General features: G+C 65.4%; 68 protein-coding genes, 1 tRNA gene and 1 pseudogene (2 of these 70 running past the window's edge). 28 read left to right on the top strand and 42 right to left on the bottom strand.

Annotation, left to right across the window (positions count from 1 at the left end; all coding sequences use genetic code 11):
• From AB8O64_RS30140 to AB8O64_RS30130, 3 genes are all read left to right on the top strand, one after another.
• Positions 1-237, top strand: the end of a protein-coding gene (locus tag AB8O64_RS30140; RefSeq protein WP_370422578.1) for a long-chain fatty acid--CoA ligase. 1,590 nt of this gene lie to the left of the window's left edge; the window shows 237 of its 1,827 coding nt (coding positions 1,591-1,827); the start codon falls outside the window, past its left edge; it ends in the stop codon at positions 235-237.
• 98 nt (positions 238-335) lie between these two features.
• Positions 336-1,178, top strand: a complete 843-nt coding sequence (locus AB8O64_RS30135) for an aldo/keto reductase (protein ID WP_370422577.1) — start codon at positions 336-338, stop codon at positions 1,176-1,178.
• A 78-nt stretch (positions 1,179-1,256) separates the two neighbouring features.
• Positions 1,257-2,627 (top strand): deoxyribodipyrimidine photo-lyase, encoded by a 1,371-nt coding sequence (locus tag AB8O64_RS30130; RefSeq protein WP_370422576.1) that lies wholly within the window; start codon positions 1,257-1,259, stop codon positions 2,625-2,627.
• Positions 2,628-2,767: 140 nt separating this feature from the next.
• Here the strand turns inward: AB8O64_RS30130 and AB8O64_RS30125 are convergent, their stop codons facing one another.
• The gene (locus AB8O64_RS30125; protein WP_370422575.1) at positions 2,768-3,073 is read right to left on the bottom strand and encodes a 4a-hydroxytetrahydrobiopterin dehydratase; all 306 of its coding nucleotides are present in this window, start codon (positions 3,071-3,073) and stop codon (positions 2,768-2,770) included.
• 177 nt (positions 3,074-3,250) lie between these two features.
• On the opposite strand from AB8O64_RS30125, the gene AB8O64_RS30120 reads away from it, so the two are divergent.
• Positions 3,251-5,035, top strand: coding sequence for an FAD-dependent oxidoreductase (locus AB8O64_RS30120; RefSeq protein WP_370422574.1), 1,785 nt, complete (start codon positions 3,251-3,253; stop codon positions 5,033-5,035).
• A gap of 37 nt (positions 5,036-5,072) precedes the next feature.
• Positions 5,073-5,888, top strand: coding sequence for a helix-turn-helix domain-containing protein (locus tag AB8O64_RS30115; RefSeq protein WP_370422573.1), 816 nt, complete (start codon positions 5,073-5,075; stop codon positions 5,886-5,888).
• Between the two features lie 55 nt (positions 5,889-5,943).
• Here the strand turns inward: AB8O64_RS30115 and AB8O64_RS30110 are convergent, their stop codons facing one another.
• The 10 genes from AB8O64_RS30110 to AB8O64_RS30065 all read right to left on the bottom strand — a co-directional run bounded on the left by AB8O64_RS30110 (position 5,944) and on the right by AB8O64_RS30065 (position 13,969).
• Positions 5,944-6,942, bottom strand: a complete 999-nt coding sequence (locus AB8O64_RS30110) for an aldo/keto reductase (RefSeq protein WP_370422572.1) — start codon at positions 6,940-6,942, stop codon at positions 5,944-5,946.
• 63 nt (positions 6,943-7,005) lie between these two features.
• Positions 7,006-8,259: an MFS transporter gene (locus tag AB8O64_RS30105; RefSeq protein WP_370422571.1), complete on the bottom strand. Its 1,254-nt coding sequence runs from the start codon at positions 8,257-8,259 to the stop codon at positions 7,006-7,008.
• A complete protein-coding gene (locus AB8O64_RS30100; RefSeq protein ID WP_370422569.1) occupies positions 8,256-8,528 on the bottom strand; it encodes a hypothetical protein in 273 nt (90 codons plus the stop codon). The genes AB8O64_RS30105 and AB8O64_RS30100 overlap by 4 nt, the downstream gene beginning before the upstream one ends.
• Positions 8,525-9,604: a 3-oxoacyl-ACP synthase III family protein gene (locus AB8O64_RS30095; RefSeq protein ID WP_370422568.1), complete on the bottom strand. Its 1,080-nt coding sequence runs from the start codon at positions 9,602-9,604 to the stop codon at positions 8,525-8,527. The genes AB8O64_RS30100 and AB8O64_RS30095 overlap by 4 nt, the downstream gene beginning before the upstream one ends.
• Positions 9,601-10,296 carry an HAD family hydrolase gene (locus AB8O64_RS30090; protein WP_370422567.1) on the bottom strand — a complete coding sequence of 232 codons (696 nt, stop codon included), beginning with the start codon at positions 10,294-10,296 and terminating at the stop codon, positions 9,601-9,603. Before AB8O64_RS30090 ends, AB8O64_RS30095 begins: the two co-directional genes overlap by 4 nt.
• A gap of 69 nt (positions 10,297-10,365) precedes the next feature.
• Positions 10,366-11,178, bottom strand: coding sequence for a carboxymuconolactone decarboxylase family protein (locus AB8O64_RS30085; RefSeq protein ID WP_370422566.1), 813 nt, complete (start codon positions 11,176-11,178; stop codon positions 10,366-10,368).
• Between the two features lie 110 nt (positions 11,179-11,288).
• The gene (locus AB8O64_RS30080; RefSeq protein WP_356458169.1) at positions 11,289-11,504 is read right to left on the bottom strand and encodes a tautomerase family protein; all 216 of its coding nucleotides are present in this window, start codon (positions 11,502-11,504) and stop codon (positions 11,289-11,291) included.
• Positions 11,505-11,584: 80 nt separating this feature from the next.
• A complete protein-coding gene (locus tag AB8O64_RS30075) occupies positions 11,585-12,439 on the bottom strand; it encodes a hypothetical protein (protein WP_356458167.1) in 855 nt (284 codons plus the stop codon).
• Between the two features lie 46 nt (positions 12,440-12,485).
• Complete coding sequence (locus tag AB8O64_RS30070) at positions 12,486-13,103, bottom strand: hypothetical protein (protein ID WP_370422564.1); 618 nt, start codon at positions 13,101-13,103, stop codon at positions 12,486-12,488.
• Positions 13,104-13,198: 95 nt separating this feature from the next.
• Positions 13,199-13,969: an AfsA-related hotdog domain-containing protein gene (locus AB8O64_RS30065; RefSeq protein WP_370422562.1), complete on the bottom strand. Its 771-nt coding sequence runs from the start codon at positions 13,967-13,969 to the stop codon at positions 13,199-13,201.
• 312 nt (positions 13,970-14,281) lie between these two features.
• Here AB8O64_RS30065 and AB8O64_RS30060 point away from each other — a divergent pair, with 312 nt between their 5' ends.
• From AB8O64_RS30060 to AB8O64_RS30050, 3 genes are all read left to right on the top strand, one after another.
• Positions 14,282-14,896 carry a TetR family transcriptional regulator gene (locus AB8O64_RS30060; RefSeq protein ID WP_370422560.1) on the top strand — a complete coding sequence of 205 codons (615 nt, stop codon included), beginning with the start codon at positions 14,282-14,284 and terminating at the stop codon, positions 14,894-14,896.
• Positions 14,897-15,014: 118 nt separating this feature from the next.
• A complete protein-coding gene (locus tag AB8O64_RS30055) occupies positions 15,015-15,596 on the top strand; it encodes a TetR/AcrR family transcriptional regulator (RefSeq protein ID WP_370422559.1) in 582 nt (193 codons plus the stop codon).
• A 131-nt stretch (positions 15,597-15,727) separates the two neighbouring features.
• The gene (locus AB8O64_RS30050; protein ID WP_370422557.1) at positions 15,728-16,489 is read left to right on the top strand and encodes an SDR family NAD(P)-dependent oxidoreductase; all 762 of its coding nucleotides are present in this window, start codon (positions 15,728-15,730) and stop codon (positions 16,487-16,489) included.
• 43 nt (positions 16,490-16,532) lie between these two features.
• Here AB8O64_RS30050 and AB8O64_RS30045 read toward each other — a convergent pair whose 3' ends face one another.
• On the bottom strand, positions 16,533-17,888 hold the full coding sequence (locus tag AB8O64_RS30045; protein ID WP_370422555.1) for an amino acid permease: 1,356 nt from the start codon (positions 17,886-17,888) through the stop codon (positions 16,533-16,535).
• Between the two features lie 331 nt (positions 17,889-18,219).
• Between AB8O64_RS30045 and AB8O64_RS30040 the strand changes: the two genes are divergently transcribed.
• Entirely contained in the window at positions 18,220-19,986 is a 1,767-nt protein-coding gene (locus AB8O64_RS30040) for a recombinase family protein (protein ID WP_370422553.1), read from the top strand.
• Between the two features lie 70 nt (positions 19,987-20,056).
• Here AB8O64_RS30040 and AB8O64_RS30035 read toward each other — a convergent pair whose 3' ends face one another.
• From AB8O64_RS30035 to AB8O64_RS29895, 29 genes and pseudogenes are all read right to left on the bottom strand, one after another.
• The gene (locus AB8O64_RS30035; RefSeq protein ID WP_370422552.1) at positions 20,057-20,326 is read right to left on the bottom strand and encodes a hypothetical protein; all 270 of its coding nucleotides are present in this window, start codon (positions 20,324-20,326) and stop codon (positions 20,057-20,059) included.
• Positions 20,327-20,588: 262 nt separating this feature from the next.
• A complete protein-coding gene (locus tag AB8O64_RS30030) occupies positions 20,589-20,714 on the bottom strand; it encodes a hypothetical protein (RefSeq protein WP_370422551.1) in 126 nt (41 codons plus the stop codon).
• Between the two features lie 434 nt (positions 20,715-21,148).
• Entirely contained in the window at positions 21,149-21,517 is a 369-nt protein-coding gene (locus tag AB8O64_RS30025; RefSeq protein WP_370422550.1) for a hypothetical protein, read from the bottom strand.
• Between the two features lie 250 nt (positions 21,518-21,767).
• Positions 21,768-21,980 (bottom strand): hypothetical protein, encoded by a 213-nt coding sequence (locus AB8O64_RS30020; protein WP_370422549.1) that lies wholly within the window; start codon positions 21,978-21,980, stop codon positions 21,768-21,770.
• A 113-nt stretch (positions 21,981-22,093) separates the two neighbouring features.
• Complete coding sequence (locus AB8O64_RS30015; protein WP_370422547.1) at positions 22,094-23,269, bottom strand: helix-turn-helix domain-containing protein; 1,176 nt, start codon at positions 23,267-23,269, stop codon at positions 22,094-22,096.
• Between the two features lie 91 nt (positions 23,270-23,360).
• Entirely contained in the window at positions 23,361-23,789 is a 429-nt protein-coding gene (locus tag AB8O64_RS30010; RefSeq protein WP_370422545.1) for a hypothetical protein, read from the bottom strand.
• Between the two features lie 56 nt (positions 23,790-23,845).
• Positions 23,846-24,271: a cytidine/deoxycytidylate deaminase family protein gene (locus AB8O64_RS30005; RefSeq protein ID WP_370422543.1), complete on the bottom strand. Its 426-nt coding sequence runs from the start codon at positions 24,269-24,271 to the stop codon at positions 23,846-23,848.
• Entirely contained in the window at positions 24,268-24,528 is a 261-nt protein-coding gene (locus tag AB8O64_RS30000; RefSeq protein ID WP_370422542.1) for a thioredoxin family protein, read from the bottom strand. The genes AB8O64_RS30005 and AB8O64_RS30000 overlap by 4 nt, the downstream gene beginning before the upstream one ends.
• Positions 24,525-24,707 (bottom strand): hypothetical protein, encoded by a 183-nt coding sequence (locus AB8O64_RS29995; RefSeq protein WP_370422541.1) that lies wholly within the window; start codon positions 24,705-24,707, stop codon positions 24,525-24,527. The genes AB8O64_RS30000 and AB8O64_RS29995 overlap by 4 nt, the downstream gene beginning before the upstream one ends.
• A complete protein-coding gene (locus AB8O64_RS29990) occupies positions 24,704-24,940 on the bottom strand; it encodes a hypothetical protein (protein WP_370422540.1) in 237 nt (78 codons plus the stop codon). The genes AB8O64_RS29995 and AB8O64_RS29990 overlap by 4 nt, the downstream gene beginning before the upstream one ends.
• Positions 24,937-26,769: a DNA polymerase gene (locus AB8O64_RS29985; protein WP_370422539.1), complete on the bottom strand. Its 1,833-nt coding sequence runs from the start codon at positions 26,767-26,769 to the stop codon at positions 24,937-24,939. The genes AB8O64_RS29990 and AB8O64_RS29985 overlap by 4 nt, the downstream gene beginning before the upstream one ends.
• A gap of 37 nt (positions 26,770-26,806) precedes the next feature.
• Complete coding sequence (locus AB8O64_RS29980; RefSeq protein WP_370422538.1) at positions 26,807-27,034, bottom strand: hypothetical protein; 228 nt, start codon at positions 27,032-27,034, stop codon at positions 26,807-26,809.
• 114 nt (positions 27,035-27,148) lie between these two features.
• Entirely contained in the window at positions 27,149-27,589 is a 441-nt protein-coding gene (locus tag AB8O64_RS29975) for a hypothetical protein (protein WP_370422537.1), read from the bottom strand.
• Complete coding sequence (locus AB8O64_RS29970) at positions 27,586-27,723, bottom strand: hypothetical protein (protein WP_370422536.1); 138 nt, start codon at positions 27,721-27,723, stop codon at positions 27,586-27,588. The genes AB8O64_RS29975 and AB8O64_RS29970 overlap by 4 nt, the downstream gene beginning before the upstream one ends.
• Positions 27,723-28,406, bottom strand: coding sequence for an FAD-dependent thymidylate synthase (gene thyX / locus AB8O64_RS29965; RefSeq protein WP_370424015.1), 684 nt, complete (start codon positions 28,404-28,406; stop codon positions 27,723-27,725). Before thyX ends, AB8O64_RS29970 begins: the two co-directional genes overlap by 1 nt.
• 100 nt (positions 28,407-28,506) lie before the next feature.
• A complete protein-coding gene (locus AB8O64_RS29960; protein WP_370422535.1) occupies positions 28,507-29,025 on the bottom strand; it encodes a hypothetical protein in 519 nt (172 codons plus the stop codon).
• Positions 29,026-29,084: 59 nt separating this feature from the next.
• Positions 29,085-31,091, bottom strand: coding sequence for a ribonucleoside-triphosphate reductase, adenosylcobalamin-dependent (nrdJ, locus tag AB8O64_RS29955; RefSeq protein WP_370422534.1), 2,007 nt, complete (start codon positions 31,089-31,091; stop codon positions 29,085-29,087).
• A 10-nt stretch (positions 31,092-31,101) separates the two neighbouring features.
• The gene (locus AB8O64_RS29950; RefSeq protein ID WP_370422532.1) at positions 31,102-31,290 is read right to left on the bottom strand and encodes a hypothetical protein; all 189 of its coding nucleotides are present in this window, start codon (positions 31,288-31,290) and stop codon (positions 31,102-31,104) included.
• Positions 31,287-31,853: a hypothetical protein gene (locus AB8O64_RS29945; RefSeq protein WP_370422531.1), complete on the bottom strand. Its 567-nt coding sequence runs from the start codon at positions 31,851-31,853 to the stop codon at positions 31,287-31,289. The genes AB8O64_RS29950 and AB8O64_RS29945 overlap by 4 nt, the downstream gene beginning before the upstream one ends.
• Positions 31,853-32,608: a hypothetical protein gene (locus AB8O64_RS29940; RefSeq protein ID WP_370422529.1), complete on the bottom strand. Its 756-nt coding sequence runs from the start codon at positions 32,606-32,608 to the stop codon at positions 31,853-31,855. Before AB8O64_RS29940 ends, AB8O64_RS29945 begins: the two co-directional genes overlap by 1 nt.
• Positions 32,609-32,658: 50 nt before the next feature.
• Positions 32,659-33,171: an HNH endonuclease signature motif containing protein gene (locus AB8O64_RS29935; protein WP_370424013.1), complete on the bottom strand. Its 513-nt coding sequence runs from the start codon at positions 33,169-33,171 to the stop codon at positions 32,659-32,661.
• Positions 33,172-33,218: 47 nt separating this feature from the next.
• Positions 33,219-33,623, bottom strand: a complete 405-nt coding sequence (locus AB8O64_RS29930; protein WP_370422528.1) for a DUF3310 domain-containing protein — start codon at positions 33,621-33,623, stop codon at positions 33,219-33,221.
• Positions 33,620-34,306: a topoisomerase gene (locus AB8O64_RS29925; protein ID WP_370424076.1), complete on the bottom strand. Its 687-nt coding sequence runs from the start codon at positions 34,304-34,306 to the stop codon at positions 33,620-33,622. The genes AB8O64_RS29930 and AB8O64_RS29925 overlap by 4 nt, the downstream gene beginning before the upstream one ends.
• Positions 34,307-34,337: 31 nt before the next feature.
• Positions 34,338-34,460: pseudogene (locus AB8O64_RS29920) on the bottom strand (CHC2 zinc finger domain-containing protein); the annotation flags it as partial.
• 64 nt (positions 34,461-34,524) lie between these two features.
• Positions 34,525-34,773 carry a hypothetical protein gene (locus AB8O64_RS29915; RefSeq protein WP_370422527.1) on the bottom strand — a complete coding sequence of 83 codons (249 nt, stop codon included), beginning with the start codon at positions 34,771-34,773 and terminating at the stop codon, positions 34,525-34,527.
• Positions 34,770-35,201, bottom strand: a complete 432-nt coding sequence (locus AB8O64_RS29910) for an endonuclease VII domain-containing protein (RefSeq protein WP_370422526.1) — start codon at positions 35,199-35,201, stop codon at positions 34,770-34,772. The genes AB8O64_RS29915 and AB8O64_RS29910 overlap by 4 nt, the downstream gene beginning before the upstream one ends.
• 66 nt (positions 35,202-35,267) lie before the next feature.
• Positions 35,268-36,089 (bottom strand): AAA family ATPase, encoded by an 822-nt coding sequence (locus AB8O64_RS29905; RefSeq protein WP_370422525.1) that lies wholly within the window; start codon positions 36,087-36,089, stop codon positions 35,268-35,270.
• Positions 36,090-36,120: 31 nt separating this feature from the next.
• On the bottom strand, positions 36,121-36,966 hold the full coding sequence (locus tag AB8O64_RS29900) for a RecB family exonuclease (protein WP_370422524.1): 846 nt from the start codon (positions 36,964-36,966) through the stop codon (positions 36,121-36,123).
• A complete protein-coding gene (locus tag AB8O64_RS29895; protein ID WP_370422522.1) occupies positions 36,963-37,301 on the bottom strand; it encodes a hypothetical protein in 339 nt (112 codons plus the stop codon). Before AB8O64_RS29895 ends, AB8O64_RS29900 begins: the two co-directional genes overlap by 4 nt.
• A gap of 473 nt (positions 37,302-37,774) precedes the next feature.
• Here AB8O64_RS29895 and AB8O64_RS29890 point away from each other — a divergent pair, with 473 nt between their 5' ends.
• Both AB8O64_RS29890 and AB8O64_RS29885 read left to right on the top strand, forming a co-directional pair.
• Positions 37,775-38,620, top strand: a complete 846-nt coding sequence (locus AB8O64_RS29890) for a helix-turn-helix transcriptional regulator (RefSeq protein WP_370422520.1) — start codon at positions 37,775-37,777, stop codon at positions 38,618-38,620.
• Between the two features lie 3 nt (positions 38,621-38,623).
• Positions 38,624-39,028: an acyl-CoA thioesterase gene (locus AB8O64_RS29885; protein WP_370422519.1), complete on the top strand. Its 405-nt coding sequence runs from the start codon at positions 38,624-38,626 to the stop codon at positions 39,026-39,028.
• 124 nt (positions 39,029-39,152) lie between these two features.
• Here AB8O64_RS29885 and AB8O64_RS29880 read toward each other — a convergent pair whose 3' ends face one another.
• Positions 39,153-39,638, bottom strand: a complete 486-nt coding sequence (locus tag AB8O64_RS29880) for a hypothetical protein (RefSeq protein WP_370422518.1) — start codon at positions 39,636-39,638, stop codon at positions 39,153-39,155.
• A 461-nt stretch (positions 39,639-40,099) separates the two neighbouring features.
• Here AB8O64_RS29880 and AB8O64_RS29875 point away from each other — a divergent pair.
• The 17 genes from AB8O64_RS29875 to AB8O64_RS29795 all read left to right on the top strand — a co-directional run.
• Positions 40,100-40,172, top strand: a tRNA-Glu gene (locus tag AB8O64_RS29875).
• 87 nt (positions 40,173-40,259) lie between these two features.
• The gene (locus AB8O64_RS29870) at positions 40,260-40,589 is read left to right on the top strand and encodes an HNH endonuclease (protein WP_370422516.1); all 330 of its coding nucleotides are present in this window, start codon (positions 40,260-40,262) and stop codon (positions 40,587-40,589) included.
• Positions 40,590-40,777: 188 nt separating this feature from the next.
• A complete protein-coding gene (locus AB8O64_RS29865) occupies positions 40,778-40,960 on the top strand; it encodes a hypothetical protein (protein ID WP_370422514.1) in 183 nt (60 codons plus the stop codon).
• Positions 40,960-41,400 (top strand): hypothetical protein, encoded by a 441-nt coding sequence (locus AB8O64_RS29860; protein WP_370422513.1) that lies wholly within the window; start codon positions 40,960-40,962, stop codon positions 41,398-41,400. The genes AB8O64_RS29865 and AB8O64_RS29860 overlap by 1 nt, the downstream gene beginning before the upstream one ends.
• A gap of 12 nt (positions 41,401-41,412) precedes the next feature.
• The gene (locus AB8O64_RS29855) at positions 41,413-42,006 is read left to right on the top strand and encodes a hypothetical protein (RefSeq protein ID WP_370422512.1); all 594 of its coding nucleotides are present in this window, start codon (positions 41,413-41,415) and stop codon (positions 42,004-42,006) included.
• Positions 42,007-42,015: 9 nt separating this feature from the next.
• Entirely contained in the window at positions 42,016-43,026 is a 1,011-nt protein-coding gene (locus AB8O64_RS29850) for a hypothetical protein (protein ID WP_370422510.1), read from the top strand.
• Between the two features lie 94 nt (positions 43,027-43,120).
• Positions 43,121-44,542, top strand: a complete 1,422-nt coding sequence (locus tag AB8O64_RS29845; RefSeq protein WP_370422508.1) for a phage portal protein — start codon at positions 43,121-43,123, stop codon at positions 44,540-44,542.
• A 98-nt stretch (positions 44,543-44,640) separates the two neighbouring features.
• Entirely contained in the window at positions 44,641-45,204 is a 564-nt protein-coding gene (locus AB8O64_RS29840) for a hypothetical protein (protein ID WP_370422507.1), read from the top strand.
• 92 nt (positions 45,205-45,296) lie between these two features.
• Positions 45,297-46,412, top strand: a complete 1,116-nt coding sequence (locus tag AB8O64_RS29835) for a hypothetical protein (RefSeq protein WP_370422505.1) — start codon at positions 45,297-45,299, stop codon at positions 46,410-46,412.
• A gap of 36 nt (positions 46,413-46,448) precedes the next feature.
• Complete coding sequence (locus AB8O64_RS29830) at positions 46,449-46,823, top strand: hypothetical protein (RefSeq protein WP_370422504.1); 375 nt, start codon at positions 46,449-46,451, stop codon at positions 46,821-46,823.
• Positions 46,820-47,152 (top strand): hypothetical protein, encoded by a 333-nt coding sequence (locus tag AB8O64_RS29825; RefSeq protein ID WP_370422503.1) that lies wholly within the window; start codon positions 46,820-46,822, stop codon positions 47,150-47,152. Before AB8O64_RS29830 ends, AB8O64_RS29825 begins: the two co-directional genes overlap by 4 nt.
• Positions 47,152-47,481 carry a hypothetical protein gene (locus AB8O64_RS29820; protein WP_370422501.1) on the top strand — a complete coding sequence of 110 codons (330 nt, stop codon included), beginning with the start codon at positions 47,152-47,154 and terminating at the stop codon, positions 47,479-47,481. The genes AB8O64_RS29825 and AB8O64_RS29820 overlap by 1 nt, the downstream gene beginning before the upstream one ends.
• On the top strand, positions 47,478-47,861 hold the full coding sequence (locus tag AB8O64_RS29815; protein ID WP_370422500.1) for a hypothetical protein: 384 nt from the start codon (positions 47,478-47,480) through the stop codon (positions 47,859-47,861). Before AB8O64_RS29820 ends, AB8O64_RS29815 begins: the two co-directional genes overlap by 4 nt.
• Before the next feature lie 103 nt (positions 47,862-47,964).
• Positions 47,965-48,891 (top strand): hypothetical protein, encoded by a 927-nt coding sequence (locus AB8O64_RS29810; RefSeq protein WP_370422499.1) that lies wholly within the window; start codon positions 47,965-47,967, stop codon positions 48,889-48,891.
• Between the two features lie 76 nt (positions 48,892-48,967).
• Complete coding sequence (locus tag AB8O64_RS29805) at positions 48,968-49,252, top strand: hypothetical protein (protein WP_370422498.1); 285 nt, start codon at positions 48,968-48,970, stop codon at positions 49,250-49,252.
• Between the two features lie 98 nt (positions 49,253-49,350).
• A complete protein-coding gene (locus AB8O64_RS29800; RefSeq protein ID WP_370422496.1) occupies positions 49,351-49,659 on the top strand; it encodes a hypothetical protein in 309 nt (102 codons plus the stop codon).
• An 8-nt stretch (positions 49,660-49,667) separates the two neighbouring features.
• A protein-coding gene (locus tag AB8O64_RS29795; RefSeq protein WP_370422495.1) for a transglycosylase SLT domain-containing protein crosses the window boundary here: on the top strand, positions 49,668-53,721 show its 5' portion. The gene runs 1,745 nt beyond the window's last position; 4,054 of the gene's 5,799 nt are visible here — the first part of the coding sequence; the start codon lies at positions 49,668-49,670; the stop codon falls past the right edge of the window.

Below are 53,721 nucleotides of genomic sequence, written 5' to 3'. Positions count from 1 at the left end.
AAGCCGGCGCCGCCGCCGGGCGACCTGGTGCGGGACCCGGAGCTGGAGGCCGAGGTCCGGCGGGCGGTGGTGGCCGCCAACACCCTCGTCTCGCAGTCCGAGTCCATCCGTACGTTCCGGATACTGGGCGCCCGGTTCACCGAGGAGCGCGGGCTGCTGACCCCGTCGCTGAAGCTGAAGCGGAAGGCCATCGAGAAGGCCTACGCACGGGAGGTGGAGGCGCTGTACCGCGGCTGAGAAGCGGGGGAAACGAGATGGGTGTAATGGGAATGCGATCGGGGCAGGTGCCGGTTGACCATGAGGTAAGCACCCCCTGACGTAAGGATCGACTGCTCGTGAGCAAGGTCCCTTCCATCACCCTCAACAACGGCGTCGAGATGCCCCAGCTGGGCTTCGGCGTGTGGCAGGTCCCGGACGACGAGGCCACCGCCGCCGTCTCCGAGGCCCTGGCCGCCGGATACCGCAGCATCGACACCGCCGCGATCTACGAGAACGAGGTGGGTACGGGAAAGGCTCTCGCCGCCTCGGGCATCGCACGTGACGAGCTGTTCGTCACGACCAAGCTGTGGAACAGCGCGTCCGAGACATGGACGCGAGAGAGCGTTCTGCGCGAGTTCGACGCCTCCCTGGCGAAGCTCGGCCTGGACTACGTGGACCTGTACCTCATCCACTGGCCGCGGGCCGTGCGCGACGACTACCTGACGATCGTCCGCACCTTCGCGGAGATCGCCGAGAGCGGGCGCGCGAAGGCCGTCGGCGTCTCGAACTTCCAGCCCGCGCACCTCGAGCGGGTGATCGCCGAGACGTCCGTCGTCCCCGCGGTCAACCAGATCGAGCTGCACCCCAACTTCCAGCAGGCCGAGCTGCGCGCCCTGCACGCCCGGCACGGCATCGCCACCGAGGCCTGGTCGCCGCTCGGCCAGGGCAAGGACCTCCTGGCCGACCCGGTCATCGGCCGGATCGCCGCCAAGCACGGCAGGACGGCCGCGCAGGTCGTGCTGCGCTGGCACCTCCGGATCGGCAACGTGGCCATTCCGAAGTCGGTGACGCCGTCCCGCATCCGGGAGAACATCGACGTCTTCGGCTTCGAGCTGGACGACGAGGACCTCACCGCGATCGCCGGACTCGACAACGGCACGCGCCTCGGCCCGGACCCGGACGAGTTCGACTTCAGCTGACCCGCCCGGCCCACGAGGGTCGTAACGGGCCCGCGCGCCCTGCCCGCCGGCAGGGCGCGCGGCGCTCACAATCGGGGGATGGACGTATCCATCGCCCTGTTCACCTCGGACCTGCGGCTGCGCGACCACCCCGTGCTCGCCGGCGCGCTGCGTGCGGCACGCACGGTGGTGCCGTTGTTCGTCGTCGACTCACAAGTGGCGGCGGCGGGCTTCGCCGTACCCAACCGGGCCGCGTTCCTGGCGGACTGCCTCGCCGATCTGGACGAGGCGCTGCGCGAACGCGGCGGCCGGCTGGTGGTCCGCCGGGGCGACGCGGTCGAGGAGACCTGCCGGGTGGCCGCGGAGACGGGCGCCGGGGAGGTCCATGTCGCGGGGGGTGTCAGCGGCTTCGCGCTGCGCCGCGAGGAGCGGCTGCGGGCGGCGCTGGCGGCGGACGGGCGCGGGCTGCGGGTGCACGACGCGGTGGTCACGGCGGTGCCCCCGGGTGCGGTGCTGCCGACGGGCCGGGACCACTACGCGGTGTTCACCCCGTACTTCCGGCGCTGGTCGGCCGAGGCGCCACGGCCCGTGATCGCCGCGCCGCGCGCGGTCCCGGTGCCGGCCGAGGTGCGCTCGGAGCCCCTGCCCGAGGCCGCGTCCCTGGCCCGGGGCGAGCCGTCCCCGGCGCTGCCGGAGGGCGGCGAGCGGGCGGGCCGCCGTCGGCTCACCGCGTGGCTGCGCACGGGTCTGACGGGCTACGCCGACCGGCACGACGACCTGCCCGGGGACGCGACCTCCCGGCTCTCCCCGTATCTGCATTTCGGCTGTCTGTCACCGGTGGAGCTGGTCACCCGGGCCCGGCAGACGGCCGGCGCGGGCGCCGAGGCGTTCGTACGCCAGCTGGCCTGGCGGGACTTCCACCACCAGCTCCTCGCGGCCCGCCCCGACGCGGCCCGGCGCGACTACCGCCCCCGGCACGACCGCTGGCGCCAGGACACCGAGGAGCTGGCCGCGTGGCGGGAGGGCCGTACGGGGTACCCGGTGGTCGACGCGGCGATGCGGCAGCTCGCGCACGAGGGCTGGATGCACAACCGGGCCCGGCTGCTGTCGGCGAGCTTCCTCACCAAGACGCTGTACCTCGACTGGCGGGCCGGCGCCCGGCACTTCCTGGACCTGCTGGTGGACGGGGACGTCGCGAACAACCAGCTGAACTGGCAGTGGGTGGCGGGCACCGGCAGCGACACCCGCCCCAACCGGGTCCTCAACCCCCTGGCCCAGGCGAAACGCTTCGATGCGACCGGGGAGTACGTGCGCCGCTGGGTGCCGGAACTGGCGGACCTGCGGGCCCCGTCGATCCACCACCCCTGGCGCCTGCGCCCCGCGGAACGAGCCCGCTACGCCTACCCCGAGCCGATCGTCGACCTCGACGAAGCCCTGGCCCGCTTTCGCGCGGCACGCGGCATCGACTGAGCGCGCCACGTGGCCCCTCCGGGCTGTCATTGCCGGACGGGCTCGGAAAGCCCGTCCGGCGATTGCGGACACCGCCGCGCAGCGGAGGTGCGACCCGACACGGCCGGCAGCCGAAGAGGCCCAAACGCACCGACCCCGCGTCAGCGGGCCCCGTGGCCCGGGGCCACCGCCTCGACGCGGCGGGCGAGTTCGACATCGAGGCCGGTGACCTTGCCGCCCGCGCTGTGCGTGTTCACCGTCAGGGACACCGTGTTGTAACCGAGCGTCAGATCGGAGTGGTGGCCCAGCTCCTCCTGGATCTGGGCGACGTGCACGACCATCGCCGCCGCCGCGAAGTGCCCCTCGAAGGAGTACGTACGGCTGATTCGATCGCCGTCGGTGGTCCAGCCGGGCAGTTCCTGGAGGCGGTCCTCGACGTCCTTCTGCGAGAGCGGTTCGACTGCCATGGGCGCATCCCCTTCATCGCGAGTACCGGTGGTCCAAGCGTCCCACGGCGCGGGGGCGCTTTCGCGTCAATGTGCCAGGGGGCGCACGGCGAGTCGACTGCACCCTTCCGGGGACAAGGTGGCGCTTCTATGCTCCTGCGCCGGACGGGACATGTTACCGGCGGTAGGGGTCGCGGTATGGGCGGTACGGGCAGCACACGCAGAGGCTTCATCGGCGGGGCGGCGGCCGTCGCCGCGAGCGTCGGTCCGGCCGCGCTCGGCAGCCGCGCGGTGGCCGCCACCCGGCGCGGGCCGGTGCGCGGGGCGGGCGGGCGGAGCGTCGCCGTGCTGGGCGGGGGCGTGGCCGGGCTGACGGCCGCGCACGAACTCGCCGAGCGCGGCTTCCAGGTGACGGTGTACGAGAAGAAGGCACCGGGCGGCAAGGCGCGCAGCATGGATGTGCCGGGCAGTGCGAAGGGCGGCCGCAAGCCGCTGCCCGGGGAGCACGGCTTCCGGTTCTTTCCCGGCTTCTACCAGAACCTCCCCGACACCATGCGGCGCATTCCCTTCCCCGGCAACGCGAACGGCTGTCACGACAATCTCGTGGCCTCCAGCGAGGTGATGCTGGCCCGGATCGGCCACGAGGACATCCGGCTGCCGTTCGGCATCGTCGGCACCCCTCCCCCGCTGCTCACCCCGGACGCCCTGCGCCGCGCGCTGACCGGTTTCTTCGACGCCTTCGGGAACATCCCGCCGCAGGAGGTCCTGTACTTCGTCGGCCGGCTGCTGGTCTGGTTCACCAGCTGCGAGCGGCGGCGGGTCGGCGCCTGGGAGAAGGTGCCGTGGTGGGAGTTCATCCGGGCCGCGCGGATGTCGCCCAACTACCAGCGGCTGCTGGCCATCGGCATCACCCGCAACATCGTGGCGACGAAGGCGGAGGTGGCCAGCACCAAGACCGTCTCGACGTGCATCGAGGCGTTCCTCTTCAACGCGCTGGGGCGCGGCGCGGACGGCCAGCCGGACCGGGTCCTCGACGCGCCGACCAATGAGGCGTGGATCGACCCGTGGGTGGCACATCTGCGGTCGCTGGGCGTGACCTTCCGCGTCGGCTGGTCGGTCCGGGACCTGCGCATCGGGGGCGGCCGGATCACCGAGGCCGTCGTCCAGGACCCGTCCGGTGCCCGGCAGTCGGTGACCGCCGACCACTTCGTGTCGGCGATGCCGGTCGAGCACGCCCGCACGACGTGGAACGCGGCGGTGCGGGCCGCCGACCCGAAGCTGGCGCGCTGCGACCGGCTGCAGACGGACTGGATGACGGGCATTCAGTTCTATCTGACCGAGCCGACGCCCGTCGTCCACGGTCACGTCAACCACATCGACTCCCCATGGTCGATCACCTCCGTGGGGCAGGCGCAGTACTGGTCCGGACGGGACTTCGGGGCCGACTACGGCGACGGCGCGGCCGTGGACTGTCTGTCGGTGGACGTATCCGAGTGGGACAAGCCCGGCATCCTCTACGGCAAGACGGGCAAGCAGTGCACCCGGGAGGAGGTCGCGCGCGAGGTGTGGGCGCAGATGAAGGCGGGGCTCAACGACACGGGCCGCACGGTCCTGCGCGATGCCACGCTCCACTCGTGGTTCCTCGACCCGGCGGTGGAGATCGGCGGCCCCCGGCCGACCAACGACGAGCAGCTCCTCATCCACCCCACCGGCACCTGGTACAACCGCCCGGACGCCCGGACGGCGATCCCCAATCTCTTCCTGTGCGGCGACTACGTGGCCACCGACATCGACCTGGCGACCATGGAGGGCGCCAACGCCGCGGCCCGTGCCGCCGTCAACGCCCTGCTGGAGGAGGCGGGTTCGAAGGCCGAGCGGTGTTCGATCACGCCGCTGTACCGGGCGCCGGAGCTGGAGCTCCTCAAGGCACAGGACGACGTGCGCTACCGGCTGGGGCTGCGCAACGCCCTCGACCTGGGGTAGCCGCCGGCGGGCGGCGGCCACCGGTTACGGTCGGGCCATGACGACTGTCGCAGAGACCACGGGGGTGGGCGCGCTGCTGCGCGAGTGGCGGGACCGGCGGCGGATCAGCCAGCTGGACCTGGCGCTGCGCGCGGGCTCCTCGGCGCGCCACATCAGCTTCATAGAGACGGGCCGTGCCCGGCCGAGCCAGGAGATGGTGCTGCGCCTCGCGGACCATCTGGAGGTGCCCGTCCGGGAGCGGAACGCCCTGCTGATCGCCGCCGGTTACGCCCCGTACTACGCCGAACGGTCCCTGGACGACCCGGCGCTCGCGGGGCTGCGGGAGGGGATGGAACGGCTGCTGCGCTCGTACGAGCCGTTCCCGGCGCTGGTGGTGGACGGCACCTATCAGGTGGTGGCCGCCAACCGTGGTATCGCGATGCTGCTGGAGGGTGTCGCGGAGCCGCTGCTGGCCCCGCCGCTGAACGCCATGCGGATCACCATGCACCCGGGCGGCCTGGCGCCCCGCATCCGCAATTACCGCGAGTGGCGCGGCCATCTGCTGCATCAGATGGAACGACAGCTGGCCCTGATGCGGTCGGCGCCGCTGCGCGCCCTCTACGACGAGGTCAGCGGGTATCCGCTGCCGGAGGACGGCACCGAGCGCGCGGTGTCCGGGGAGGGTGGCGGGGTGCCGTTCGCGCTGCCGATGGTGATCGAGCACGACGGCCGGGTGCTGTCGTTCATCTCGACGATCGCGACGTTCAACACCCCCATGGACGTGACCGTCTCCGAGCTGGCGATGGAGACGTTCCTGCCGGCCGACCGGGAGACGGCCGCGCACCTTCAGGAGCTGCACGGGCGACTGCCGTAGACGACGCCGGCCGCCCCCGTCTGCGCGGGGGCGGCCGGCGTCGTCGGTCAGCAGGTCAGGTGTTCAGCAGGCGCAGACCGGCCTCGGGGTAGCGGCCGCCGGACACCTCGGTGGCGGGCAGTGCCTCCTCCAGGGCGCGCAACTGGTCCGCGGTGAGGGCCAGATCGGCGGCCTTGGCATTCTCCTCCAGGTAGCTGACGCGCCGGGTGCCGGGGATCGGGGCGATGTGCTCGCCGCGGGAGAGCAGCCAGGCCAGGGCCAGCTGGACGGGGGTGCAGCCGATCCCGGTGGCGAGGGCGCGGACCCGCTCGACCAGGGCCAGGTTGCGGGTGAGGTTCTCGCCCTGGAAGCGGGGGTCGGTGGTGCGGCGGTAGTCGTCCTCGTCCAGTTGGTCGAGCGAGGTGAGGGCCCCCGTGAGGAAGCCCCGGCCGACCGGCGAGTACGGGACGAGGCCGATGCCCAGCTCGGTGGCCGTGGGCGCGATGTCGTCCTCGAGGTCCCGCTCCCACAGCGAGTACTCGCTCTGCAGGGCCGCGATGGGGTGGACGGCGTGGGCGCGGCGCAGGGTGTCGGCGTTCACCTCGGAGAGCCCGAGGTGACGGACCTTGCCCGCGGCGACGAGTTCGGCCATGGCGCCGATGGTCTCCTCGATGGGGACCTCGGGGTTGCGGCGGTGCATGTAGTACAGGTCGATGTGGTCGACGCCGAGGCGGGCGAGCGAGGCGTCGCAGGCTTCCCGGACGTACTCGGGGCGGGAGTCGATGGTCGCCCCGCCGGAGGTGCCCCCGGGCCCGACTCCCCGGATGCCGAACTTGGTGGCGAGGACGGCCTCGTCGCGGCGGCCCTTGAGGGCCCGGCCGACCAGCTCCTCGTTGTGGCCGTTGCCGTAGGCGTCGGCGGTGTCGAGGAAGTTCACGCCGATGTCGAGGGCGTGGTGGATGGTGGCGACGGAGGCCGCCTCGTCGCTCGCGCCGTAGTAGACCGACATTCCCATGCAGCCGAGGCCGATCGCGGAGACCTGCAGGCCGGAGGCGCCGAGGGTGCGCTGGTACATGATTCGTTAGTCCTTGTCGATGCTGGTTCGGTGCGTGTTGGGGGGCGCCGGGGGCGGCGGGTGTCAGGCGTTCTCGGTGGCGCGGGTTCCGCGGCCGGCGAGGACCAGGGTGAGCAGGGCGCAGGCGGCCAGGGCAGCGCCGATGGCGGTGACGGCGCGGGGGCCGGCGGAGGAGTCGACGATCAGGCCGCCGACGAGGGAACCGACGGCGATGGCGCCGTTGAAGGCCGCCACGTAGAGGGACGACGCGGCGTCGGACTCCTCCTTGGCCAGCTCCAGCACCCAGGTCTGGAGGCCGACCGGCAGGGCGGCGAAGGCGAGGCCCCACACGATGAGCAGGGTGACCGCCGCGGCCTTGTTGTCACCGAAGGCCCACAGCAGGACGAGGGAGGCGGTCATCACGGCGAGTGCGCCGAGCAGGGTGGCCCGCACCGAGCGGCCGACGACGGCGCCGGCGATGAAGTTCCCGATGAATCCGGCGAGGCCGAAGACGAGCAGCAGGACGCCGACCATGCCCTCGCTGATGCCGGTGATGTCCTCCAGGTAGGGGGCGATGTAGGTGAAGGCGAGGAAGTGGCCGATCATGACGAGCGCGGTGACGGCGACGGCGGTGCGCAGTCGGGCGTTGCGGAGCACGCGGGGCAGCGCGGCGAGGCTGCCGCTGCCCTGGGCGGGCAGGCCCGGCAGCAGGAACAGCACGGCGACCAGGACGACGAAGCCGACGGCTGCGACGGCTGCGAACGCGGTGTGCCAGCCGGAGTTCTGGCCGATCATCGTGCCCAGCGGGACGCCGAGCACCGAGGCGAGGGAGATACCGCCGAGGACGATGGCGGTGGCCCGGACGGCGTGCCGCTCGGGGACGAGCCGGACGGCGATGGCGGCGGCGATGGACCAGAAGACACCGTGGGCGAGGGCGACCACGATACGGGCGACGAGCAGCATGGCGTAGCTGGAGGCGACGGTGGCCAGCAGGTTGCCGATGACGTAGGCGACGAGCAGTGCGGCCAGCAGCCACTTGCGGTCGACGCGTCCGCACAGGGTGGTCAGCGGTGCCGCGGTGATGGCGGCGACGGCGGCGAAGCCGGTGACGAGGAAGCCCGCGGTGCCGACGGAGACGTCGACGCCGGCGCCGATGGACGGCAGCAGGCCGATGGGCAGGGTCTCGGTGGTGACGAAGGAGAAGGTGCCGAGCGCCAGGGCGAAGACCGCCAGCCAGGCGCGCAGCGGCGAGTAGCCGGCGGGGTCGGTGGCGACGGGCGCCCCGCGCTTGACGCCCGAGTCCGTTTCCGGTGCGTGCGTGAGGGTGGTCTGAGTCATGACTGGTGGTCTCCCATGGACGGGACGGGGGTGGAGGCGACGGCCGCGGGGCGCGAGGCCCAGCCGTGCGGGCAGGGGGTGGTGTCCGGGGCGTCGAGCCCCATCGACCAGCAGGCGACGGCGCAGCCGGGGACCGCGCAGAGGTCGGCGGTCGCGGGGGCGGGCCGGCGGCGGGCGTACACCGGGTATCCGGGGTAGCCGTGGTCGAAGTGTTCTGGAGTGAGAAGGGCCGGGGCGAGCGGGGCCGGGGCGGTCGCGAGTGCGGTCATCGGGCCACGCTCCCGACGAGCTCCCGCGCGGCGTGCCGCGTGTGGCGGCAGGGCGGTTCGCTGTCCCAGCGGAGCAGGGCCGTGCCGACGCCCATGCCGCCGCCGAAGCCGGCGAGGAGCATCAGGTCGCCGTCCGCCAGGGCCCCGGCGCGGCGGGCGTGGTCGAGGGCGAGCGGTATGGAGGCGGCACCGGTGTTGGCGTGCAGGTCGACGGGCAGGTGGGCGTGGGCGTTGGGCAGCCCGAGCCGGGGGATGACCTCGCCGACCATGACGCCGTTGGCCTGGTGCGGGATGAAGTGCTTGATGTGGGCGGGGTCGACGCCGTGGGCGTCGAGTACGCCCTGGACGGCGAGCGGCAGCCGTTCGTTGACGAAGTCGCGGACCTCCCGGCCCCGCATCTTGAAGAAGTGCTGCCCGTCGGCGAGGGTGCCGGCCGAGGCGGGGTGGCGGCTGCCGCCCGCCTGCACACCGATCAGGCCGTGCAGGCTGCCGTCGGTGCTGGTGCCCGTGCCGAGGATGCCGTGGCCGGGGCGGGCCGGGCCGAGGACGACGGCTCCGGCGCCGTCGCCGAAGAGCACCGCGGTGCGGCGGTCGGTGTGGTCGAGGATGCGGGAGTAGACGTCCGCGCCGATGACGAGCGCGTATTTGGCCGTGGTCCGCTCGCCGACGCCGGCCAGCAGCTGGGCGCCGGTCTGGAGCGCGAAGACGAAGCCCGCGCAGACGGCGTTGATGTCGAAGGCCGCGGCCTGGGTGGCGCCGAGCCGGTCCTGCACCAGGCAGGCGGTGGCGGGCTGGGGGTGGTCGGGGGTGGACGTCGCCACGATCACCCAGGCGATGTCCCGCTCGGTGATGCCGGCGTCGTCCATCGCGGCCCGGGCCGCGGCGTAGGCCAGGTCGGAGGTGGCTTCGTGGGGCGCGGCGTGGCGTCTTTCGTGGATGCCGGTCTTCTGGACGATCCAGTCCGCGGTGACGCCGGCCCGGTCGGCCACCACGGAGTTGGGCACGATCTCGGCGGGGAGGTACGAGCCGGTGCCGATGATTCCGGTGGCGGTGGTGGCGGGTGAGTAGACGGTCATCGCTGTGGCTCCAGGGGGGTGAAGAAGTACTGGTGGCTCATGCGGGCCCGGTCGTCGAGGTGGGCGTGGAGGACCGGGTCGTCGCCGACCGCGACGGGGTGGCCGACGGAGTCGAGCATCGGCAGGTCGGACGGGTGGTCGCCGTACGCGTAGCAGTCGCGCGGGTCGATGTCCGGCCTGGTGGCGAGCAGGTCCCGGACGGCGTCCGCCTTGTGCGCGCCGATCATCGGCGTCCCGATCCGGCCCGTGTAGCGGCCCCGCTCGACGAGGGGGCGGGTGCACAGCACATGGGCGGCGCCGACCGCCCGGGCGATGGGGTCGAGGCACGCGGGGAACGACCCTGAGACCAGGACGATTTCGGCGCCCGCCGCGCGGTGGTCCGCCAGCTCCCGGCGGGTCTCCTCGATGAAGAGCCCGGCCGTGTCCCGTTCGGTGTACCAGCGTTCGCCCAGGGCGGCGATGGTGGCCGCCGAGTCGCCCTCGTAGGCCGCGTAGTAGGCGCGGTTGATGTCCTCGCGGGCGGCGCCCTCGCGGGCCGCCCGCTGGAACCCCTCGTGGAGCCGTCCGTAGTCGACGACACCGTCGGCGCCGTACCGGATGGTCAGTTGGTACCGCAAGAAGTCGAACATGCTCTTGCAGTTGATGAGGGTCTCGTCCACGTCGGCGAAGACGAGGTAGGGACGAGAGGCCATGGGGCTCTCCTTCCGGATGGCGGTGAACGGCGGTGCCGGCTGCGGGTGGGGTGGTGGTCGGGCGGCGGGTCAGGCGGGCTGTCCGGCGGCCGTCCGGTAGACGTCGCGGACGGCGTTGAGGCCGTTGACCGCGGTCGGGACGCCCGCGTACACGGCCATCTGGAGGACCGTCTCGATGGCTTCCTCCTCGGTGCCGCCGGCGGCGAGCAGGGCGCGCAGGTGCGTCTCCAGCCGCGGTCGCAGGGGGGTGCCCAGTGCGGTGCAGGCGGCGATGGAGACGATCTCCCGGGTGCGGGCGTCGAGGCCGCCGTGTGCGGAGATGTCGCCGAGGGCGAACTCGATGAGGCAGCGGGCGAGGTCGGCGACCGGGCCCTGGGCGTCGGCGGACTCCGTGGTGAGGCCGTCGAGGGCCTTCAGCAGGTGCAGACCGCGCTCGTAGCGGTCGTCGGTCGCGGCGGGTCCGGTGGGCTCGTCGCCGGCCTGCCCGGGTTCGGCGGCGAAGACGGCGGCGACGACCTTCAGGGCGTCGACGGTCGCGGGGAGACCGGCGTAGGGGCAGAGGTGCAGGACCGTCTCGACGATGTCCTGCCGGGTGCAGCCGACGTTGCGCGCCCCCCGTACGTGGAAGGAGAGCTGCGGGGCGGCGTTGCCCAGGGTCGTCAGCGCGGCGACGGTGACGAGCTGACGGGTGGGCGTCTCCAGGCCGGGCCGGGAGCAGATGTCGCCGAAGGCGTAGCCGACGATGATCTCGCCGAAGCCGGGGGCCACGTCGCTGAATCCGTCGAGGACTCCGGGCCGTTCGGCGCGCTCGATGCGGCGGATCGTCTCCAGGCCGCGTGCCATGCGGTCGTCTGCGGCGGGTCCTGAGGAGTTCGTGGACATGACCGTCAACTTTCGGTGTCGGAGTTCGGGGGGCGGGACGAGTTGGGGGGGCGGGGGGGGGCGGGGGCCGGGCGCGTCGCCCGGCCCCGTGGCCCCGTTCGCACCAGGGGTCAGCCGGTGCGCCGGCTGAGCTTGGCGAATTCCGGGTTCGACCCCAGGACGCCGCCCTCGGACCAGCGTTCGCGCGGGATCTCCCGGACATAGACCGTGATCTTGTCGAGGGGGGCGCCGGTGATCCGGTGCACGGTCGCCGTCAGCTCCTCCATCAGCTCGCGGCACTGCTCGTCGTTGTCGGTCGGCCAGGTCGTCACGGAGACGATGGGCATGGTGATTCCTCTTTCGGACTGCGGGTTCTCGGTAGGGCGGTGGTGCTCACGTGGCAGTGCTGCTCACGTGGCGGTGCTGATCACTTGGCGGTGGTGACGAATTCCATGAAGCTCGGTCCCTGGAGCTTCAGTTGGGCGTGGATGTCCCCGCCGAGGCCGAACCAGCCGATCGCGCCGCCGTAGTTCTGCTGGTAGCTCATCCACAGCACGATGACGTTGACGATGCGGTTGCCGCCGGTGCCGGGTGCCGGGAAGGGGTCCGGCAGTACGGCCCGGTAGCGGCCCTTGCCGTCCTGGTCGGTGACGAAGGCGTTGGGCACGCCCAGCGGGCCGGGCCGGGTGGGCCCGTCGGGGTCGAGGTCGTGCTCCCGCAGGGACATCACCGTGTAGAGGCTGTTGGGCAGCATGCCGGAGAAGTCGCAGGCGAACTCCGCGGCCGTGCCGCCGTCCACCAGCCGCACCTCCAGCTCCCCGCGGGCCTCCGCCCACTTGCCGAGGGTGACCGGCTCGGTGACCTTGGGGCCGTCCTGGGCCCGCAGGTCCGGCACGGCGACCTGGTGGAAGGGGTAGCTGGGGCGGGTGACCAGGTGCGCGTCCGGGCACTGCTCGGGGGCGAACACCATGGGGTAGTTGTTGCACGGCAGCGGGAGCGGCAGCGTGTGCAGCACGATCTCGTTGTCCGCCGGGCTGAACTGCGCGGGGTGGTCGGGGAGTTCCCGCACGATCTCGTACGGCTGGTGCTCGCCGAACTTCGGCAGCGGGCTGTCGGCGGAGACGATCGCCGATCCCCAGGTCTGGGAGACCCCGCCCGCGCCGTTGTCGCGATTGATACGGCCGATGACGATGAAGTCACCGTTTCCGTCCATCACTTCGCTGGGCGGGTAGGCCGGTCCCTGGGTGGTGAGACTCAGTTGGAAGGTGCGTGACTGGGTCACCGTCTTCTCCTTCTCGAAGGTTCCAGGAGAGGTGTCGGGCCGGCGGTCAGGAGACGCGGGCGTAGATCTCGGTGAAGAGACCGCGCTCGCCGCCCGCGATGTAGCGGTCGCCGGCCTGGCGGACGATCTCCTGGTAGCGGGGGGAGGTGAAGACCGCGTTGTACTCGGCGGGGTCGCAGCTGAAGCCGGAGACGAACATGACGCCGGGCTCGGTGCTCACCACGGAGTGGTAGGCGACGAACGCCTCGACCTCGTCGGAGGTGCGGACCACGTCGTAGATGGTCTCCTCGCGCCAGGCGCGGTAGGCGGTGTGGACGCCGGGCGGCACCTCGATGTGGCGCATCTGCACGTAGGGCGTCAGCGGCAGCGGGGTGTCGATGGGCTTGGGCGCGTCCACGAAGCCCAGCACCTGGCGGCGGAAGTCGCCCTCGGCCAGCGGGCCGACGGTGTCCCAGAGCTGCGCCCAGTCCTCACGCAGGGCGGGGAACTCCTCCCAGCCGGCGACCGGGGCGAGTTCGAGCAGGGTCGAGCCCTCCAGGCTGCGGAAGAGGGCGCGGCCGGTGAAGGACGAGGCGGCGTGGTGGGCCTTCCAGGCCTCGGCGGCGGCTTCGATCCGGTCGGGCTTGACGGACAGCTCGACGGCGGTGATCAGCGATGCGGACATGGTGGTGCTCCTCATGGTGAACAAAGGGGTGAACGAAAGGGAAAGGAAGGAAAGTCGAGGGGTGACACGCGGGGCCGGACGGGCGGCCGGGGCGGTCAGACGCCGCTGAGGGCCGCCATCGGGGACCGGAGCATGTGCTCGACGGCCTGGCGCGCCCGGCGGTCTTCCTTGGCTTCGATGAGCTCGGCGTCGAAGGCGGTGAACGTCACCTGCGTGAGGGAGGCCCGGCGGCCCGCCTGCTGGATGGAGATGTCGGCGCCGAAGGACAGCCTCGCCGGGTCCTGGGTCTGCGCCTTGGTGACGCGGTATTCGATGGTGGAGCAGAGTGGGAAGAGGAAGTTCTCGAAGTCCGTGTTCATGGACTCGATGACGTAGTAGTAGCGGCGCTGCGGCCATTGGGCCGCGTAATAGCGCTCGGTGACGGCCAGGAACATCTGCCGGGACGCCTCGACGGCCACCATGCCCTGGACGTGCTGCCCGGTCTGGTGGTCGAGCAGCAGCTCGTTGTCGTTGTGCAGCCGCAGCCCGGCACCGTAGAGCACGTCGCTGACCTGGTAGAGGTCCGCTATCAGCGCGTTGGCCACCACGCGTTTGTGCACCTCGCCCGCCCCGCTGAGGGTGGATGGCTGCAGTCTGATCTGCACCCGTTCCTGCAGGCCCTGGTGGCGCAGCTCCTCGACGATCATGACGACGTCCGACTCGGCCACGCCCTGGGCACTCTCGATCAGGACCGGGGCTCCCTGCGGGGCGTAGAAGCCGCCGCGGATGCGCTCGAGTAACTGGGAGACGGTGAAGACGTTCTCCTGCACGGCGAAACCGATGAAACGGTCCCCTACCAGAACGACGCTGTGAAGGGTCTGGCTCATGACGAACTCCTCGGTGGGTACCGCCCTGAGGCATGGCTGCGCCAAGGCGGTGACATGGAAGTGAGAGGTGCGCTAAGAGGTGCGAAAAGCGCGAAGAACGGCTACGGCGGCATGGCTCCGCGAAGGTCGCGGCACGCCCCCCGTGCTTCGTCGTGCGGTGTTTCCTCAGTGCTGCCGGCGGGTTGGCCGGGCCGATGTCGAAGACACTAGGACATGTCCGGGGGCCGCGCAACCATCCAGTTGGTTTTTCCTAACCATCTAGTTGGTTGCGGACAACTATACGGTTGGTTGGAGTTCCTCTAGAGTGGCCGCATGAGCAAGGAAACAACGCCCGACACACCTACTCGCCTCCTGGAAGCCGCCCGCGCGGAGTTCGCCCAGTACGGCATCTCCGGAGCCCGGGTGGACCGCATCGCCGAACAGGCGGCGGCCAACAAGCAACGCATCTACGCCTACTTCGGCAACAAGGACCAGCTCTTCGCCGCCGTGCTCGCCCAGGCCTACCGGGACCTGAGCGAGCAGGTGCCGGTGCCGACCACGAGGGAGGGAATCGAGGAGTACGTGGGCCACGTCTTCGACTACCACCGCCGCGACAACAGCCTCATCCGCCTGCTGGCCTGGGAGGGCCTGCACTACGGCAACAAGGAGATCCCCGGCGAGGCCGAGCGGGAGGCGTACTACACGCTCAAGAGCGAGATCCTGAGCGAAACGCTCGGGATCGGCTCCGCACGGAAGGCCGGGACTCTGCTGATGACCCTCATCGGCATCGCGTCCTGGCCCTTCGTCGTGGAGCAGCAGCGCCGGCTGATGACCGGACTGGCCCCGGACGACGACGAGGGCTGGGACAAGCTGCGCACGGTCCTGGTGGCCCACGGCCGCGCCGTGATCGCCACCTCCTCCCCCGCGGTCAGCCTGGATGCCCCCTGAAGATCCCGGCGACCCACACTGCGCACCACCTGGCGGCCCGGCGGGTACACGGCGTACCCGGCGGGTCGCCCCGAACTATTCTTGACTGATCGTTCTTGATTCCCCTAGGGTCATTCCCGTGGCCAGGACCAAGGAATTCGATCCGGACGCCGCCCTGCAGTCAGCCGTGGAGCTGTTCTGGCAGCGCGGCTACGAAGCGACGTCGATGGCGGACCTCGTAGCGCACCTCGGCATCGCCCGGGCGAGCCTGTACGCCACCTTCGGCAGCAAGCGCGAGCTCTACGCGAAGGCCATGGACCGTTACGCGGAGCAGCACAGCCCCCGCATCCTGGAGGAGCTGTCCCAGCCGGGGCCGGCGCTGCCCGCCGTGCGGGGACTGATCGAACGCTTCGCGGAGGAAGCCGCCCACGACGAGCTGCGGCGCGGCTGTTTCGTCACCAATACGGCCGTGGAGCTCGGGTCGCACGATCCGGACGCGGCCCGGCGGGTCGAGCAGAGCTGGCACAGCATGGAGGCCGCGCTGACGTCGGCGCTGATGCGGGCCAGGGCCCAGGGGGAGCTGCCCGCCGACCGGGACCCGGTCGCGCTCGCGCGGCTGCTGCTGGTCCTCATGCAGGGCATGCGGGTGGTCGGCAAGGTCGACGCCGGCACCGGCCTGCTGCGGGACGCCGCCGCCCAGGCGCTGTCACTGCTGGACTGAGCCCCCCCTCGAACACCGGCACACCTCAGCACACCCGAAGGCGCCATCCGCCCTCGGGGTTGCCTCGCCACACCCTGATTCGAGACCGATCGTTCTTCAATAGTGCTTCATTCACACAAGGAGTCGTCGTCATGACCGCACGTTTCACCGGGAAGACCGCCCTCGTCACCGGCGGCGGCACGGGAATCGGCCGGGCCATCGCCCTGGCCTTCGCCCGCGAGGGCGCCCGGGTCGTCGTCGCGGGCCGTCGGGCGGAGCCCCTGAAGGAGACCGTCTCCCTCATCGAGGCCGAGGGCGGCGAGGCCGCCGCGATCACCGCCGACGTGACCCGCTCCGAGGACGTCCAGGCCCTCGTGCGGCAGACCGTCGAGCGCTTCGGCGGCCTCGATGTGGCCGTGAACAACGTCGGGCTGTTCGTCCCGCCCGCCAAGCTCGCCGACATCCCCGAGGAGGACTGGCAGAGCATCATCGCCACCAACCTCACCGGCGTCTATCTGTCGATGAAGTACGAGATCGGCCACATGCGCGCCCACGGCGGCGGCGCCATCGTGAACATCTCGTCCAACCTCGGTGCCCATCTGCGCATGGAGAGCCTGGCCGCGTACGCGACCAGCAAGGCGGCCGTCTCGGCGCTGACCCGCAACGCCGCCCTGGACCACATCGGCGACGGGGTCCGGATCAACGCGGTCAGCCCCGGCCCCATCGAGACCCCGATGTCCTCCCGCCCGGGCGAGTCCGCGCAGGACAAGGCCGAGCGGATGAGCCGCGAGGTGCCCGCCGGCCGGGCGGGCACCCCCGAGGAGGTCGCCGCCGCCGTGCTCTACCTGGCCGGTGCGGAGGCCGGGTACACGGTCGGCGCCGAACTCGTCCTGGACGGCGGCATCACCGCGTAGTGCCGTTGCCGGCTGCGGCGGCGAGCGCCCTGCGGGCGCGTCCTCAAGCGCCGGACGGGCTCGATTGGGCGGCCACCACGGCCGGCTCCTCGGCGGTCGCGTCGGCGGTACCAGCCGCAGGCCGGCGGGCCACGATCCACACATAGACGAGGATGCCGACGAAGAGGAAGAGCACGCCCTGGTACACCGCGGCGTAGCCGGCGCCCGCGACCAGCCAGAAGGAGAAGGCGAACGCGCCGAGGGCGAGCACCATGTCCCGGGTGAAGCGGGCCGGGCTGATCTTCTCGCGCTGCCCGGTCAGCAGGAAGTACACCTGCGCGGCGGCGGACAGCAGATACGGGACCGTCGCGGAGAAGGTCGTGATCAGCACCAGGATCTCGAAGACCCCGGCCACGCCCGACGTGTAGTTGATGACGGTCAGCAGCGAGGCCAGGACCGCGGCGGCCAGCACGCCCGCCGTGGGCACTCCGCGCCGCTTCTTCGCGAACACGGCGGGGAACAGCCCGTCCTTGGCCGCCGCGTAGGGCGCCTGGGCGCTCATCAGCGTCCAGCCGTTGAGTGCGCCGACGATGGAGATCACGGCGCAGACCGCGATCACCGTGCCGCCCCACTCACCGCCGAACATCGCGTTGACCGCGTCGGAGAACGGGGCGGTGGAGTCGACGAGCTTGTCGTGCGGGACACTGCCGAAGACGGCGAGGGTGCCCAGCAGATAGACCACGGCGGCACCGATGGTGCCGAGGACGCTGGCGCGCCCCACATTGCGCTCCGGGTCCCGGACCTCGCCCGCGCTCATCGCGGCCGACTCGACGCCGACATAGCTGTAGAGCAGGATCGCGGCCGACGCGGTGAGCCCGCCGGTCCAGTTGCCGTCGCCCGCGTTGAAGGAGCCGAGGTTGTCGGGGTCGAAGAAGAACATCCCGATGACGGCGACGAACAGCAGCGGCACGAACTTCAGCACCGTGGAGATCATTTGGACCGCGCCCACCCAGCGGGTGCCGGCGAGGTTCGCCAGCGCGGGCAGCCAGATCATGGCCAGCGCCAGTGCCAGGTCCCCGGCCTTGGAGCCGTCGTCGCCGGTCAGCACATGGACGTAGCCGACGCCCGCGACCGCGAGGGCGGCGTTGCTGACCCAGGTCATCGTCCAGTACGACCAGGCGGAGAGGAACCCTGCGAAGTCGCCGAACGCCTCGCGGGCGTAGACGTAGGGGCCGCCGGTGCGGGGGAAGCGCTCGGTGAGCCGCCCGAAGACGAGGGCGAGCGCGATCGCGCCGACCGTGAGGACGCCGAAGGCGAGCAGGCTGACGGTCCCGAACGGGGCGACCGAGGCGGGGAGCAGGAAGATGCCGCCGCCGATGATGTTCCCCATGACCAGAGCTGTCGCTACGGGGAGGGACATCCGAAACGTGTGTGGCTTGGAAACTTGCAGGTCAGGGGCCGTTTCGGGCGTCAGGGGTCGCCTCGTGAGCATGGCGGGGTGGTGCCTCTCTTGGTGCCGATCGTCCGATGGGTGCCGGACGCCTGCATATGGTCCGTGACCTGCCCCCTTGGCTCAAGTCGCCGTGGATTCTCTCGCGCGACACCGCGCGGGCGCTAGATCATCCGCTCCACGGATGGTTCCGCACGGAGATTCGACGCCGGGCCTGGCCGACGTGTTTCGGAACACACCTGTAGTCAAAAAGGACCGAAGTCCCTAGCAAAGTGGGACCAAGGTCAGAAAGCTGGCAGGCATGTTCGAAGCACCACCTGTCCCGCAGCGCGTCATCTTGTCGGCGCGTCTGAGTCGCGACGGCGACAAGTCCACCTCCATCGAGCGGCAACTGAACGTCCTCCGGACGTGGGCTATCGACTGCCACCACCACGTCGTGGCGGAGGTGGAGGATGTGTCCGTTTCCGGTGGCCTGGCGCCCTGGAAGCGGCCGAAGCTCGGGAAGTGGCTCGCACCCGAGGCCATCGAGCAATGGGACTTGATAGCGGTCTCGACGCAGGACCGCATGTCCCGTAACGATCTTCAGTTCATGTCCTTCGTGCAGAAGATCATGGACTGGGGCAAGAACATCATCATCATTGATGACCCCTCCTTCGACATCCTCTCCCCTGAGGGTCGCATGATCGCCTACGCGAAGGCGACGATGGCCACCAAGGAGCTGGAGAGGATCACGAAGCGAATCCTGGACTCTCAGGCTTATCTCCGTGAGAAGGGCTTCTACGGGGGTGGCTGGCTGCCGGCCGGGTACATCCCCGTCCTGGATGTGAAGTCTGAGCACAAGACTCTCCAAGCCGAGGGATACTTCAGCCCGATCCTCCGCAACGTGGCGATGAACTTCCTCGGCACCCCCCGGTACTCCCTGTCCCTGGCAGTTCGGGAGCTGCGCGAGCAGGAGATTCCGTCCTGGTCCACCTACGTGCGTCAAAACCAGCTCGGCTCGGTTTCCATGCGGGCCGGCCAGGAATCGTCGGCATGGCACGTCTCACCGCTCAAGCGGATGTTGATGAGCCCGACCATGGCTGGCATCCAGATGTACAAGGGCAAGCCTGTGGAAGACCACGAGACGGGCGAGTACAAGCTGTTCACGGACGAGTCTCACCTGACCTACGGCGAGTGGTCGGCCGTCCTGGAGGTCTTGAAGGGCAACGAAAGGAAGCCGACGCGGCAGAGGTCCGGCGCTGCACTGCTGTCTACGGTCTCTGGCTGTGGGAACTGCCTCGGGCCGCAGTACCGGAACCGGGACACAGTTCATTCACGCGGCAAGGTCTACCGGTACGACCACTACAGGTGCCGGGGCAAGACGCAGCACTACGGCGAGAAGTGTGAGCACAAGTCGAAGATCGACTCTGAGTTCTTCGAAGAGTTCTTCACCGACACGATCAAGGACCGGTTCGCGGAGCACAAGGAGTACGAGAAGGTCACCGTCGCTGGCGAGGACCACGCGGCGGAGATTGCCGACGTGGACAAGCGCATCACGCGCCTGCGTCGCCAGTTCGAGGCCGGGGACTGGGACGACGAAGAGGATGCATACCGGGAGCGGCTGAAAACGCTCAAGACCCGAAGGAAGGTTCTGAGCGAGAAGCCTTCCATCCCGGCCAAGGTCGAGATTCGAGAGACCGGCCGCGGGTGGCTGGACGTCTGGAACGACATGGAGCAGGGCGAGCGACGTCAGTACCTCTTGGACAACCACGTCAAGATCCTGGTCTTCCATCCCGATCTGACGGGTCTGGAAGAAATGGGCATCGTGGTCCACCTCGGGGACCTGCAAGAGCTAGCGAAGACGGCCGGCGTCGCGGGTGCTGACACCGATGACTGGGTGACGGTCTCGTACAACGTCCCGCCACACTGGACCAAGCCTGCGTTGCTCGATGATCCAGAGATGGCCAAGGTCATCGAGTCCCAGTTCGGTTCGGTCAAGATCCCGGACTCGCTCTACAAGACGGGCATCCTGAAACGGCACGAGCCCGAAGAAGCGCCGGTCACATCTCAACTTGAGGCGATGAACTAACCCACAGCAAAGCCCCGACCAGCACCCGTGGGGGAACGGAAGATGCTGGTCGGGGCAGCCCCTCGGCGCCTTAGCGCAGGCCCACCGGGCAGCGGTGCTCTGGTCGCCAAAAATTCGGGCACGCGATCAGGTGGATAGCGAAGAACGTCGCCCCATTGTTCCCCCACCAACCGCCCACCACATCGCGCTCACCCTTGATCGTCTCCCGCGCACCGTCGAGCACTTCGGCGATCACTTGTGGGTCCTTAGCGTGGTCGCCGTCGAATCGCTCGGCGTGCTTTCTGATCTCTGTGCCGTACCAGTCCACAGCGGGGTCAGCATCATGGAAGGTCTCCACCACAAGCCGTGCATCCTTCAACAGCCAGTGGGCGGGCTCGTTCGGGACCACAGGCACGGTACGGAAGTCGAACTCCGGCCGCACCGTGGGGTCAGGGTTGGGCCCAGGATTGTACGGCCGCCGCTGGGGGTCCCTCCCGTACTCGGCCCCCGACCCAACCCATACATACGCATGATGATGAACTGACATTCCGACCCCTCAACCAGGAGGGGACGACCCCGAGTTGGGGCCGCCCCCGGACGTTCAGCGATGCGAGACTAGCGGGTTACTGTCGTCCGCACCCGTCACCGTCACCGCAGCCGCCAGAGTCGTTTCCACCCTGGCCGTCGCTGTCGTCGTCCTCGTCACCGCGGACGGTGACCTTGCGCTGGAGTGCTTCCTTGAGAGTCACGTCGGATCTCCTCAAGTCGTCGGCCGGGGGCACCTCCCCCGCACCGTCGTGCACTTGCTGAGCCCTCACCCGTACAAGGTGAAGGGGAGCCCGTCCCGGCCGCTCGTCCTGTCCAGGGTTTCCACCACCGGGACGGGCACTTGCCCCACCTCCGGAAAGCCCGACCGTCCAAAGCAGGGCACCACCGGAGGTGGGTGTCGAGCCCCGCTCCCCGTGAACGGACCTCATATCACGTGACGGGGAGCGGGTGCTTGAACCTGACCCCCGGCTGGGACGGGACCGCCGTCACGCCCGCCTGCGATCCGTAGCAGGGACGGGCCCATGCGGGCCTCACCGGGGGCCAGGAGACTAGGGGCCGCTGCGCTTCGGCATGACAGCCCACAGGGCCAGGAGTCCCCACAGCATCAGCCACAGCATTGCGGCGGCGACCTTCATCACTCGGCCCTCGCGTGCTCGGCCTCGACCTCTGCGATCCGCTGCCGAGTCCTGTCCCTGGCTACCAGGACGGACTTCGAGTCGGTCTTCTCGGCCAGCTCACGGCGATTACGCAGGACACGGCGCATCCTCTCGCCCTCTTCCGTGAGGGAGACCACCGCCTCGTCCTCGACGAATCGCTGAAACCGGCAGTGGCCGGTCTCGCTGGTGTGGCCGATCATCTCCTCACCGACCCCCATCAGGTCCTCGGTCGGCCCAATCGTCCACTCGCAGTCGGCGCCGAGGCAGATCCCCATGAGGCGGGGAGACACGTCCGGGTGAGACGTGATCTTGTACCAGACCCGTCGTACCTGCGCGCGCACGCTCATGCCGTCACCACCGCAGGGGGCCTGATCGGAAGTGCGAACACACGGGGCTCGTGGGGGTGGTTGCGCATTTCCTGAGAGCATCCGGAGGCCGCAGCCAGATCCACGTACCCATGGGGTGTCCCCTGGCCGGTCTCGTAGGCAGTCCGCCACGCGTCGGCATGGATGCAGATCTTGCAGCCGTGTACCGGTGCCGGCCGAAGCCCTAAGTCGATCGCGGGCAAGTCCGCGGGGGGCAGGGGCGGGGTACCCATCACGGCTGCACCGTCCCCACCGGGGAGCCGAGTACACGAGCGCGGTGCAACTCCTTGGGCGTCGGGTCGCGCAGCTCCCCGGCGTCCACGGGCCACTCGACCCCGCCTTGCGGCGGTCGCATCCACAGCGTCCCGTCGTCGCCGCGCTTGACCGTCCCGACTTTCCCCGCGCGGTCCACCTTGTACTCGGTAGTGCTAGCCGTACCGTCCATGACGCCTCGCCGTCCCTCGAATCGTCAGCGTGGCAACGAGGTTAGGAAGGCGTGCAGTTGCTTGTCTGTGGTAGTTCCGCACTCCCTGGTGCGGAACTACCACGAGTGATCGTTTAGAGGTTCACGCGGACGACCGTCGCGACCTCTCGCAGCTCAGGCGTGATCAGTCGCCGGTTCTCCGCGATGCGTGTCACCACGTCCCTCGCGTAGCGCTGATTCCCCAGCCACTCCGGGTACTTCTTCTTGACCTTCAGCAGGCGTTGCACCGCGCCCGAGTAGTCCCCGGTCTTAGCCTGTGCGTCCACGACGTCGAGCTGATGGCGGTTCATGTTGCTCGGCGTTGGCATGACAGTGCCTCGGGGTACTCGCTTGGCCATCCGCAGCACCTGGTCCGGGTGGTCGGTGACCGCCGCGTTCTCAATCACCTTCAACGCCACCGTCGTCGGGCCGAACGTCTTCAGCGAGACATAGGGTGACGGCTTGTGCTCCTCGCCCAGGGCCTTGGCGGCAACCCCGGCCCACTTCATGGCCGACAACGCTTCACCGCCCCTGTTGTCCCGGATCGCTGCCGCCGATACCCGCAGCAACATGCGGCCCCAGGCGTGGAGTTCGTCTGGTGTCGCCTTCCGAATCTTCACCGGCTCCAGGTCATCGGCCCACCGGATCGCCACGTTGCGCGCCCGGTCCAGCTCGCCTCTGCGGAGGTACAACCACGTCAGGCAGTCCACCGTCTCAGCAGCCTGGATGCGGTCCGTCGCCAAGTCCATGGACCTCTCTAGCGCATCCTCAGCCAAGTCCCACTGTCGGGTTGCCGTGAGGGCCCAGCCAGCAAGCTGGAGCACTCGGACGCGCAGCGCCTGGCCCTCCTCCCCAAGGTCCGCCGAGTCGCGGAGTATGCCGGGCAGGACTCGGGCCTGCTTCCCGAATCGACCGGCGAAGTACGGTAGAGCCTCTTCGAGTACGGCCTTGACGCCGACGATCGTCGGCGGCTCGCCTTCCTCGACAGTCAGATGACCTGGAGGAGCATGCAGGGCCTCGCTGACGGCCGTCCACTCTTCCACGGTGTCCTCGTGCGGGCCCTGCTCGTCCAGCCCGTCAGACAAACGCATGGTCGGCACTTGCAGCACGAATGCCAGCTTGCGCCACGTCTCCATGCGGGCAGTCTCCCGTACCCCCTGTTCGAGTTGCCGAATCGTCGAGACGCTGACGCCCGACTCCTGAGCCAACGCCTCTTGTCCCAGCCCGCGCCATTTGCGGGCAGCCTTCAAACGCTCGCCTGCGGTACTCATATCCGCAGAGTACGCCCGGCGCTGGGGATCCTGTAAGCCATGCTGGGCACACTGAAGGCCCCCTCCGGAGAGGGGGCCTTCAGTGTCAAGATCACTTCTTCTTGTTGACCTCGTCATACTTCTTCAGGAAGTCGGGGGAAGCGTGCTGCCGGACGTGCTTGTCGAGAGCGTCACCCTTGAGCTTCTTCTCGCACGCCTCGTTGACCCATCCGGGGATGCGGCCCTGCGCCGCCAGAGGCAGGGAAGGCTTCGTGAGCGTCGCGGCCCAGGCCCTCACGTCTGCGGCGTCAGGGCCAGATGCCGCACTCTTCTTCCCAGAGGTCGGCCTCACGGTGAAGGTCGGGCCGGCGGAGGGGGCAACGCCGATCCCGTACTCCTTGAGGGCGTCAAGGAGATCCTGCCTACTCTGGCCGTACGCCGCTTCCAACTTGGTGAGATGCTTTACCTTTTCGAGGTCATCGACCTCGCCCTGGTAGGTGTCACCCTCGACAGTGAGCCTGACGACCTGCACGATTTCCACGAGTGCTCCAAGCTATGGGGCGGGTCGTTTCTGAAGTGTCACAACCCAACTATGGCCTAGCCTAGCGATGGAAGGTGAACCTCGACAACCTTTCCTCGATCTGGGTGCACCACCCGATGAACACCGGCAGACTTGATGAGCTTCAAGCAGTCCTTACAAGCCGACCGGGTTATGTAGATCGTGGAGCCTTGGCACGACACCCAGTCGGCATAGAGGAGCGCATTTGCCTCGGCATGTGTTTCAACACAGTCCTCGTATGAGGTGCCGGAGGGGACTTCCGAGATACATCGCGGGCACTCTCCACGGCTACACGACGGGCCACCCGGATACGATCCGTTGTAACCGGTGGAGACGATTCGCCGGTCAGAGCCGACCACCACAGATCCAACACGGCATCGGAGACAGTCACCTCGCGCAGCAACCGCCACAGCGATTCCGAGGAAGTAAGTATCCCAGTCTGGGCGCGCATCAAGATCCTTCACTTGGTGTCCTCGAAGAACTGCACGAGATCGGCCTGAGATTTCATTCCGACAAGCCTTTTCAGTTCTCCTTCTTCGTCGTACGCCAGGAGCGTTGGCACGGACGAAACATCGAAAAGGAGCCTCTTACCCGCGGAGTCGTTCATCACATCCACGTCGTCAATGGCGACATCGGCAACAATGGCTTCCTGTGCGATCAGGGGCTTCATGCGTTTGCAAGGCACACAGATCGGAGAGGTGAAGAGCAGGTATCGGGTCACTTGTCGGCCTCACGCTTCTTTTGGTCGTAGTCAGCGGAGTCGATCAGCGCTTGGAGGGTGACCTCGTTGCCGTCACAGCAAGTACATCCGCCTTCGGCCACGGTTTCCCCAGAGGGGTCGTGAATGAGGGCGGTGTATCCGTACTCGTCACCCTCGACGTAGTAGTCGGCGTAGCTCACTCGCCGGCCTCCATAACTTCGACCTCGGCCGGAATCATGATGATCTGCCACAGGTCTGCGGCCATGCCTTCAGCCAGATCCTTCGGGACGCCCCACTCCTTCGCCTCCTTCATGACCAGGCCACAGAGGCGGGCAGCCTTCAAAGCCGTCTCTGCAACCTGCTCCAGGGCTTTGACCTCCATCTCCTTGGCGAAGTCGCCAATCAGCTCCTCGAAGCCGTCCATCTCGCTCATGCAGCCAACTCCATTTCGTTGTGAATGACTCCGCAGAGGTCGCAGAACTGACCTTCGGCCGTGTATCCGCAACCCCAGCTCTTTCCGTAAACCGACACGTCCGTGTCGATAAGTACGCCGCTCATGACTTCCTTCATAATCTGGGCGGCCTTTTCTGTAGCCCTGAGAGCGTGCTCTTCCGGGAACTGGAAGATCACCTCGTCATGCACTGGCAAGAGCGCATAGGGGCCGTATCCGGCCTCCTGGAGCCGCAGAATGGCCCGGCCGGTTACATCCCGGCTTGCACTCTGCACGGCGTAGTTGAGGGCCGCGTATGGGCGCCGCTTGTCCACGTATAGGCGTCGGCCCGTGTTCGTGGTGATGTAACCCTTCCGGCGCGCTTCACGCTGAAGTTCCTCGGAGTACTGCTCGACGCCGGGGAATACCTTGAAGAACCCCTTGATGGCCCGCTCAGCGACTTCCCGCGTGACGCCGGCCTGGCTCATCAGCGCGGCCGGCCCTCCCCCGTACACCGTCAGGAAGTTGGTCATCTTCCCCGTCTTTCGGTCCACCTCGGCCGCATCCGCGGTGATCTGATGCAGGTCGGCTTCCTCTCGGAAAGCCTTCTTCATCGCCTTGTCTCCCGACAGGGCGGCGAGAACCCGAAGCTCCTGCGCCTTGTAGTCAACTGCGCAGATGACCATGCCCGGATCGGCGATGAACCCGCGCCTGACCAACGAGTCACCGGAGGGAAACGTCTGCGCCGGTATCGCCCCGGAGATCGACATCCGGGCCGTCCGCGCGCCCATTGATCGGATATCGGCGTGGAGCCGGTCTTCCGCATCACGGTTGCTCAGGGCGTTGTCGAACCAGGTGGACTTCGCCTTCGCCGCCTTCTTGCCCCGGTAGATGGCCTCGCACAGCGGGTCGTCCAGGTGGGCCTTGAGAAGGTGGTCGTCCACGCGAGGCTGACCGGTCGGGGTCCGCTCAGTCGGGATGATGCCCCGGCTGATGACTGCCGCCCCGACCTGGACGGGACTGTTGATGTTCTCCAGCCCGAGCTTCGCCGCGATGTCCTTGTACTGGTGCTCCGTCGAAGCCAGCTCGGCTGCCCGCTCCTCGATGTACGGCACGTCGGCCCGGATGCCGCGACGCACCATGTAGGCGCACGCGGCGGCCAGCTCGTGTTCGTAGCGGACGAGCTTGCGGGCCGTGGTCGGGATCTTGGGCTTGAGGAGCTTCACCAGGCGGTAGGCGAGGATTGGGTCCATGCCCGCGTACAGATTGAAGCCCTCGTGCTCCAGCGGGATCACCGGCCACAAGTCGGCCTTCTTGACGCCCAGTTCCTTGGCGATGACGGTCATGCTCGCCTTCACCTCATCGGCCACCGTCGCGGAGACGTAGTGGCGGGTAAGTTCTTCGAGCGAGTGACCTATGCCGGCGTCCTTCCGCCCCCGACTGTCTACGAGGTGGGCGATGATGCGGGAGTCAACGAGCCGGGGGAAGACGGACTCGGCCGACACTCCCCAGACTCGATCCATGCAGAGGATGTCGTACGTACCGTTCTGCATGGCCAGCTTCTCGACCCAGCCCACGGCTTTGATGGCGTCCTCCTGGAAGAGGCCGCCCCTCTCGGTGGGGAGGACGAAACTCTCGTGCGCGTTGCCGAACTGAGCAAGGCGGATACGGAACCCGTCCTCCCACCAGGAGAGACCGTCGGTCTCGGTGTCGAATCCCAGGGCTCGACGATTGTTGACCACGAAGCGGCGGAACTGGGGAAGATCGTCTTCAGTCTCAACTACGTTGATGCGGACTTCGGAGCCGTTGATGTCGTAGTTGATGACCTTCATTCATTGCCTCCGTGTGTCACATCTCAACTTTGTGGGCTCAAAAGGGAGGCTCCGCGGCTTGCGTAGCCTCGCGTTCTGCCACGAGAGCGTTGAACTTGTTTTCCAGCTCCGTGTACTCCTGGACAGCGATGTCCAGTTCGGCTTCTAGTCCGTCGATGTACTCGTTGAGCCGGCCGTTCGCCTTCTGCCAGTGGCTTGAACGCTGACTGGCCAACTCGACCTCCAGCCGGAGGCGTCGGATCTGCTTCGACTTCTTTCCGAACATCAGTAAGTCCCTTCGAGAATCGAGGGGAACTCTGACTCGTCATTGCCTGGCCCAACGCGGCGCTCGATCGTCATGTTGTTGTGGTCGTAGACCCAGATAGGGATTTCGTCCCAGCTATCGAACACCGGCTGCTCCAAGGGCCGCCTCGATCTCGTTCAGACGCTCATCAGCGCCCAGACCCTCTTCCCAGGCCATCTCTCGGGCTGCATCAGCCTTGATGCGCTCCAGCTGGCGCTTCCGGTCCGCGAGGTGCTTCACCATGCGCACGTACCGGTGCCCACCGCCGGCCGCCTTCTCCTGCTCGACCTTGGCGAGCTTGGCCTGAAGCTCACGGGCGAACTTCTGCTCGTCGGTGAACCGCTGCACCCAGTACTTCTTGGCGCCATCCGCCTCGCGAGCCTTGCGGGTCGTGTCAGCGAGGTCCTTGCGCAGGGACTCGATGAGCGCCTTGTTCTCTTCCTTGACCTCGATCGTCACCTTGTTCAGCGGCACGTTCTTGAGGTCCATCTCCGAGTTACCGGCCTCGTATGCGTTCGAGGTCCACGCGTAGCTCATTCGTTCACTCCAGGGGTTTCACAGGCCGGGCATTCAACCTTGAGGGGAAGCTCTTCATCCTTGGCGTACTGATCCACGAATGAGAAACCGCATTCGCATTCGTAGTAGGCCAAGACGTCGATCAGGTTCGCCATTACGGCGTGACTCGTCCGTGCTTGGTGAACATCTCGTGCGTCACCGGCATGAGACGCTTGAACTCTGCCTCGATCTGGTCAGCCACCATCTGCATCTCGACCTGGGGGAAGGACTTGTACGTGGCATCGTGCGACTTGGTTCGCAGCGACAGGAGATGCATGAGCGACCGCGGATTACAGCTGACGTAGAAGTTGGAGAAGGTGCCAACTGGGAGGACGCTCCGGGCGACTTCGCGGGCGATGCCCTCCGCGAGCATCCGCTGATACATGTCCCAGGAAGTCACATAGGCCGTGCGCATGGATTCCTCGGCGGTCCACCACTGACCGAAGGTACCCATCTTGAAGTCGTAGGCGCCGGCCTTGCCGACCTGAACCAGGGGCCGCTTGTCGCTAGGGACGTAGAAGACGGGCTCTAGCTCCTTGTACCGGCCGGACTCCTCGTTGTAGGACATCCCAGCGCGGTGCCGCATGAACTCTCGGACGACGAAGATCGGGGCGGAGATCCGAAAGGTAAAGATGCCGTGCTCAAATGGACTGCCGTGCCGGTCTCGCATCAGGAAGTTGATGAGCCCCCGGTCCTTCATGTCGTTGATCTCGGGGAACTCTTTCCCAAGGGTGCTGACCCTGGCAGCCCTACAGACCATGGCGTCAGTCCCAGCCTGCTGAACCAGCTCGACGTCCATTTCGTTCTTGAACTTCACAATTACCTTTCAGAAGGCTGGGGGCCGGGCCGGAAACCCGACCCCCAGAGTCACATCTCAACTTCGCGAGCGAGCGAAGCGACTAGTTCTTCAGCTCGAACTTGCCGGACTTGTTGTTGAGGAAGGCCGGCGGGCACTTGTCCTCACCCTTACGCTCGTCGGCATTGCAGAAGTACGCCTCCCAGCCGTTCTTGGCGACATGGGTCCGACCGTGCTCACAGTCGGTCACGCCCTTGTGCTCGCCACCAGCCCCAGAGTTCTGGACCTTGCCACCGGAGAAGGTGTTCTTGCCCGCGACCTTGGCCTTGGCGCCCTTGTCCTTGAAGTTCAGCTCCGTATTGAAGGACTGAATCTTCGCCATGCGCTTCATCAGGGACGCAAGGGCACCGGACTCCTCGTCGAGCATGGCGTCCATGTCGGAAATCGTGGCGGCGCGAAGGACAAGAAGCGACGCATCGTAGCCTTCACCACCCTTGAAGCTGAGAGTTACGCCTTCCTGGGTGTGGGCGGTAGAAGTGGTCACAGGCGACTCCTTGAGGGTTTCGGTCGTGTTGCTTTCGGTCGCATCCCAGGGGGAGCCTCCGAAGGGGTTCTCGCTCATGAATAAATCCTCTCAGATTGCAGTGTCACAACTCAACTTGAAATGCTGTGACTAGAGTCTCAGATTGGGCAGGCGCCCGAGGCGCAAACCTCGTCATATCCCGTGTCAGAGGCTGCTTCGCCAACAATGGCGACTTCATCGAGATACCGGCCCTTCGAGATCCGCTCGTAGGGCGTCTGAGGCCGGCTCATCTCCGGGAAGATGGTCGTCCCCTTGAGCGTCGGCATGTACCCGAGCATGACGCGGGCAACGTCGTCCTGGTCGTACTTCGCGGGATCGACGGAGGCCGTGTAGGAAACCGCCTGGTCCGCCCACAGCTCCTGGTACAGCTCCTGGACCGCGAGCATCTGCACGAGACTCAGTTCCCCAGCGTGCTCGAACGCGTCGGCCAGCTCGGGGTGCTCCGCGAGGAGCGGGTCAACAGTCGGGATCTCGACCACGCTCGTGTTGGCGCCGTAGACGCACGGCTCCACCTTGTAGCCCTTCTTCCGGTACTCCTCGACCTGAGCCTTCTCCGAGGGCTCCAGGTCCGAGAAGCGAATCCGGCGCAGGAAGTAGCCAGCGAACGGGGCATGGATGCCTTCGCCGCTGACGGAGGCCAGCTTGCTCGTGGTGCCGGTCGGGGCGATGACCCGCTTCTTGATCGGGACGGGGATGCGCAGCTCGTTGGCGTACTCGATGGTGGCCTGGTCCACGGTCTGTGCGAAGAACTTCAGGTCCGTACGAACCCTCGGGTTGTAGGGGGCCTTGCTGTACTTGATGCCCTGCTTGAACAGGTAGTCAGCGAAGCCCAGATGTCCCACACCGATCCGCCTGTACTTGCTGATCGCCTCCTGCGACTTGGGGTCCGCCACCGCGGCGAACGTCGCTCGAATCAGGTAACGGGTCGCGTAGCGGTGGGCATCGTAGAGGCCCTGGCTGTCGGTCCTACCGTTGTAGACGAACGCTCCGAGGTTCACTGAGCCCAGGTTGCACGGCTCCCAGGGGGTCAGTGTCGCTTCGCCGCACGGGTTGGTGGTGTAGGTGCCATCCACCTCCCCTTCGGCTGTGAGGTCGGCGTTCCAGAAGCCGGGCTCCCCGTTCTTCAGAGCACCCTCGGCAAGGGCCTTCATGACCTCCACAGCGTGCTCCTGGCCGTCCTCGACGGCCAGCATGAAGTTCTCGTCCACTTCCACGCTGATGTTGGTGGTCCACATGGCATGAGCCGAGTCGGCCTTGCACTTCAGGAACTCCCAGATGTACGGGTCATCCCAGGCCATGATGCTCATGCGTGCGGAGCGCCGAACTCCCCCTGCCACGATGGCCATTGCTATCTGGTGGTCGATGGCCATGGCATCCAGGCCGGTCATCGGCCATCCAGCCGCGTCGGTCAGGATCTTGCCGACCTCGACCATCATCCGTGCGAACGGCTCAGGCCCGGAAGCCGTACCGCCGAAGGATCGAAGCGGGGCGCCCTTGCCCCGGACGCGGGACATGTCGTAGACGCGGTTCTCGTGCCTGGTCTCTGGGTTGTGTGCTGTGTCGATCAGATCGCCCAGGGCTTCTGCCCAACCTTCGCGGGAGTCCTCCACGCTGTAGGCGCCGGCCCACTCGTAGTCGTATTCGGTGCTGATGACCCCGGCCTCGACCAGATCGAGGTAGTCAGGGTGTGCCGGGTCGCAGACGATGTGCACGGTGACGCGGTTCTCGATGATGGGGAACTGGTGGAAGTACCGGCTGCTGTAGTTGGCGCCGACGCCGCCGCCTTCGGCCAGGCGGAGGAGCGTGAAGCGGAAGTGCTCGGCAGGGTCCGCGGAAACCCATCCGGAGGCCCAGCAGTTGTTGAGCGCGAAGTCGTTGACGCCAGACGACTTGATGTGCCGCCCTGCGGGCAGGAACTTGAAGCTCTGGATCAGCTCGACCAGGGCCTCCCGCTCGCCCTTCTCGTGGTACCGCTCGGGCACCAGGGCGAGGTTGCCGTCCACAACCCGCTGCACGGTTTCGGGCCAGGACTCCGTGGAGCCGTCCGGCTTCTTACGGGAGTAGGTGCGCTTGAAAACTGTCTCTGCGGTTTCGGTCTGGAACAAGTGGGTCTCCTTAGTGGGTGTCGGTGTAGGTGACGTTCAGCATGTGCATCAGGAAGGGGAAGTCCTGCCGGGCGATGTTGACTTCGAGGGCTTCCTTCTTGGAGTGGATTCGGAGATAGATGGGGTTGAGTGCGGAGTTGTCGTGAACCACCTCGATCGTCACGTCCTCGCGTTTATGGATCTGACGCGTCTCGATCATGCGTGGACTGCCTTCCTGCGGATGCTGCGGTTCATTTCGTACGAGAGGGCTATGACGCCTCGCTGGCACGCCTTCTTGTCGGCCTCGCTGCCTATCGGCAGCCCGAAGACGTAGTGGGACATGAGGAGCTGCTGATACCGGGCGTTCAGCTTCTTGAGGCCGGCCTCTGCCTCCATACGCGCCGTGTGCAAGTTGTCGGTGATCTCGCAGTGATTCAGCGTGTCCTTCTTGCCGATCATGTTGGAGAACTCATCCGTGGTGTAGATCAGGAGCTTGAGTGCGTTCCTGGCTTCGTCCGCGGTGTAGAAGTACTCGCCGTCCATGAGGTCTCGGTAGACGCGTTCACGGGCTGCGTACCTCTGGCCGGCGGTATAGAAAATCTTCCGCATCATGCGTTCGTTGTCCGCTACGGGAGCGATGTTCTTTCGCTCTCGAAGGGCGTGCTCCAGCATCGCTTGCTTCACGTCGTCTACCTCGACGATGTGCCAGCGATCGGCTATTACGTAGGCGACCTTGCCCGCTAGGTCCGAGAGGTGCGCCCAATCGATCTGCTGCTCTGTCATCAGTTCTCTGCCTTCTTGGCGAACTTTCCGTTAGCCCCACGCTTCAGTGCGCCGTACCTCTGCCCCTCAACGGTGAATGAACCATCCGAGGCCATCGGCACCAGAACCGGAGTTACATCGCCGTACGACCCGACGTAGAGCACCGTGAATCCGGGCTGCCAGTTCGTTGCGCCATGCTTGAGGTACGTCGCCTTGTTAATGTCCATGAAGTGGCCCACTTCGACGCCGGTGAGCGTCTGGAGACTGCCCTTGTAGCCGCGGCTTTCGTTGATGAGTCCGAGCTTGTGTACGTGGCCCATGACGACGCTCTTCCCGATGCGGCGGGCTGCTGCTATGGCTGCTCCTCCCGCATACCGGCTTGCACTGAAGCCCAGGTGCCCATGGGTGACGGTCCAGCCTTCGGTGAAGTCGTAAAAGTCGCCTAGGTCGTTGATCTCAAGACCCTCGTAATCGAGGAGCTTGGCTTCATCGAACATCTCGGTCTTGGACAAGGCTGGCGCATACTTCCGAAGGTAGTCCCGTGGCCGGTCTCCGTGGTTGGAGCGGAGGATTCCAAACTTGCCGTCGAAAACTTCGCGGGTAGGCTTAAGCACCTTTCGCTTTGTGTATTCGGCCTGCTCGAACACGTCGTTCTCGAACTCCCCCTTGGTGTCCTTGTTCCACCGGGAGGGGGCTGTAAAGTCGCAAGTATCCCCAATACCTATGATCTCGTCGGGCTGGAAGTCCTTAATGAAGTTGATCCAGTTGCGGACCATGCGGGGATCTTCAAGTGGAGCCTGGACGTCAGGCAGGACAACGATTCGCTTCACATCATCACCATCGCTTTCAGACGATTAATTTCCTTCTCCTGTTCCTCTATCCGTGCCAGATAGAACTTCCTCTCCAACATCTCCGCCACGTTCTCCCGTGACGTTACGGCCTGGAGATGATCAGGATTCACACAGGCCCGATTAGCGCACTGGTGATGGATCGCCATTCCTGCCGGTATCTCATCGACAAGGTGCTCATAGATGAATCGGTGCAGGATGTGACGCTTCCCCCTAAAGGAAATAGCCCTGTACCCATCAGGGCGCTGTGAGTTCGGATACTCCAAGCAGTCGCCGTTCGGAATCGACCTTTTCAGAATCCATCCCGCGCGCTCAGCAGGGCTCTGCCTCACCGGGGGCACGACCCTGATCGGACGAAGAGGGCCCCCCTTCACAAGTTGGTCACGATGCGCGGCACAAAGCCCTTGCACATAAGAACGCTTTGGGCATCCATTGAACGAACACCCCTTCTTCTTCGCCCTCCACGCTCGTTGGTAATGCGAGTCACACATCCCACGCGCCAAGACCTCACGCCCACATGCTTCGATGAAGCACAGATTCATAGTTCACCCCCTCCCGCTTCGATGTACTTGTTCGCGTACCAGATAAGCTTCTTCAGGTCCTCAGAGCCGCCGTCCTGGTGCTTGTACTGGCAACGGAGTAGGTATTTGGTCATGTTGCCGAGGAGGTATCCCTGAAAGCCCTCGTGGCTCATGGATGCCTGGATGATGTCGATGACCTCGTACTTCCCCTGGGTATAGTGCGCCGGGGAGTTGACGTTGTCGGGCTTCTCGTATCCCACTCGGGGCTCCGCGGCGATCTCGTATGCGGGGAATGCGACGGTGCGGCTGTCCTGGAACTTCAGGTCGTAGAAGTCCACTCCGCCTTGATGGTTGGGGTAGAACGCTTCGACGGTGGCCGGGTGTTGCTGTACGTAGACCGTCTGTCCGATCTCGTAGCTCATTCCAATCCGCACTTCTCTCGAAGGGCCTTGGGCCCGTTGTTGACGACGAACTTGTTCACGTCCAACTTCTTGCCGAACTCGATGGGGACGATGTTGGGGAGGCGTTCAGCCAGCATGTGTACGAACTTCTCGCCGGGCTCGTCGCCATCGGTGAAGGCGAACACCACCTCGTATCCGAGGAAGGCCGGGTCGAAGTGGTCCCTCCAGCCGGAGACTCCCGGAACCCCAACCGTGGGGATGCCGGCCAGCTCGGCGCTTGCGGCGTCGAACTCACCCTCGCTGAGCCCGAGATACCGGGACGGCTTGATCAGGGCCCGCGTGTTGTAGAGGAGCGGCTTGGAGCCGGGAAGGCTCTGGTACTTCCCGTGGCCCTCGTGCAACTCCTCGTCTCGCCAGGAGCCGTCCGGGTGCTTAAGGCACGTCTCGTTGATGCAGCGGAACCGGATGGTTGCTACGGCGTGCTCGCCCCCGGCTGGCCTGATGTACGGGATGGCCAGGCGGCCCAGGTGCTTTTCATGCCCCGTAGCGGGGGCTGCGACGTACCCGAACCCCAGAGGAGTCGCGAGCCTGCCCAAACCGCGGTAGTCGATGTACTGCTCGGCCGGGCTTCCCTGGTAGCTCTGGCTGTAGCTCTGGGCTATCTCCACCATCGAAGCGGCCTGCGGCGAACTCTTGAGCAGCACGGAACCCGATGCCTTCCTTCCTCATGATCACGTCGTAGCTGTCTTCGCTGATGTCGCAGGCGAAGCAGTGCCAGCGGTTCTTGAATGAATTAACCGAGGCGGACGGGTTCTCTTCGGGGTGCTCGGGGCAGTGGATCTTCTGCCAGCCGTTCATCCCCTTCAGGTCAACCTCGGGGTAGTAGTGCCGGAAGACACCTGCGATATCCGGCTTCGGCATGTCACATCTCAACCTTGAGGGCGCGCTCAAGACGGAGCTGCTTGATGGTCTCGACCTCCCGCTTGACCATCTCGGCAAGGGCCTCGACGGGCATGACCTGACGGAGAGCCCCCTTGCGGCACTTGTAGACGACCGTCGCCTCCTCGTGGATTCCAAGGGCGGCCTCCGCCTCCAGGAGTCGCGCGAGCTTGGCCAGCCCGGTCTTGCGGGTCAGGGTGACGTGGAGCTGGCCGCCGTCGTACGTGATCACTTCTTGCCGTCCTCTCGGTGGTACCGCTTGCCGATGAAGCGGATCGCTGGGGGGTTTTCTAGGTAGTCGGCCGCGTTGCGGGCGACCTGGGGGTCGTCGCGCAGGCCGCGGGCGAGGAGCTGCCGGTTGCACCTGGCGCAGCAAAGGCCGCGCACGAGTCCCGTGGTGTGGTCGTGGTCTACGTCGAGCCGCTTCGTCCTGGACTGCTTACAGATGGCGCAGACGCCCCCTTGGGCATCCAGGAGCTTGGTGTACTCGCCGACCTCAAGGCCGTAGACGGTTTGAACTCGGGCCTCGTGCGAGGCGACGCTCCGCCTCTTCTTGTGGCACGTGGTGCAGATCCTCGCCCTGGTGGAGGTGAAGAACCGTTCTGCTCGGTTCTTCTGGCATCCAATACAGGGGCGGTATCCACTCTTGGGCTTCTTCATGCCCTCTTCCTTATTGATTCCAGTCTGTCACATCTCCACTTGCTGAGCAAATTGAAGGACTGTGAGTCAGAACACTTCTTCGTCCAGATCGGTGATCTGCAAGTTGCTCGTATTCACCTCGAACGAGGCGTACGTCTCCCCGGACGGGTCCGTGAACCCCTCACGGTTTTTCACCGGGCTGATGTGCAGGGTCCTGCCCTGCATTCCGTCTACCTCGGCGTGAATGGTCAGCACGACGGAGGGGACGCGCCCGATCTTGCCCTTCACGCCGTCGAGCGGGATTGGCTTGATGCCAGAGCTGTACTCACCGACTACGTGGTGCATCGCCATGACGTGAGCCCTGGTCTCGCGCGCCATTTCATTGAAGTAGTCGCAGAGCCCTTCGAGACCGAAGGTGTACTCCTCGGCGTTACTGCTCCCGCCGCCATCCACGTTGGTGATGTTGTCGATCACTACCAAGTGCGGGTAACAGCCGAACACCTCGCGGTAGCACTCAAGGTGCAGCTCGATGTCCTTGGGTGTCGGGCGAGCCGAGTAGTTGAAGCGCAGCCACCACCGCCTACTCAGGGCTTCCTCGTACTTGTCGAACGAGCCGTCGTCCACGAGGGCCTTCTTGACCTCACGAGCGTTGTCGCCGGTGATCATGGCCGTGGCCCTGGAGAGCTGCGTGGCGGCCGTGGAGTCCGCGCTGAAGTACAGCGTGGGGACGTTGGACCAGGTGGCCAGGAAGAGAGCCATGAGGCTCTTGCCGGTACCACCTCCAGCGCACACGACGCTGAAGTCTCCGCGCCGGAACTCGACTTCGAGCTTCTGAAGTCCGCGGTAGGGGGATGGTATGGGTTCGCCGGCCGCACCCCTGACGAGAACGGACTGATTGAGGCTGAACAAAGAATTTCCCTCTCTATCGGTGTGTCACATCTCAACTTCGAGAGCGAAAAGAACAGCCATGAGACACATCACAAAATCGGCAGCCAAAGCCCGGCTTCGCCGGGAAGTCTCCGGCCTTCACGCCCTGATCCATGCTGACGATGCGTTCGGTGATCTCGTCCTCGTCAGCGTCGGCCATCTTGACCGGCCGGGACACCCTGCCTGTCTTGGCTAGGTACCAGTCGCCATTCGTGACCGGGGCCTCGTCGGGGTAGAGCTGATTCACGGCCAGGCCGTAGACGTGGAGCTGGAACTTGCTCTTGGTGGAACCGGTCTTGAGGTCCCTGACACGCTTACTGTCGTCCCGGTTCAAGAGGACCTGATCAATGAAGCCCCGGACCTTGACCCCGCCGAACTCGACCATGAAGTACAGCTCGACCGCCGGGGCGCCATTGACGACCTGCCAGACGCCGTCGCGCTTGTGCTCCTTCGGGTACCACAGGACGGGAGCGTGCTCCTGGACGTACTCCACGTACTCACGGGTTTGCCGGGAGCCTGCTTCGTAGCGCTCCTCCAAGTCATCGGCCGCGGTGCCCTTGTTGGCGCGCATCCACTGGTCGATGTCATTGAGCTTGCCCAGGTCGTGATTGATGCCCTGGCAGTACTCGTCCTGGAAGACGGTCACGGCCTGGTCGGCGGTCAGCTCCCGCCCTGACTTCTCGAAGGCTTCGGCTGCACTGTGGAAGGCGGTGCCATGGGTACTCCAAGCAGCCGGCCTGGGCTCGATGCGCTCGACCCGCTTGAGCCAGGCTTTGTACGGGCACTCCTCGAATTCTGTGACCTGAGAGACAGATCGGGGCATCTCAGCCCAGCGACGGTAGTTTTCCTCGACAGTCATGCGCACTCCTCGAATATCTCGAACTGGATGAAACGGCTGGAGTCCTTCATGCGCGGGTGCGGCCAGTCACACTCCTCAAGAAGGATGATCTCGGCGTCCCCGAGGGCGCAGCCGAAACGCTCTTCAAGGCCCAGCATCACCTTCTCTTCGTCCTCCGTCATGGAGTCTGCGACGGTGACGCATACGAGGTTTCCGATACCGCGCGCCGTCATCGTCACCACCCCTGAAGCCGCGGTGTAATCGCGACCATTGCATGTGATATCCGCCTTCGCTATCGCCTTCAGGATCTCGCCCGCACGCTCGCTGGTCTTGAGGTTCTTGAAGCTCTCGAACACCTCTTTAACGGCCTCTCTTCTACTGGACCCATGCGGCCCATTCATTCCAAGGCGGCTCTGAAGCCACCCTAAAGCATCCCAAGACAGATAGTGTCACATCTCAACCGTGGCGGTCGTCACAGCCCATCCCTCCAGTCAGCGCGCACCGTGGCGCGACGCCACACCCCAGTCACGAGCGCGACAAGTCCGCCCGCCATCAAGCCCGCCCGGAAAGCGGGTGACCCGTTGATCAAGTGCAGGTATAACAGGACGAGGGCGGCACTTTCTCACCGGTAAGTAGTTACCGGCTCTCAGTGAGTAGTCATCGACCTCCACCGGTAAATGACTACCGGTAACTTTTTACCGGTCCGCTGCATGTTGTGACGTAGGTCCTAAAATCTCGGGACTTATGTCATGCAACTAAGCCCTTATCCTCAATGTCTAGCTAGCGGGGAACCCCAACCCCGCGTATGGAAGTAGAAAGAAGGCAACGGGTGTACGAGGAGCAAGTCCACGAGCACGGCACGTCTGACCTCGTGGTGGCGTCAAACCTGACCCGATACCTCAAAGCGTGGCGTGCTGCGCGCGGGAAAGAGCTGGGGCTGAACGGCCCATTGCCTCAGGCCAAAGTCCAGCAGGCCAGCGGCAAGAGCGACAAGTGGTACCGAATGTTCGAGGCTGGCACAGCGGTCAAGTACGACACGGAAACACTCCTCGCCATCGCAGACTGCCTTGGCCTTGACGACTCGGAGCGCATGACGCTCTTCCTCCTTACGATGGGAGTGCCCGCACCGGTCAATGTCACGCTCCACGACGACGATGTCCGGCTCCGCCCTATGACGTGGATTCTCGAACAGCAGGGACCTCGGCCGGCTTATATCTCGGACGAGAACTGGGGCATCGTGGCGTTCAACAAGGCCATGGCCGATTGGTGCCCTTGGGTCCACGACCCGGAGCCCAACCTGATGCGATACGTCATGCTCTACCCCGAGGCCCGTAGTGTCTACGAGGGGTGGGAGAACCATGTCCGCGTGTTTCTCGCAATGATCCGCTTGGAGATCGCCAAGCGTGGACACGACACAGCCATTGCCCACCTTCTCCTCGAAGCACTCGAAGATCCGGTGATCAAGGCTCTTTGGGATGAGGACCCTTCCGTCGTGGCCAATCGCGATGGGCATCACTACCGCCTGCGGCTACCGTTCTTCCACAACGAGCCGATTGACTGCATCTCGCAGGTCTTCATTCCCAGCGCCCACCCGCACTTGCGGCTGGTTCTCATGACGTGGCCTGAGGGAGTAGACGGATTTATAACGCCGCCGCTCGACCCTCAGGGAAAGTAACCGATGCCTCGGTTCACCTACGACATGCCACTGCGCTGGGCCGACATGGATGCCAACGGCCATATGAACAACGCCGTGTACTCCAACTACCTTGAGGACACCCGGTTTCGGATGTTCTCGAACCTCGTTCCCGCCGACCCGGCAGAGCGGCTAGCGTGCAACTTTTTGGTGCGCGAGCAGACGCTGAAGTACATACGTCCGCTCGTCTACCGCGAGGAGCCGGTCACGATCGAGGCATGGGTGGAGGACGTGAAGGGTGCCTCCTTCATCATCCGCTGCAAGATCAAGGACGGCGAGGATGTGTATGTGGAGTCCCGCACGCTCATCGCTGGCTTCGACTCGACCGCGAACACCGTTCGCCGCTTCCGGGAAGACGAGCGAGAGGCTATCGCGTCGTTTACCGAGTAGACGTGCGGACGCGCAGAAGTGAGGGCCGCATGTCGGCGCCTCTACGGTGGAAAATCATGAAGGCCCTTGGCTTAGCCGAGGGCCTTTGTGGTTGAGGATGCCTCCCCCGCTTTCACACGGGTGGTCACACGTCCGAAAGAGTGATGGCGTCAAGAATCCCTCCCTCCGGCAGGGCCCTGTCCGCAGGCCAGCGGAAGATGAGGTCGCCGTCCCCCTCCTCCCTGTCCACGAGCTTGAAGCCGTCCTTGCTCTCGGAGTCGTAGTCGATGACCTTCGTGTCACGAAGCAGCCGAGTTCGCAGACGCTTGGCGGCCACGCGGTGACTGTCCTTGACCTTGTCATCTCCCATGGCCACCCGCAGATAGGCCATGACGGCCTTCCCCAAGTATGAGTTGTGGTGGCTACCAGCCTCCGCGGAGCGCTTGACGGTCCAAGGGATGGCCTTGTCGATCGCCTCCCTGGAGACAGCCTGGTGGTAGTACCCGCCCTCGGTGAGGGCCTTGTTCACGGCCTGGTAGACCACGCCGTACCTGGCGCCGATCTGGCTGTCTGTGAGCCCTTGCTCCTTCAGGCGGACCAGCGTGTTGAAGTCCGGAAGAACCTTCTCCACCTGTCTCCCACTCCTTTGCTTGCTTCGGCCAACGAACTTCGACCGGCCACGACCCTAGCACTTGATCTTGGGAAGCACGCCCTCGCCGGTTGGTCTCACATCACAAAGTGAGATGCGCCTCACATGGTACCCACTCGTTAGGGCCAGCAACAAGAGATGTGTCTCACATCTCCACCTGGTTCTGTCCCTTGGCCACCTCTGGGACACCGACATTTATAGTGAGAAGAAGAAAGAGAGAAGAAGTTAGTTAGAAGTTCTTTAAAGAATAGGTCAGGCCAGGCCAGGCCAGGCCAGACCCACTCTTTCAGGTTCCTTCTTGTCAGACCTCCCGTTGAGTACTTCCGGTAGAGGTCCAAGAAGGCGTTGGCCCCGGCTGCCAGATCAGAACCCAGCCGGGGCCCTCATTCAACCAGCCAAGGCTGATCCCCTTCGGCTGGCCAAGGTCGGGTAGCTACCGACTGGAATCGCGGTGTAGGAGCGCACTCCTCCCCTTCCGGGAGGCAGGTCAGGGTTCGAGTCCCTGTCGATTCACCAATCCCGATGCAGCAGCGCATCACACACAGACACCTGACCCGGATGGTCCGGCCTCGTCGGGATTCCAACTCAAAAGGGGGTGGGCTCATGCCTCGTGCCAAGAGCGTCTGCTACATCAACCGCTGCACCAAGGTCACGGCCCGCTCAGGGCGATGCGAGGAGCACGCTCCCCCGGCCCGCAAGGGCTGGGACCGGAAGTCCGCCCGGAACAAGTCCCGCCCCGGTGACTGGTCTTCTCGCAGGGCCAGGGTGTTCGCCCGCGACCGATTCACCTGCCAGAAGTGCGGGACGAGGGAAAACCTCCAGGTCGATCACATCGTCCCGGTGAGCCGAGGCGGCTCCTGGGACCTGGACAACCTCTGGGTGCTGTGCGGCAAGTGCCACGCCCTCAAGACCTACTACGAGGACCGGGCATGACAGAGGCCCCCGTCTAACCCGGGGGCCTCAGACCACTGGCAGGCCCTCGCTGTAGACGGGGGCCTCGACGAGCGGCCTCATGAGCCTACCCAGCCGCCTGTCCGTCCGACCGGTCTTTTCCCCGAACCACCAACCCAGGCCCGACCTCTGTGGAGGTCGGGTTAGTTCATTCATGGAGTGATGATGCGATGACCACCGACGCCTGGGGCTCCTGGGTCGAGGAGTACGACCAGGAGCACGCCGGCCTCCGAGCACAGCGACCGTCGAAGGCAGCGCTCAAGCGCGAGTGGTACCGCTCCGCGGTGGTCGAGGTCGAGGAGCTTGGCGAGCTGTACGGGGTCTCCCCCGAGCTTCTGAAGGGGGCCGTCTGATGGCGACTCGACGCGGGCCGGCGCCGAAACCCAACGCGGTCCGGCGCAACAAGGATCACGCCCTGGGTGAGAAGAAGCTCTCCGGTCAGGCCGGGGAGGGCAGGGAGCTGCCGAAGGCCCTGGGGATCTCGACGGCCGGCGCCAAGCGCTTCTGGCGCACGTGGGCTTCCTCTCCGCAGTCCGAGGACTGGATGGAGACCGACTGGGCTGAGCTGGAGATCGTCACGAAGCTCGTGGACGCCTTCTACCTGGGCGACATGAAGTACGCCGGGGAGATCCGTCAGCGGGTCGGCAAATGGGGGGCCACAACGGAGGATCGCGCTCGACTTCGGATGTCTTTCGACAAGTCGGTTGAGATCGAGAAGGCCCAGGAAGGGCCCAAGAAGCTCTCGGATGAAGACATGGACAAGGAGCTGTTCAAGCTGCTTTCAGAGGGTTAGAGGTGATGTGCCGTGGCTCAAACGGGCAACCTACCCAGGGGGGTTCCGGCACCGAACGAGACCCTTGGCTACCAGATCATTCGCTGGGCTCAGACGTATATCGTCCAGCCTGACGGTGATTCCGCGGGCGCGCCGTGGAAGTTCACGCCGGAGCAGTTGAAGTTCGTTCTCTGGTTCTACGCCATCAATCCGGACGGGACCTGGAAGTACGCAGCCGGCACCCTGCGCCGGGCCAAGGGTTGGGGTAAGACGCCGCTCTTGGCCGCGTTGGCGATCGTTGAGTTCATCGGACCTTGCCGGTTCTCCCACTGGGATGAGCACGGGATGCCGGTGGGCAAGCGGGTGCCGCTCCCTGTCGTGCAGCTCGGCGCTACGGCGCTCGATCAGACTCAGCAGACGCTCGACATGATTCGAGGGATGCTCTCGGAGTCTCCGGCCGAGAAGGAATACGGCCTGGAGATCAGCAAGTCCATGGTGCAGTTCAAGTCCGGTAAGCCGGGCTCGATCTCTCCCAAGGCCACCTCTGGCCGCACGAACGAGGGAAATCGCCCAACCTTTGTCCGGGCCCCGGCGGACTGGTTCTGCTGGGGCCCGGACGATGACTGATTCATTGTCATGGACGAGGTCCACCACTGGGTGGGCTCGAATGGTGGGCCTGACTTCTACCAGGTTCTGAAGCGCAACGTCGAGAAGACGACGAAGGCCGGCTCCCGCTGGGTGACGACCACGAACGCTTTCAATCCCAACGAAGACTCGGTTGCTCAGCAGATCTTCGAGTCAGACATGGTCGCTCAGGGCTTCTGGCTCTACGACTGCCTTGAAGGCTCGATCGAGGTCGAGGACATCCGGGATGAGGCGAAGGTCCGCGCCTCGCTCATCGAGGCATACGGCGACGCTCACTGGGCGGACATCGACGGCCTGACCAAGACCATCCTGTACGACCGCACGACGCCGGACTCGACGTATTGCCGCTTCTTCTTCAACCAGATCGCTGAAAGTTCCGACGGCTGGATGAACAAGGCCGAGTGGGACGCCTGCGAGAGCGTCAACGACATCAAGCCTGGCGAGCAGATAGCCATTGGCTTTGATGGGAGTGTCCGAGGAGACGGCACAGGTTTGGTAGGTATTCGCCTGCACGACGCCAAACTGTTCACCCTCGGGCAGTGGCTTCGGCCCGAACACGCCACGGCCGAATGGGAAGTTGACGTGCTTTCCGTGGAGGCCGCAGTGAAGCGCGCCTTCGAAACCTACCGGGTTGAGTGGATGTACGCCGATCCGCCTTGGTGGCAAGAGAACATCGGCCGCTGGGCGGTCACTTGGGGCGACGACTACGTATTCGAGTACTGGACCAACAAGCCCACACGGATGACTCAGGCAGTCGAGCGGTTCCGAACGGCCGTGATGGTCGGAGACCTCTCTCACGTCGGGGAACCCGAGATGACTCGCCACGTACTCAACGCAGTTGTTCGCGAAGTTCCTCAAGGCGATCTGATCGTAAAAGACTCTCCTCGATCCAAACGGAAGATTGATATCGCGGTGGCTGCCGTACTCGCTCTGGAAGCTCGCGCTGACGCGATAGCTGATGGGCGCCTCCAGATCAAGCGGAGGCGAGTAGTCGGTTTCTGAGCCCCGCTCGAAAGGGGCCCATATGGCTACTGCTGCACTGGATACTCCTGGTTCCGATGGAGTCCTTTCGCCTCCAAGTTCTCCGCAGATGTGGATGGACTACCTTGCGTCGAAGCTCTCTTCCCGCTCCGGTTCCTACAAACGGTACGGGGAGTACTACGACGGCAAGCATCAGAAAATGCTCTTCGCCCAGTCCAAGTACAGGACTGAGTTCGCCCACATCTTCGAGCGCTGGAATGACAACTTCTGCGGCTTGATCATCGACAGCGTCAACGAGCGGATGTTCATCGATGGCTTCAGGTTGTCGGAGGAGCCGACCGAGGACAAGATCGCTCGCGAGATCTGGCAGCGGAACCGGCTCGACTCGGAGTCCAACGCAGCCCACCTGGACGCGATGATCCAGGGCGCCGCCTACGCGGTGGTGTGGGCCGACGACGCGGGCAAGGCCGTCATCTCCATCGAGTCCGCGGAACACATGGTCGTCCAGTACAAGCCGGGCTCACGGCACGAGATCGAGGCTGCGGCCAAGTTCTACGTGGACGACTGGGGGCGGCAGTTCTGCACCCTCTGGTGGGGCGACAAGGTCTACACCGGAGACTGGAAGATTGGCGGCTATTCGATCGACCGGACCGAGGCCAACCCCCTGAATCGGCCTCCAGTGGTGCCGATTCAGAACCGGGCCCGCCTGGTGGGCGAGCCCATGTCGGACCTGTCCACGGTCATCCCCATTCAGGACGCGATCAACAAGACGGTCGCTGATTCTCTCGTGGCCTCCGAGTACGCGGCCTGGCCCCAGCGGTACGTGACGGGTTTGGAGATCCAGGAGGACGAGAACGGCAACTTGATCGAGCCGTTCAAGGTTGCAGTGGACAAGCTCCTCCAGGCCGAGGACCCTGCCGCGTCGTTCGGCCAGTTCGCCGCCGCTGACCTCAGTAACTATGTGTCTCTGGTGGACATGCTGACAATGCACATGGCCTCGATCGCGAGGGTCCCATTCCATTACATGCTGAAGGGCGGCCAGCCCCCGAGCGGTGACGCAATCACCTCTGCGGAAGCCGGCCTGGTTTCCAAAACCCGGGAACGAATGCTGCACTTCGGTGAGGCATGGGAGGCCATCATCCGTCTCGCCATTGAGGTCGAGAAGGGTAGCCCGCAGGAGGAGTACGAGGCCGCGGAAGTCATCTGGCGCGATCCGGAGAACCGCACCGAAGCTCAGCATGTTGATTCCCTGTTGAAGCTCCAGCAACTCAGCGTGCCCAAGCAGCAGTTGTGGGCCGACGCTGGCTACAGCCCACAGCAGATCGCCCGCTTCGATCAGCTCCTTGAGGAGGAGGCCCGCACCGAAATGGAGCGCGCCGACAAGTACCAGACGGAGCAGGAACGTCAGCAAATGGCGATGGCCCAGCAGTCGGCGGACGACAAGTCGGCCGCATCTGAAGCCAAGCTCAAGAAGGAAGCCCAGAAGCCACCCCAAGGCAACTCAGGCAACGCGAACCGTCAGCGGTTCGAGAAGTAGCAGAAACGTTTACCCTCGCGGCTCCCGAAACGGGTCTTTTTATTTGCCCACCAGGTTGGGATGTGACATCTCGGCCTGATCCGAAATGGATGATCCACATGGACGAGAACAAGAACGATCAGGTTTCCGCCGAGGCCGGCACGGCGGGCGAGGCCCAGCCGGACGCGGCAGCACTTCAGGCAGAAATCGACAAGTGGAAGGCTCTTTCACGCAAGAACGAGGACCGCTTCAAGCAGGCATCCTCAGAGCTTGAGGGCTTCCGGCAGTCCCAGATGACTGATACCGAGAAGGCCATCGAGGCCGCCAAGGTGGAGGCGCGGAATGCGGCCCTCTCCGAGGTTGGAAACAAGCTTGTTAACGCCGAGCTGCGTGCCGCTTCCTACGCGGCTGGGGTGACTCTTCCTGGTGCCGAGTTTCTGAATCTCAGCTCGTTCGTGGGCGAGGACGGTAACCCGGACTCCGCCCGTATCGAGGCGTTCGTCTCGTCCCTTCCCAAGTCCGGTTCCGGCGCATCCTACGCGCAGAACATCGGCCTGGGCCGTCAGGGGAGCCCGGCCGCCGGCCAGCTCACTCGTGAGGACCTTTCCCGCATGTCTCCTAGGGAGATCAACGAGGCCCGCGCGGCGGGCAAGTGCGACGCCCTTATGCGGGGAGAGATGTAATCTCTCTTTTTTGCCACGAGGTTGAGATGTGATACCCCAACCCCACTCGCAGGCCCTTCGGGGCCTTTTTTTATGCCCAAAAGAGGTAACTTATGGCTGGTAATGACTTCAGCACTCAGGCAGCTTCCGGTCTTCTGGCTGGCGGCCCCGCTGGCGCCGACCCGGTTCTCAAGGGTCACGGCGTTTTCGTCCCTGAGCTTTGGACTGCTCAGCTCCTTCAGGACCTTGAGGACAATCTCATCCTCGGTTCCGCGGAAATCACTAACCGTAGCTACGAGGGCGAGTTTCGGCGTGAGGGTGACCGCATTCGCATTCCGCACTTCATCGACACGGTGGAGGATCGGGGCCTGATCAAGGCGTACGGCGAGATCGGCGAGACGGATCACGCCGCCCTTGAGTACATCCCGATGACCGTGGGCAAGGGGTCGAGCTTCCACATCGAGATCGATGCCCTTCATCAGCTCCAGACCAAGAGCGGCATTGACCTGATGTCGGAGCTGGTTCGTCAGCGTGGCCGTCAGGCCGCCGTCTCCATCGACAAGATGCTGGCCCAGACCCTCACCGCGGCCGTCGCCGGTAAGGACCTGAACGGCGTCGAGTCGATGCCTAGCGACGTGAGCACGCTGCCCGCACTGCACGGCAAGATCGACACCGTGACACCGAACGCCCTGGAGACCGAGGTCATCGGTGTCTACGACTACGTGGTTGCGATGCTGGAGAACCTCGACCTCAAGAACGCGCCCGACAGTCGCTACCTCTTCATCTCCCCGCGCCTGCGCTCGCTGCTTCTGCGCGACCCGAAGTTCATCGACGCCAATCACTTCGGCGGCGGCGCGGTCATGCCCTCCGGCGTCATCGGCACCATCCTGGGCATCCCGGTCCGTGTCTCGAACACCCTGGGCAACGCGCGTGCCGAGGCCGGCAAGCTCGTCAAGGGCCGTCGCCACGACGAGTTCAAGAACATCGACATGTTCATGGGCTCGACTTCTGCGACTTCGCTGGTGATTCCTTTTGCGCAGATGGAGGCGTACAAGCCCGAGAAGAGCTTCACAGACGCGATCAAGTCGCGCGTGATCTACGACGCCAAGGTGATCCGTCCCGAGCAGCTTCTTGTCGCCACGGGTGTCGAGAAGGCCATCCAGGATCACAACCGGGTGGCGGTCGAGAAGAACCGCACGGTTGCGGTGCAGACCACGCCTTCTAAGTAAGCCTCTCTTTTTGCCCATCAAGTTGAGATGTGACATATGAGCATCACTGCTGTGGACATCGAAGTCCGGCTCGGGCGCAAGATCGAGGACGACGAGAAGCCGAGGGTGGAGGCGTTCATCACGGACGCCTCCGCCCTTGTGGCGGACTACTGCGGATCGGGCTACCGCGAGGACTCGCCCGGCATCCGGGCCGTCATCTGCGCCGAGGTCATCCGCTGGCTAGCCGTGTCTCCAGGAATCGTCTCAGAGAAGGTTGGGGACATCTCCGTCGAGTTCGGCTCCTCTGCCACCACACAGTCCCTCTCACCTGCCTCCAGGACTTCGCTCAAGCGCTACCGGCGCAAGCTGACATCCCTTCCCCTCCAGGTCGACACACCGGCCTGGGACGGAATCGTGGTGGAGGGCCGATGAAGAACCTCTTCACCGACCCGGTTCGCATCCTGCGAGCCGACATCACCAAGGACGGGCCCTACACCAAGAAGCGCGACTGGAAAGCCTCCCGAACGGTCTTCGCCGGCCTCGCCTGCGTCCAACCCGACCGAGCCTTCGAGGTCCGCTCCCCCGAGCGTGAGACGGCCCAGGAGCGCCTTCTCGTCTACCTACCGGCCGGAACGGACGTGGACTCCGCGGATCGCATCGAGTACCACGGGCTGACCTACGAAGTGGACGGTGATCCACTGGAGTGGCGCCACCTCTCCCTCCGGCATGTGCGCATTCGAGCTTGGAGGGTGGAGCACTGATGGCCGCTCGATTCAGGCTCGAACTCAACGAACGCGCGCTCAAGCGCGCGATGTCTTCGACGGAGACCGCGAAGTTCCTGTCCAAGAAGGCTTCCGAGATCGCCGCTACCGCTCGACACGACGCCCCGAAGAACAACAAGGGCTCGTGGAACATGTACGCCCGCTCGATCTCGGTTACGGCCTGGGAGGAAAACGGGGTCGTCCGATCGGCAGTTCAGGCGGACCGTCACCCCCTGCTCGTCGAATACGGCTGGCGAGACAAGGGCGGTCGCCGCCACCCCGGCCGTCACACCTTGAAGACCGCCCTGATGAAGGCGAGGGAGCAGTGAGGATTGACCCCGTTGCCGTCGTCTTCGACTTCCTGTCGGCCCGCAAGGACCTGGCCGACCACGTGACCGGGGACCTGGTGGGCCGGGAGCCCGACGAGACCACGGTCTACCTGGAGCACGCCGGCGGCTTCCGAGCCATCCGGGCTTGCATGGATCGTGCCGACATCACGTACCAGGTGTACGCGAAGGACCGCTCGGTGGCGGCCGAGCTGGCGTACGTCGTGCGCGAGGCCCTGTTGGAGGAGCTGCCCGGCCGGACCGTGGGTGACGCCCTGGTCCTCGACGTGGCCGAGGGCATCTCGCCCCGGTACTTCCCCGACACCACCTCGCGCGAGCACACCTACCAGGGTGAGGTCACGGTCTTCATCACGGACTCGTGAGGCACCAGGTTTTTATTTGACCTTGAAGTTGAGATGTGAGCTTGTCTCGGCTTCAGCCCCCTGCCACGGGGGCTTTTTTCATGCTCAGATTCAGGAGGCCCCTATGGCTGATCCGACCGGCAACTCCGGTAACGCTAAGAAGATCCGCTTCGCCCCGCAGGGCGAGATCTACGTGGCTGACGCGGACAAGGTCTCCACGCTTCCCCGCGACTGCACACCGATGGCGTCGAACAGCGAGTTCAAGGCCCTCGGGTACGTGGATGAAGGCGGGGTCACGATCACCCCGTCTATTGAGACCGACCCCGTGAACGTTTGGCAGAGCGCGGTCCCAGTGCTCTACAACGTGAAGAGCGCTTCGTTCCAGATCAAGGCCACCCTCATGGAAACGAATGAGTTGACCACTCAGCTCTTCTTCGGTGCCAAGTGGGTGCCGGCCACCGCGGAGGACGGCGTCACGCCGATCCCCGGCACGTGGCGCCTGGACCTCAAGTCCACGCCCGAACTCAGTGAAATCGCCATCGTCGTGGACTGGTCTCAGACCGTTGACAGCAAGCCGGTTCGGTACCGCTGCGTCATCGGCCGCGCGATGATTTCGGACCGTGGCGCTATCCAGCTTCAGCGTGCCGAAAATGGCAAGTTCGAACTGACCATCGACGCCCTTGACCACTCCGGCTCCCTTGGTTACGTCCTCACGGACGACAAGGTGAAGGATGACGCGCCGGTCATCCGGACCGAGGTCACTCTTCAGCCGGCCGAGGTCGAGCAGGGCGGCCACTTCGATGTAGTGGGCGTTGGCTTCAAGGAGGGCGACACCGTCACTGTCACGGTCAGCCCGAACGGCGACAAGTTCGGTGCCGCGGCCCGCCAGGCTGACGCACTCGGCAAGGTGCAGATCCCTGTGACTGTTGCTGCTGACGCCCCGATCGACAGCACCTACGAGGTGAAGGTCCAGGCGGGTAAGCAGGAGCCGGTCACCGCGAAGGACGGCCTTTCCGTTAAGGCCAAGGCTCCGTCCTCCCTCTCGAAGTAACCCCCATCCCCGTGGCGGGGAGGGACAAATCCCCGCCCCTCTCATCTACCCCACCCCAAAGTTTCTGGAGTCCCCCATGGCTGCTGCTAAGACCACCACCGCTAAGGCCGCTGAGGCGAAGGCCAAGGCCACCGAGTTCGAGTTCAAGGGCGTGACGTTCGTGATCCCGGCCCCGATGGATCTCTCTGACGATGTGCTCGACGTGATCGAGGAGGGCGGCGGTGAGCGGGCCATTGCCCGCGCGATCGTCGGCAAGGAGCAGTGGGTCACGTACAAGGGGCTCCGGTGCACGATCGGTGAGTTCAATGAGTTCCTGGACCTGGTCAGCGAAGCTGCCGGATTCGGTGAGTCGGGAAACTGATCCAGACCGCCCGCATCCTCCAGGACCACAGCGACCCGCTTGAGGCAGATCTCCTGTCCCACTTCGGGGTTGACCTGCTGGACCTGTGGTGCGGGCGGATGTCTTTGAGGCGCCTGCACGTCCTCATTCAGGGTCTCTTCAAGAAGCCGGGCGAATCCCTCCTTCTCCTCGACCTGGACGAGGCGACCTCTTGGACTGAGACCAACCACATTCTTGCCCGAATCAGCGACGGCTTGGAGCTGTCGAACTATCTCTTCATCAAGGCCAACTCCGCTGAGGATGACGGCCTTGAACCTCCGAAGCCACTTCCCCGGCCGGGTCAGGTTGCTGAGGAGCCGAAACCCCAACTCGCCCTCGCCTCCGGCGAAGAGGTGGCTGACTTCTTCACCCACTTCGGCAATCTCTAGGAGGCTGTATGGCTACACGAGGAAGGGCGCCTGTAAAGGTCGGGTCCGGCTATCTCGAAATCTTCCCGGAGCTGTCTAAGACAGGTCTGGCGAAGATGCGCCAGGAGCTGACTCGGCAGATGGAACGGATGGGCACGCAGGCCGCCCGTTCGTTCTCAGCAGCTGCGGGACGCGGCCTCGCCGGTATCGCTTCGCAGGCCAGCAGGGCCGCCAAGCAGGCCGGGAAGGCCACGGAGAAGGAGGCCGTAGACACCTCCAACAAGCTCCGCCAGATCGAGCGCAGCCTGACTCGCTTTCACGGCGAGGAGGCCGGCCGCCAGTTCCGTACCTACCGGAACCTGGCCAAGCAGCGGGAGCAGCTTGAGGAAGGCACCTCCAGGGCGACGAGGAAGGCCATCAACGACACGGTTCGAGCGAACCGTCAGGCGACTCAGGAGACCCTTCGGGAGACTCGTCAGCAGGAGCAGGAGAAGGCACGGCTCCAGCGTGAGGGCCTGGCGGAGACGCGCCGTCGCGTCCAGGCCGAGAAGACCGAGGAACGCGCCCTGGCCGCCGAGGTGCGTCAGGTCAAACAGCAGGTGGCTGCGGACGCTCGTCGGGCTGCGGCTGAGCAGAAGGCCGCGGAACAGGAGCTAGCCGCTGCCAGGCGTCGGCACCTGGCCGAGGAGCGCGCCGCCCACCTGACCCGTCAGGGCTTCCTTCGGGATGAGCTTCGTGGTCTCCAGCAGCAGCGCTCAGAGTTCGCAGCCACGATCGCCGCCAACCGCCGTCAGATTGCCACGTGGAACCGGGATCACCGAACCGCAACGCGGTCGGTCGGCGACCAGTGGAAGAACCTCGGGCAGGCCACGGAGACGTACGGTCAGAACCTTGAACAGGTCGGTCGTTCGATCAATCAGAACCTTGTGATGCCTCTGGCTGCGGCTGCGGGAATCATGACCAAGATCGGCGCTACCTCCGCCGATATGCAGTTCTACTCCTCAGAAGGTCTGAATCGGGCCGGCTTCAACCAAAAGGAAGTCGCCAAGGGCATTCAGTCCATCCAGGAGTTCGCCGTCAAGACCCCGTTCTCTCTTGAGGATATGACGGACAAGTTCTCGCAGGTGGCCCGTAACTTTGAGTCGTACGGAAACTCGACTTCGAAGTCTCTCCAGAAGTCCGAGCTTCTGATCAAGGGCATTGCGGACTATGCGGCATCCTTCGGCGTAACAAACCCGGAGAGGGTCAAGGGCGGCATGTTGGCTGCCGACATGATGATGGACCAGGGGAAGCTCTCCACTCGGTACCTTCGTCAGTTCGTTCGCGGCACCGGTATTCCGATGAACGAGATCGGAAAGATTGCCGGATACAAGGGCGGACCAGACTTCCTCAAGGACGTACAGGACCCCAAGGGGGGCGTGGACTCGAAGGACTTCTTCGACAAGTTCATCAAGTCCTACCAGACCGCTCACGGAGTCAAGGGGGCGGCAGCAACCTTCGGTCAGGGGTCCATCGGAGGCCACTTCGAGTCCGTCAAGGAACAGGCCCAGTTGAACCTGGGCAAACTGTTCGGCGGCTTCGACAAGGAGACGGGCAAGTTCGATTACACGCCTCTCGGCGAGAATGTTCACAAGCTGGCTGATCGGCTCAAAGACCTGCTGAATGACCGTGACTTCCAGGAGCTAGCTGGCGGCCTCACGGGGAACCTCGTTCGCGCGATCCATCTGCTGATCACCGGATTCGAGAAGGTTCAGGGGTTCCTCGACGATCACCCGGCCGTCAAGGACCTCGTGGCCAAGGTCGTGAAGCTCGCCGTGGTACTCGGGCCGCTCGCCCTGGCGGCCGGGCTGCTGACGAAGACCTTCGGCAAGGTCGCCAAGTCGTTCTCGCCGCTGGTGAAGATCGGTGGCGGCATCGCAAGGGGTGCCCGCGGCGCCTTCCGGACGACCAACCAGTTCCTTTCCGGCGTACAGGCCGGCCGGGGCAACTTCCGTGAGACCTACCGGCAGCGTCGCGCCGACTACCACGACGGTGATGACCGCTCTCTGGCTCGACGGGGCCTGGACCGGGTTCGCGGACAGGACAGCCGCTCGACGCAGCTCAACGTTCAGACCAGCGAGGCCGAGGCCGCGCTTCGTCAGGTGGATCAGAAGATCCAGGAGATTCAGAACCGCATCCGCCTTCTGAACCAGGAGCGCCTGACGCAGGTCGCCTCGGAGCTGGGTGGAGAGGGCGGTACTTCGGTTCGCGGCCGGGCCAGCAGCGCTGACCGCGAGATCGATCAGGCCCGCCATTCGGTTGGTGAGCTGAACCAGGCGCAGGTAGCCGAGCTGGGTGCACGTCTCCTTGCGCTCAAGGACAAGGCGGAGACCGCCGAGGCGCACATCAAGCAGGTGCTCCAGGCGGTGAGCAGCCTCAACGACGGCAAGCTGGGCATGGTCCGTCAGCAGGTTCAGTACCTCAAGGACAAGGCCGACACCGCGAAGCGCGGCGTTCACGCTGTATCGAACGAGGTCGGTGAACTCAACGACCGGCGCCTTGGTCAGGTAAAGGAGCGGTTCTCCGGCTCCCTGACTCCTGCGATCAAGGGCTCCTACGCCCAGGCGAAGGACCTGAACGGCAAGATCAAGGACGTCAACGGCCGCGGATTGGGCTCAATCACGAGCAAGGTTCGTACGCTGCGTGACGCCCTCGACCAGGCCGAAGGCAAGGCTGGTGGTCTCGGCGGGAAGCTGACTGCGGTCAACGAGCTGACCGGGTTCGGCGGTGCAGGTAACGGCAAGCATCGCAAGCCCAACAAGCACCACCTCGGCGGCGTCATCCCCGGCTACGCGCCGGGCGTGGACAACTACCACGCCCTCCTCTCTCCGGGTGAGGCGATTCTTCGCCCCGAGGTCGCCAACGCTCTCGGCTCCGACACCATCAACGGTTGGAACGCTGCTGCGGCCCGAGGCCGGATATCCCGCCATGCGAAGGGAAAGGCCGGCAAGGGGTCATCTAAGTCCGGTACATGGCCTCTCTCCATCCTGGAGGAGCTGACCGACATCGTGAACATTGGTCCCGGGGTCGGGTCGTTCACGGCTGGTATCGGCATGGCTGGTGCCGGTGATTCCATCGGCGGTAAGACCGGTTCCGCTGTGCGTCGTTGGGGTGCTCAAGCTGGTGGCGACGGGGCCGGCCGTCTGGTCAACAGCCGCTTCGGCAAAATGAAGGACTTCATCCTTGAGCGCGTTCCGTCGTTCCTGACGAAGGCTCCGACCGGTATCGGGAACCTCATCGGCATCGCCGCAGGCGGTATCGCCCCGACTGCTGGCCAGCTCTTTTGGTCCGATATCTGGAAGGGCGAAGGGAATGTGCTCCAACGCGGAGCCAACTTCACGACCGACCTAGTGAAGTCGATACCCAAAATCCTGAAGGATCTCGTATCGAACCTCTGGGACTCTGGCGCCGAAATTCTCGGCGCACTGAAGGACGCGATCTCTGATCCGGCCGGCTTCCTCGACGGCGCCCTGTCGTCGGTGAAGGAAATGTTCCAGGGCATGGTCGATCAGGTCCGGGAAATGGTTCGCCTGCTCCAGGAGATCTGGTCGAATCCCTCCGAGTACGCCGAGGAAGTCTTCGACAACTTCATAGGGCGCGTGCGGGACTTGATGCCCAACACCAAGGGCCTTTTCCAGTTCGCGGACGGCGGGATCGTCCCTGGCTACTCGCCGGGCCATGATCGCGTTCAGGCGATGCTCTCGCCCGGTGAAGCGGTCCTCCGCCCGGAGGCAGCCCGGTTCCTCGGGCACTCGATGATCCGACAGCTCAACTCTGGCGCGAAGAAGGGCTCCCTTTCTGCGGGCCCCAAGTTGAGTTGTGACACTCTCGTGCCGGATGCGGAAGCGTACGAGGAGGCGGCAGCGAAGATCCGGGCCGCGCTCGACTCCCTGAGCAAGGCCGTGCAGGCCCACCGCGCGTCGGCTACAGCTGACTGGGACCAGGTAGCGGCCAAGGTCCGCGCGGCCGTGGACAGCGGGATCAAGCCTGCTCAGCAGCGCTGGATTCAGCACATGCAGGGCCCGCTGACTCAGGCCGAGCGGG

The sequence above is a fragment of the Streptomyces sp. QH1-20 genome, from assembly GCF_041283565.1.
GTDB lineage: Bacteria > Actinomycetota > Actinomycetes > Streptomycetales > Streptomycetaceae > Streptomyces > Streptomyces syringius.
Note: the sequence above shows the minus strand (reverse complement) of the source record. Positions and strands in the feature narration are given on the sequence as shown.

What these genes read in the sequence shown, in the direction of transcription:
- AB8O64_RS30130 (WP_370422576.1), top strand. Translation starts at nt 1,257, where the DNA reads ATGGACGTATCCATCGCCCTGTTCACCTCGGACCTGCGGCTGCGCGAC.
- AB8O64_RS30125 (WP_370422575.1), bottom strand. Translation starts at nt 3,073, where the DNA reads ATGGCAGTCGAACCGCTCTCGCAGAAGGACGTCGAGGACCGCCTCCAG.
- AB8O64_RS30120 (WP_370422574.1), top strand. Translation starts at nt 3,251, where the DNA reads ATGGGCGGTACGGGCAGCACACGCAGAGGCTTCATCGGCGGGGCGGCG.
- AB8O64_RS30115 (WP_370422573.1), top strand. Translation starts at nt 5,073, where the DNA reads ATGACGACTGTCGCAGAGACCACGGGGGTGGGCGCGCTGCTGCGCGAG.
- AB8O64_RS30110 (WP_370422572.1), bottom strand. Translation starts at nt 6,942, where the DNA reads ATGTACCAGCGCACCCTCGGCGCCTCCGGCCTGCAGGTCTCCGCGATC.
- AB8O64_RS30105 (WP_370422571.1), bottom strand. Translation starts at nt 8,259, where the DNA reads ATGACTCAGACCACCCTCACGCACGCACCGGAAACGGACTCGGGCGTC.
- AB8O64_RS30100 (WP_370422569.1), bottom strand. Translation starts at nt 8,528, where the DNA reads ATGACCGCACTCGCGACCGCCCCGGCCCCGCTCGCCCCGGCCCTTCTC.
- AB8O64_RS30095 (WP_370422568.1), bottom strand. Translation starts at nt 9,604, where the DNA reads ATGACCGTCTACTCACCCGCCACCACCGCCACCGGAATCATCGGCACC.
- AB8O64_RS30090 (WP_370422567.1), bottom strand. Translation starts at nt 10,296, where the DNA reads ATGGCCTCTCGTCCCTACCTCGTCTTCGCCGACGTGGACGAGACCCTC.
- AB8O64_RS30085 (WP_370422566.1), bottom strand. Translation starts at nt 11,178, where the DNA reads ATGTCCACGAACTCCTCAGGACCCGCCGCAGACGACCGCATGGCACGC.
- AB8O64_RS30080 (WP_356458169.1), bottom strand. Translation starts at nt 11,504, where the DNA reads ATGCCCATCGTCTCCGTGACGACCTGGCCGACCGACAACGACGAGCAG.
- AB8O64_RS30070 (WP_370422564.1), bottom strand. Translation starts at nt 13,103, where the DNA reads ATGTCCGCATCGCTGATCACCGCCGTCGAGCTGTCCGTCAAGCCCGAC.
- AB8O64_RS30065 (WP_370422562.1), bottom strand. Translation starts at nt 13,969, where the DNA reads ATGAGCCAGACCCTTCACAGCGTCGTTCTGGTAGGGGACCGTTTCATC.
- AB8O64_RS30060 (WP_370422560.1), top strand. Translation starts at nt 14,282, where the DNA reads ATGAGCAAGGAAACAACGCCCGACACACCTACTCGCCTCCTGGAAGCC.
- AB8O64_RS30050 (WP_370422557.1), top strand. Translation starts at nt 15,728, where the DNA reads ATGACCGCACGTTTCACCGGGAAGACCGCCCTCGTCACCGGCGGCGGC.
- AB8O64_RS30045 (WP_370422555.1), bottom strand. Translation starts at nt 17,888, where the DNA reads ATGTCCCTCCCCGTAGCGACAGCTCTGGTCATGGGGAACATCATCGGC.
- AB8O64_RS30040 (WP_370422553.1), top strand. Translation starts at nt 18,220, where the DNA reads ATGTTCGAAGCACCACCTGTCCCGCAGCGCGTCATCTTGTCGGCGCGT.
- AB8O64_RS30025 (WP_370422550.1), bottom strand. Translation starts at nt 21,517, where the DNA reads ATGAGCGTGCGCGCGCAGGTACGACGGGTCTGGTACAAGATCACGTCT.
- AB8O64_RS30020 (WP_370422549.1), bottom strand. Translation starts at nt 21,980, where the DNA reads ATGGACGGTACGGCTAGCACTACCGAGTACAAGGTGGACCGCGCGGGG.
- AB8O64_RS30015 (WP_370422547.1), bottom strand. Translation starts at nt 23,269, where the DNA reads ATGAGTACCGCAGGCGAGCGTTTGAAGGCTGCCCGCAAATGGCGCGGG.
- AB8O64_RS29990 (WP_370422540.1), bottom strand. Translation starts at nt 24,940, where the DNA reads ATGAGCGAGATGGACGGCTTCGAGGAGCTGATTGGCGACTTCGCCAAG.
- AB8O64_RS29985 (WP_370422539.1), bottom strand. Translation starts at nt 26,769, where the DNA reads ATGAAGGTCATCAACTACGACATCAACGGCTCCGAAGTCCGCATCAAC.
- AB8O64_RS29980 (WP_370422538.1), bottom strand. Translation starts at nt 27,034, where the DNA reads ATGTTCGGAAAGAAGTCGAAGCAGATCCGACGCCTCCGGCTGGAGGTC.
- AB8O64_RS29975 (WP_370422537.1), bottom strand. Translation starts at nt 27,589, where the DNA reads ATGAGCTACGCGTGGACCTCGAACGCATACGAGGCCGGTAACTCGGAG.
- AB8O64_RS29970 (WP_370422536.1), bottom strand. Translation starts at nt 27,723, where the DNA reads ATGGCGAACCTGATCGACGTCTTGGCCTACTACGAATGCGAATGCGGT.
- thyX (WP_370424015.1), bottom strand. Translation starts at nt 28,406, where the DNA reads ATGGACGTCGAGCTGGTTCAGCAGGCTGGGACTGACGCCATGGTCTGT.
- AB8O64_RS29960 (WP_370422535.1), bottom strand. Translation starts at nt 29,025, where the DNA reads ATGAGCGAGAACCCCTTCGGAGGCTCCCCCTGGGATGCGACCGAAAGC.
- AB8O64_RS29950 (WP_370422532.1), bottom strand. Translation starts at nt 31,290, where the DNA reads ATGATCGAGACGCGTCAGATCCATAAACGCGAGGACGTGACGATCGAG.
- AB8O64_RS29945 (WP_370422531.1), bottom strand. Translation starts at nt 31,853, where the DNA reads ATGACAGAGCAGCAGATCGATTGGGCGCACCTCTCGGACCTAGCGGGC.
- AB8O64_RS29940 (WP_370422529.1), bottom strand. Translation starts at nt 32,608, where the DNA reads ATGGTCCGCAACTGGATCAACTTCATTAAGGACTTCCAGCCCGACGAG.
- AB8O64_RS29935 (WP_370424013.1), bottom strand. Translation starts at nt 33,171, where the DNA reads ATGTGTGACTCGCATTACCAACGAGCGTGGAGGGCGAAGAAGAAGGGG.
- AB8O64_RS29930 (WP_370422528.1), bottom strand. Translation starts at nt 33,623, where the DNA reads ATGAGCTACGAGATCGGACAGACGGTCTACGTACAGCAACACCCGGCC.
- AB8O64_RS29910 (WP_370422526.1), bottom strand. Translation starts at nt 35,201, where the DNA reads ATGAAGAAGCCCAAGAGTGGATACCGCCCCTGTATTGGATGCCAGAAG.
- AB8O64_RS29900 (WP_370422524.1), bottom strand. Translation starts at nt 36,966, where the DNA reads ATGACTGTCGAGGAAAACTACCGTCGCTGGGCTGAGATGCCCCGATCT.
- AB8O64_RS29885 (WP_370422519.1), top strand. Translation starts at nt 38,624, where the DNA reads ATGCCTCGGTTCACCTACGACATGCCACTGCGCTGGGCCGACATGGAT.
- AB8O64_RS29870 (WP_370422516.1), top strand. Translation starts at nt 40,260, where the DNA reads ATGCCTCGTGCCAAGAGCGTCTGCTACATCAACCGCTGCACCAAGGTC.
- AB8O64_RS29865 (WP_370422514.1), top strand. Translation starts at nt 40,778, where the DNA reads ATGACCACCGACGCCTGGGGCTCCTGGGTCGAGGAGTACGACCAGGAG.
- AB8O64_RS29860 (WP_370422513.1), top strand. Translation starts at nt 40,960, where the DNA reads ATGGCGACTCGACGCGGGCCGGCGCCGAAACCCAACGCGGTCCGGCGC.
- AB8O64_RS29850 (WP_370422510.1), top strand. Translation starts at nt 42,016, where the DNA reads ATGGACGAGGTCCACCACTGGGTGGGCTCGAATGGTGGGCCTGACTTC.
- AB8O64_RS29845 (WP_370422508.1), top strand. Translation starts at nt 43,121, where the DNA reads ATGGACTACCTTGCGTCGAAGCTCTCTTCCCGCTCCGGTTCCTACAAA.
- AB8O64_RS29840 (WP_370422507.1), top strand. Translation starts at nt 44,641, where the DNA reads ATGGACGAGAACAAGAACGATCAGGTTTCCGCCGAGGCCGGCACGGCG.
- AB8O64_RS29835 (WP_370422505.1), top strand. Translation starts at nt 45,297, where the DNA reads ATGGCTGGTAATGACTTCAGCACTCAGGCAGCTTCCGGTCTTCTGGCT.
- AB8O64_RS29830 (WP_370422504.1), top strand. Translation starts at nt 46,449, where the DNA reads ATGAGCATCACTGCTGTGGACATCGAAGTCCGGCTCGGGCGCAAGATC.
- AB8O64_RS29825 (WP_370422503.1), top strand. Translation starts at nt 46,820, where the DNA reads ATGAAGAACCTCTTCACCGACCCGGTTCGCATCCTGCGAGCCGACATC.
- AB8O64_RS29820 (WP_370422501.1), top strand. Translation starts at nt 47,152, where the DNA reads ATGGCCGCTCGATTCAGGCTCGAACTCAACGAACGCGCGCTCAAGCGC.
- AB8O64_RS29810 (WP_370422499.1), top strand. Translation starts at nt 47,965, where the DNA reads ATGGCTGATCCGACCGGCAACTCCGGTAACGCTAAGAAGATCCGCTTC.
- AB8O64_RS29805 (WP_370422498.1), top strand. Translation starts at nt 48,968, where the DNA reads ATGGCTGCTGCTAAGACCACCACCGCTAAGGCCGCTGAGGCGAAGGCC.
- AB8O64_RS29800 (WP_370422496.1), top strand. Translation starts at nt 49,351, where the DNA reads ATGTCTTTGAGGCGCCTGCACGTCCTCATTCAGGGTCTCTTCAAGAAG.